General features: G+C 41.3%; 54 protein-coding genes, 1 pseudogene and 1 other annotated feature (2 of these 56 running past the window's edge). Of the genes and pseudogenes, 31 read left to right on the top strand and 24 right to left on the bottom strand.

Annotated elements, in window-relative coordinates; all coding sequences use genetic code 11:
• Nucleotides 1–279: the 5' end (the start) of an ATP-dependent nuclease gene (locus tag M5X66_RS05425; RefSeq protein WP_036951861.1), read on the bottom strand. It extends 1,386 nt beyond the left edge of the window; 279 of the gene's 1,665 nt are visible here — the first part of the coding sequence; it begins with the start codon at nucleotides 277–279; its stop codon lies off the left edge, out of view.
• Between the two features lie 412 nt (nucleotides 280–691).
• On the opposite strand from M5X66_RS05425, the gene M5X66_RS05420 reads away from it, so the two are divergent.
• From M5X66_RS05420 to M5X66_RS05390, 7 genes are all read left to right on the top strand, one after another.
• Nucleotides 692–1,591, top strand: coding sequence for a lysine exporter LysO family protein (locus tag M5X66_RS05420; protein WP_036951864.1), 900 nt, complete (start codon nucleotides 692–694; stop codon nucleotides 1,589–1,591).
• Between the two features lie 51 nt (nucleotides 1,592–1,642).
• A complete protein-coding gene (locus tag M5X66_RS05415) occupies nucleotides 1,643–3,124 on the top strand; it encodes a DUF2867 domain-containing protein (RefSeq protein WP_154609406.1) in 1,482 nt (493 codons plus the stop codon).
• Between the two features lie 99 nt (nucleotides 3,125–3,223).
• The gene (gene artP, locus M5X66_RS05410; protein WP_036951870.1) at nucleotides 3,224–3,952 is read left to right on the top strand and encodes an arginine ABC transporter ATP-binding protein ArtP; all 729 of its coding nucleotides are present in this window, start codon (nucleotides 3,224–3,226) and stop codon (nucleotides 3,950–3,952) included.
• 36 nt (nucleotides 3,953–3,988) lie between these two features.
• The gene (gene artJ / locus M5X66_RS05405; protein WP_036951873.1) at nucleotides 3,989–4,732 is read left to right on the top strand and encodes an arginine ABC transporter substrate-binding protein; all 744 of its coding nucleotides are present in this window, start codon (nucleotides 3,989–3,991) and stop codon (nucleotides 4,730–4,732) included.
• A 12-nt stretch (nucleotides 4,733–4,744) separates the two neighbouring features.
• Nucleotides 4,745–5,485 (top strand): arginine ABC transporter permease ArtQ, encoded by a 741-nt coding sequence (gene artQ / locus M5X66_RS05400; protein ID WP_036951876.1) that lies wholly within the window; start codon nucleotides 4,745–4,747, stop codon nucleotides 5,483–5,485.
• Complete coding sequence (gene artM, locus M5X66_RS05395) at nucleotides 5,482–6,150, top strand: arginine ABC transporter permease ArtM (protein WP_036951879.1); 669 nt, start codon at nucleotides 5,482–5,484, stop codon at nucleotides 6,148–6,150. The genes artQ and artM overlap by 4 nt, the downstream gene beginning before the upstream one ends.
• A 176-nt stretch (nucleotides 6,151–6,326) precedes the next feature.
• Nucleotides 6,327–7,727, top strand: a complete 1,401-nt coding sequence (locus M5X66_RS05390) for a hypothetical protein (protein ID WP_270103920.1) — start codon at nucleotides 6,327–6,329, stop codon at nucleotides 7,725–7,727.
• A 24-nt stretch (nucleotides 7,728–7,751) separates the two neighbouring features.
• Here the strand turns inward: M5X66_RS05390 and rlmC are convergent, their stop codons facing one another.
• The 3 genes from rlmC to M5X66_RS05375 all read right to left on the bottom strand — a co-directional run bounded on the left by rlmC (nucleotide 7,752) and on the right by M5X66_RS05375 (nucleotide 9,921).
• Nucleotides 7,752–8,879 (bottom strand): 23S rRNA (uracil(747)-C(5))-methyltransferase RlmC, encoded by a 1,128-nt coding sequence (gene rlmC / locus M5X66_RS05385; RefSeq protein ID WP_270103919.1) that lies wholly within the window; start codon nucleotides 8,877–8,879, stop codon nucleotides 7,752–7,754.
• 7 nt (nucleotides 8,880–8,886) lie between these two features.
• Complete coding sequence (locus M5X66_RS05380; protein WP_036951887.1) at nucleotides 8,887–9,405, bottom strand: YbjN domain-containing protein; 519 nt, start codon at nucleotides 9,403–9,405, stop codon at nucleotides 8,887–8,889.
• A gap of 159 nt (nucleotides 9,406–9,564) precedes the next feature.
• Nucleotides 9,565–9,921 (bottom strand): YbjC family protein, encoded by a 357-nt coding sequence (locus M5X66_RS05375; RefSeq protein ID WP_036951889.1) that lies wholly within the window; start codon nucleotides 9,919–9,921, stop codon nucleotides 9,565–9,567.
• A 192-nt stretch (nucleotides 9,922–10,113) separates the two neighbouring features.
• On the opposite strand from M5X66_RS05375, the gene M5X66_RS05370 reads away from it, so the two are divergent.
• The 4 genes from M5X66_RS05370 to M5X66_RS05355 all read left to right on the top strand — a co-directional run bounded on the left by M5X66_RS05370 (nucleotide 10,114) and on the right by M5X66_RS05355 (nucleotide 15,149).
• Nucleotides 10,114–10,377, top strand: a complete 264-nt coding sequence (locus tag M5X66_RS05370) for a GrxA family glutaredoxin (protein ID WP_006657693.1) — start codon at nucleotides 10,114–10,116, stop codon at nucleotides 10,375–10,377.
• A gap of 419 nt (nucleotides 10,378–10,796) precedes the next feature.
• Nucleotides 10,797–11,405 (top strand): undecaprenyl-diphosphate phosphatase, encoded by a 609-nt coding sequence (gene ybjG / locus M5X66_RS05365; protein WP_036951892.1) that lies wholly within the window; start codon nucleotides 10,797–10,799, stop codon nucleotides 11,403–11,405.
• 905 nt (nucleotides 11,406–12,310) lie between these two features.
• Nucleotides 12,311–13,627 (top strand): serine/threonine transporter, encoded by a 1,317-nt coding sequence (locus M5X66_RS05360; RefSeq protein WP_108478971.1) that lies wholly within the window; start codon nucleotides 12,311–12,313, stop codon nucleotides 13,625–13,627.
• Between the two features lie 154 nt (nucleotides 13,628–13,781).
• Entirely contained in the window at nucleotides 13,782–15,149 is a 1,368-nt protein-coding gene (locus tag M5X66_RS05355; protein WP_036951897.1) for an L-serine ammonia-lyase, read from the top strand.
• A gap of 64 nt (nucleotides 15,150–15,213) precedes the next feature.
• Here M5X66_RS05355 and M5X66_RS05350 read toward each other — a convergent pair whose 3' ends face one another.
• Both M5X66_RS05350 and M5X66_RS05345 read right to left on the bottom strand, forming a co-directional pair.
• Complete coding sequence (locus tag M5X66_RS05350) at nucleotides 15,214–16,776, bottom strand: hypothetical protein (protein WP_270103918.1); 1,563 nt, start codon at nucleotides 16,774–16,776, stop codon at nucleotides 15,214–15,216.
• 258 nt (nucleotides 16,777–17,034) lie between these two features.
• Nucleotides 17,035–18,240: a serine hydrolase gene (locus tag M5X66_RS05345; protein ID WP_154599918.1), complete on the bottom strand. Its 1,206-nt coding sequence runs from the start codon at nucleotides 18,238–18,240 to the stop codon at nucleotides 17,035–17,037.
• Nucleotides 18,241–18,523: 283 nt separating this feature from the next.
• Between M5X66_RS05345 and M5X66_RS05340 the strand changes: the two genes are divergently transcribed.
• Nucleotides 18,524–19,147, top strand: coding sequence for a glutathione S-transferase family protein (locus M5X66_RS05340; RefSeq protein ID WP_036951905.1), 624 nt, complete (start codon nucleotides 18,524–18,526; stop codon nucleotides 19,145–19,147).
• A gap of 41 nt (nucleotides 19,148–19,188) precedes the next feature.
• Here M5X66_RS05340 and M5X66_RS05335 read toward each other — a convergent pair whose 3' ends face one another.
• Nucleotides 19,189–20,013 carry an SDR family oxidoreductase gene (locus M5X66_RS05335; RefSeq protein WP_036951908.1) on the bottom strand — a complete coding sequence of 275 codons (825 nt, stop codon included), beginning with the start codon at nucleotides 20,011–20,013 and terminating at the stop codon, nucleotides 19,189–19,191.
• Nucleotides 20,014–20,265: 252 nt separating this feature from the next.
• Nucleotides 20,266–20,393: a sequence feature (His leader region), on the top strand.
• 40 nt (nucleotides 20,394–20,433) lie between these two features.
• On the opposite strand from M5X66_RS05335, the gene hisG reads away from it, so the two are divergent.
• The 9 genes from hisG (at nucleotide 20,434) to M5X66_RS05290 (ending at nucleotide 28,127) form a co-directional block, all read left to right on the top strand.
• Nucleotides 20,434–21,333: an ATP phosphoribosyltransferase gene (hisG, locus tag M5X66_RS05330; protein WP_036952018.1), complete on the top strand. Its 900-nt coding sequence runs from the start codon at nucleotides 20,434–20,436 to the stop codon at nucleotides 21,331–21,333.
• Between the two features lie 6 nt (nucleotides 21,334–21,339).
• Nucleotides 21,340–22,656, top strand: coding sequence for a histidinol dehydrogenase (gene hisD / locus M5X66_RS05325; protein WP_036951911.1), 1,317 nt, complete (start codon nucleotides 21,340–21,342; stop codon nucleotides 22,654–22,656).
• Between the two features lie 3 nt (nucleotides 22,657–22,659).
• The gene (gene hisC, locus M5X66_RS05320; protein WP_270103917.1) at nucleotides 22,660–23,730 is read left to right on the top strand and encodes a histidinol-phosphate transaminase; all 1,071 of its coding nucleotides are present in this window, start codon (nucleotides 22,660–22,662) and stop codon (nucleotides 23,728–23,730) included.
• Between the two features lie 13 nt (nucleotides 23,731–23,743).
• Nucleotides 23,744–24,811, top strand: coding sequence for a bifunctional histidinol-phosphatase/imidazoleglycerol-phosphate dehydratase HisB (gene hisB, locus M5X66_RS05315; RefSeq protein ID WP_036951917.1), 1,068 nt, complete (start codon nucleotides 23,744–23,746; stop codon nucleotides 24,809–24,811).
• Nucleotides 24,811–25,404, top strand: a complete 594-nt coding sequence (gene hisH / locus M5X66_RS05310; RefSeq protein WP_036951920.1) for an imidazole glycerol phosphate synthase subunit HisH — start codon at nucleotides 24,811–24,813, stop codon at nucleotides 25,402–25,404. Before hisB ends, hisH begins: the two co-directional genes overlap by 1 nt.
• Nucleotides 25,405–25,409: 5 nt before the next feature.
• Nucleotides 25,410–26,147: a 1-(5-phosphoribosyl)-5-[(5-phosphoribosylamino)methylideneamino]imidazole-4-carboxamide isomerase gene (gene hisA, locus M5X66_RS05305; protein ID WP_270103916.1), complete on the top strand. Its 738-nt coding sequence runs from the start codon at nucleotides 25,410–25,412 to the stop codon at nucleotides 26,145–26,147.
• Nucleotides 26,129–26,905 (top strand): imidazole glycerol phosphate synthase subunit HisF, encoded by a 777-nt coding sequence (gene hisF / locus M5X66_RS05300; RefSeq protein ID WP_036951926.1) that lies wholly within the window; start codon nucleotides 26,129–26,131, stop codon nucleotides 26,903–26,905. Before hisA ends, hisF begins: the two co-directional genes overlap by 19 nt.
• Nucleotides 26,899–27,510 carry a bifunctional phosphoribosyl-AMP cyclohydrolase/phosphoribosyl-ATP diphosphatase HisIE gene (hisIE, locus tag M5X66_RS05295; protein ID WP_036951929.1) on the top strand — a complete coding sequence of 204 codons (612 nt, stop codon included), beginning with the start codon at nucleotides 26,899–26,901 and terminating at the stop codon, nucleotides 27,508–27,510. The genes hisF and hisIE overlap by 7 nt, the downstream gene beginning before the upstream one ends.
• A gap of 188 nt (nucleotides 27,511–27,698) precedes the next feature.
• The gene (locus M5X66_RS05290; protein WP_230082515.1) at nucleotides 27,699–28,127 is read left to right on the top strand and encodes a YbaK/prolyl-tRNA synthetase associated domain-containing protein; all 429 of its coding nucleotides are present in this window, start codon (nucleotides 27,699–27,701) and stop codon (nucleotides 28,125–28,127) included.
• Between the two features lie 55 nt (nucleotides 28,128–28,182).
• Here M5X66_RS05290 and M5X66_RS05285 read toward each other — a convergent pair whose 3' ends face one another.
• The 5 genes from M5X66_RS05285 to gndA all read right to left on the bottom strand — a co-directional run bounded on the left by M5X66_RS05285 (nucleotide 28,183) and on the right by gndA (nucleotide 33,805).
• The gene (locus tag M5X66_RS05285) at nucleotides 28,183–28,605 is read right to left on the bottom strand and encodes an FxLYD domain-containing protein (RefSeq protein ID WP_196712265.1); all 423 of its coding nucleotides are present in this window, start codon (nucleotides 28,603–28,605) and stop codon (nucleotides 28,183–28,185) included.
• 199 nt (nucleotides 28,606–28,804) lie between these two features.
• Nucleotides 28,805–29,440, bottom strand: a complete 636-nt coding sequence (locus tag M5X66_RS05280; protein ID WP_270103915.1) for a CatB-related O-acetyltransferase — start codon at nucleotides 29,438–29,440, stop codon at nucleotides 28,805–28,807.
• A gap of 128 nt (nucleotides 29,441–29,568) precedes the next feature.
• On the bottom strand, nucleotides 29,569–30,762 hold the full coding sequence (locus tag M5X66_RS05275) for a multidrug effflux MFS transporter (protein WP_036951940.1): 1,194 nt from the start codon (nucleotides 30,760–30,762) through the stop codon (nucleotides 29,569–29,571).
• Between the two features lie 87 nt (nucleotides 30,763–30,849).
• Nucleotides 30,850–32,142 carry a DKNYY domain-containing protein gene (locus M5X66_RS05270; protein ID WP_230084995.1) on the bottom strand — a complete coding sequence of 431 codons (1,293 nt, stop codon included), beginning with the start codon at nucleotides 32,140–32,142 and terminating at the stop codon, nucleotides 30,850–30,852.
• Between the two features lie 256 nt (nucleotides 32,143–32,398).
• Entirely contained in the window at nucleotides 32,399–33,805 is a 1,407-nt protein-coding gene (gene gndA, locus M5X66_RS05265) for an NADP-dependent phosphogluconate dehydrogenase (protein ID WP_108478980.1), read from the bottom strand.
• A 242-nt stretch (nucleotides 33,806–34,047) separates the two neighbouring features.
• On the opposite strand from gndA, the gene M5X66_RS05260 reads away from it, so the two are divergent.
• Together M5X66_RS05260 and M5X66_RS05255 are read left to right on the top strand one after the other, a co-directional pair.
• The gene (locus M5X66_RS05260; RefSeq protein ID WP_036949673.1) at nucleotides 34,048–35,631 is read left to right on the top strand and encodes a TerC family protein; all 1,584 of its coding nucleotides are present in this window, start codon (nucleotides 34,048–34,050) and stop codon (nucleotides 35,629–35,631) included.
• Between the two features lie 214 nt (nucleotides 35,632–35,845).
• Nucleotides 35,846–36,523, top strand: coding sequence for a hypothetical protein (locus tag M5X66_RS05255; RefSeq protein ID WP_154609424.1), 678 nt, complete (start codon nucleotides 35,846–35,848; stop codon nucleotides 36,521–36,523).
• Nucleotides 36,524–36,590: 67 nt separating this feature from the next.
• Here M5X66_RS05255 and asmA read toward each other — a convergent pair whose 3' ends face one another.
• The 6 genes from asmA to apbC all read right to left on the bottom strand — a co-directional run bounded on the left by asmA (nucleotide 36,591) and on the right by apbC (nucleotide 42,905).
• Entirely contained in the window at nucleotides 36,591–38,453 is a 1,863-nt protein-coding gene (asmA, locus tag M5X66_RS05250; protein ID WP_154599913.1) for an outer membrane assembly protein AsmA, read from the bottom strand.
• A gap of 112 nt (nucleotides 38,454–38,565) precedes the next feature.
• Nucleotides 38,566–39,147 carry a dCTP deaminase gene (dcd, locus tag M5X66_RS05245; RefSeq protein WP_036949679.1) on the bottom strand — a complete coding sequence of 194 codons (582 nt, stop codon included), beginning with the start codon at nucleotides 39,145–39,147 and terminating at the stop codon, nucleotides 38,566–38,568.
• A gap of 65 nt (nucleotides 39,148–39,212) precedes the next feature.
• Complete coding sequence (udk, locus tag M5X66_RS05240) at nucleotides 39,213–39,857, bottom strand: uridine kinase (RefSeq protein WP_036949681.1); 645 nt, start codon at nucleotides 39,855–39,857, stop codon at nucleotides 39,213–39,215.
• A 170-nt stretch (nucleotides 39,858–40,027) separates the two neighbouring features.
• The gene (gene htpX, locus M5X66_RS05235; protein ID WP_270103914.1) at nucleotides 40,028–40,984 is read right to left on the bottom strand and encodes a zinc metalloprotease HtpX; all 957 of its coding nucleotides are present in this window, start codon (nucleotides 40,982–40,984) and stop codon (nucleotides 40,028–40,030) included.
• A gap of 29 nt (nucleotides 40,985–41,013) precedes the next feature.
• On the bottom strand, nucleotides 41,014–41,574 hold the full coding sequence (locus M5X66_RS05230; protein WP_006660137.1) for a LemA family protein: 561 nt from the start codon (nucleotides 41,572–41,574) through the stop codon (nucleotides 41,014–41,016).
• 218 nt (nucleotides 41,575–41,792) lie between these two features.
• Nucleotides 41,793–42,905 carry an iron-sulfur cluster carrier protein ApbC gene (gene apbC, locus M5X66_RS05225; protein WP_006662269.1) on the bottom strand — a complete coding sequence of 371 codons (1,113 nt, stop codon included), beginning with the start codon at nucleotides 42,903–42,905 and terminating at the stop codon, nucleotides 41,793–41,795.
• A gap of 238 nt (nucleotides 42,906–43,143) precedes the next feature.
• Here apbC and metG point away from each other — a divergent pair, with 238 nt between their 5' ends.
• The 4 genes from metG (at nucleotide 43,144) to cdd (ending at nucleotide 47,578) form a co-directional block, all read left to right on the top strand.
• Entirely contained in the window at nucleotides 43,144–45,171 is a 2,028-nt protein-coding gene (metG, locus tag M5X66_RS05220; protein ID WP_270103913.1) for a methionine--tRNA ligase, read from the top strand.
• Between the two features lie 168 nt (nucleotides 45,172–45,339).
• Entirely contained in the window at nucleotides 45,340–45,807 is a 468-nt protein-coding gene (locus tag M5X66_RS05215; RefSeq protein WP_270103912.1) for a CidA/LrgA family protein, read from the top strand.
• Entirely contained in the window at nucleotides 45,807–46,502 is a 696-nt protein-coding gene (locus M5X66_RS05210; protein WP_036949690.1) for a CidB/LrgB family autolysis modulator, read from the top strand. Before M5X66_RS05215 ends, M5X66_RS05210 begins: the two co-directional genes overlap by 1 nt.
• A gap of 179 nt (nucleotides 46,503–46,681) precedes the next feature.
• Nucleotides 46,682–47,578, top strand: a complete 897-nt coding sequence (gene cdd / locus M5X66_RS05205) for a cytidine deaminase (protein ID WP_270103911.1) — start codon at nucleotides 46,682–46,684, stop codon at nucleotides 47,576–47,578.
• 131 nt (nucleotides 47,579–47,709) lie between these two features.
• Here the strand turns inward: cdd and M5X66_RS05200 are convergent, their stop codons facing one another.
• From M5X66_RS05200 to M5X66_RS05185, 4 genes are all read right to left on the bottom strand, one after another.
• A complete protein-coding gene (locus M5X66_RS05200) occupies nucleotides 47,710–48,864 on the bottom strand; it encodes a serine protease (protein WP_270103910.1) in 1,155 nt (384 codons plus the stop codon).
• Between the two features lie 109 nt (nucleotides 48,865–48,973).
• Nucleotides 48,974–49,666, bottom strand: coding sequence for a hypothetical protein (locus M5X66_RS05195; RefSeq protein WP_154633934.1), 693 nt, complete (start codon nucleotides 49,664–49,666; stop codon nucleotides 48,974–48,976).
• 26 nt (nucleotides 49,667–49,692) lie between these two features.
• Entirely contained in the window at nucleotides 49,693–50,160 is a 468-nt protein-coding gene (locus M5X66_RS05190) for a hypothetical protein (RefSeq protein ID WP_230082505.1), read from the bottom strand.
• Between the two features lie 143 nt (nucleotides 50,161–50,303).
• Nucleotides 50,304–50,942, bottom strand: coding sequence for a hypothetical protein (locus tag M5X66_RS05185; RefSeq protein WP_036949697.1), 639 nt, complete (start codon nucleotides 50,940–50,942; stop codon nucleotides 50,304–50,306).
• Nucleotides 50,943–51,372: 430 nt separating this feature from the next.
• On the opposite strand from M5X66_RS05185, the gene M5X66_RS05180 reads away from it, so the two are divergent.
• The 4 genes and pseudogenes from M5X66_RS05180 to sanA all read left to right on the top strand — a co-directional run bounded on the left by M5X66_RS05180 (nucleotide 51,373) and on the right by sanA (nucleotide 56,124).
• Complete coding sequence (locus tag M5X66_RS05180) at nucleotides 51,373–53,070, top strand: NAD-dependent malic enzyme (RefSeq protein WP_036949699.1); 1,698 nt, start codon at nucleotides 51,373–51,375, stop codon at nucleotides 53,068–53,070.
• Nucleotides 53,071–53,238: 168 nt separating this feature from the next.
• Nucleotides 53,239–54,129 (top strand): annotated as a pseudogene (locus M5X66_RS05175) (rhomboid family intramembrane serine protease); the annotation flags it as partial.
• Nucleotides 54,130–54,153: 24 nt separating this feature from the next.
• Nucleotides 54,154–55,272 carry a hypothetical protein gene (locus tag M5X66_RS18850; RefSeq protein ID WP_336297819.1) on the top strand — a complete coding sequence of 373 codons (1,119 nt, stop codon included), beginning with the start codon at nucleotides 54,154–54,156 and terminating at the stop codon, nucleotides 55,270–55,272.
• 147 nt (nucleotides 55,273–55,419) lie between these two features.
• A complete protein-coding gene (gene sanA, locus M5X66_RS05170) occupies nucleotides 55,420–56,124 on the top strand; it encodes an outer membrane permeability protein SanA (protein ID WP_036949704.1) in 705 nt (234 codons plus the stop codon).
• Here sanA and yeiB read toward each other — a convergent pair.
• A complete protein-coding gene (yeiB, locus tag M5X66_RS05165; RefSeq protein ID WP_154610032.1) occupies nucleotides 56,121–57,302 on the bottom strand; it encodes a DUF418 domain-containing protein YeiB in 1,182 nt (393 codons plus the stop codon). The genes sanA and yeiB overlap by 4 nt on opposite strands.
• A 3-nt stretch (nucleotides 57,303–57,305) precedes the next feature.
• On the bottom strand, nucleotides 57,306–57,671 hold the 3' portion of the coding sequence (gene folE, locus M5X66_RS05160) for a GTP cyclohydrolase I FolE (protein ID WP_036949713.1). Its footprint extends 294 nt past the window's final position; 366 of the gene's 660 nt are visible here — the last part of the coding sequence; its start codon lies off the right edge, out of view — the gene reads right to left on this strand; the stop codon is at nucleotides 57,306–57,308.

The following is a 57,671-nucleotide window of genomic DNA, read 5'->3' as shown; positions in this document are numbered from 1 at the left end:
GAAACGATAAGAATGATGGCGACCAGGACGACTCTCACAGAACTTTAAGACAATCTGCAAAGTACGAAAACGTGTTTCATCATCCCCTGTAGGATGGTGAAAATCATTAGCTGTGAATTGGTATTCGCGATGTTCGGGAGAGAGCAAAATATCTAAGGCATCGAGTAAACTTGATTTCCCCCATGAGTTTTCCCCGATGAGAACGGTATTATTATTAAGTTCTAAAGAAAGTCGGTTGATCCCTCTAAATCCGTATATTTCCACACGTTCCAGATACATATCTCTCTCCTTGCTATCGAAAACTGAGTTTGATTGTAACATCTTGACCACTCAAGGATCCGTGAAACAACCTGAACTATCTCAAATAAAAGCTTACTCATTAAGCCAATTAATTACTATACGAGTCAACACAGTACAAAAAAAACACGTTGCGATACATGTCCCTGTATTGAGCTTATTTAGTTGGTGATATAGGATGTTTATGCTTTATTTTCCAGCATTTTTCTCCTATTTTTAGTTAATCAGCCATTGAAAAATATTTATCACTCACGTGATATTTAGCATCACAGGTTAAATTTATTCATGTTTCGATAGCTATGTTCATGAATTTTTAAATATAATCTGTTGTTTATATTGGCATAAATTAGTGTAGTTAATGCAGTAAAACGAAATGAAATAAAAGGGCACTAACATGTATTCAGGCTTGCTGATTATTCTTTTACCTCTGTTTCTTGGTTACTTGATACCTATAAAAAATAAAAATGTTCTTCATCGAGTTCATCAGTCTTTAAATTCGATGGTGTACGTTATTTTATTTTTAATGGGTATTACCCTTGCTTTGCTTGAAAACCTCAGCGCACATTTAGTGTCCATCTTAATTTATGCCCTGACCTTCTTCGCCTGCATTTTTGGCCTCAATGCGCTTTCTTTAATTCTCCTGGATAAACTTGATCCGTGGAAAGTACCGCAGCACAAGCAAGAAAAGCCCCCTTCACGTATCAAAATGGTATTTGAATCCTTGCAGCTGTGTGGTGTCTTGCTCATTGGCTTTTTAGTAGGATTAACGGGGTTTAAATTCTTACATTATGCGGATAAAGGCAGCCAAGTGGCTCTAATGTTGCTGCTGTTACTGGTTGGGGTACAACTGCGTAATAGTGGCATGCATATTCGACAGATTTTAATTAACCGCCGAGGTACGACTATTGCCTTAGTCATGGGGGTTAGCGCCCTTATCGGTGGGGCAGCTGCAGCCTTTTTCCTTGGGCTTCCTATCAAAATGGGGTTAGCTATCGCCTCTGGATTTGGTTGGTATTCACTCACTGGTATCTTAATTACCGATGCCTATGGTCCCGTGATGGGTAGCGCCGCATTTTTTAATGATCTATTGCGAGAATTGACTGCCATCATGTTGATTCCATTAATCATTAATCGCTATCGTTCTACTGCATTGGGAATTTGTGGCTCTACGTCTATGGACTTTACTTTACCGGTATTGCAGCGTAGTGGTGGCGTGTCGATTGTCCCCGCGGCTATCGTTCACGGCTTCGTTTTAAGTCTAATTACGCCAATCCTTATGGCCTTCTTTACATAAGTAGAATTTCAGTCACAATAGCCGTTAATTTAGGTATCACAGGAAATTAACATGACGGGTAAACAACGAGTTTTAGTACTAGGTGCAAGTGGCTATATTGGGCAAAATTTAATTCCTAAATTATTGGAAGAAGGTCATGAAGTCACTGCTGCCGCCCGACGTGTAGACTGGATGCTATCCCAAGGTTGGTCGGATACTCGCTGTATCTATGTGGATTTACACCAGCCTGAAACCCTGAAAAATATCATGGACGAGGTGGATATTGTTTACTTCCTCGTTCATAGCATGGCGGATCAAGCCAATCTTATTGAACGTGAACGTGAAGCGGCACGCAATGTACAAAATGCGCTGCAAGACTCTAACGTCAAGCAGGTGATTTATCTCAGCGCACTGCAACATGGGCATACTTATTCCCCGCATTTAATTGCCAGACGCTTAACAGGGGAGATTCTGCGCGAAAGTGGTATTCCTGTGACTGAAATTCGCGCATCCATAATTGTTGGTTCAGGTTCTGCGGCCTTCGAAATTATGCGAGATATGGTGTATAACCTTGCCATCTTGACGCCGCCTCGTTGGGTACGTTCAAAATCATCCCCAATTGCCCTTGAAAATATCCTGTATTACCTCACCCAGTTAGCCCAACTTCCCGTGACAGAAAGTCGAGTGTTAGATGCGGGTGGTCCTGAATATATAAGCTACCAAGAGCTCTTCAAGCGCTTTATCAAAGTCTCTGGAAAGCGTCGCTTGTTAATTCCAATTCCAATCCCTGTCAGCATGATCTCCGTGCACTTTATTAGCTTGATAACTTCAGTGCCGCCGACTATTGCCAAAGAGTTGATCCAAGGCTTACAACACGATCTGCCTGCAGACGATAAACTCATTCGCGAGCTTATCCCGCAAACGCTGATTTCATTTGATGATGCAGTCAGAACCACATTAGCGGAAGAAGCCAGTGCCATTGATAACTCTGATTGGGGTTATGATCCTGAGGTGAGAAAACGCTGGCGACCGGGTTACGGTTACTACCCTAAACAAGCGGGCTTTACCTTTAGCACCACCGCATCCACAGAATCGCTCTGGCATACCGTCCAGCAAATTGGAGGAAAAGAAGGCTATTTTTACGCCAATATCCTTTGGAAAACACGCGCCATTATGGACGATATGATGTTGAATAAAGTCAAATATGGCAGACCTGATCGTGACACCTTACAGGTTGGTGATGAAGTTGATGGTTGGCGAGTCATTAATATGGAACCAAATAAACAACTTAGCTTACTTTTTGGTATGAAAGCACCAGGTTTAGGTCGATTAACTTTCACTATTCATGATAGTGGAAACCTACGCTCCATTGATGTTCGTGCATGGTGGCATCCTGCGGGTTTCAGCGGATTACTCTATTGGTTTGCGATGATGCCAGCTCATCTGTTCATCTTTAAAGGCATGGCTAAGCGTATTAGTGAATTGGCTATTCAACGGGACAAAAAGCTTGTGACAGCACCGATAGCGGAAGATAGCTCCAATAAGCCAGAATAAATTTAGCGTAAAAAACCAAATTTTTATGCATAAAACATTGCATAAATATGCTTACAGGATTAATATCGCGGGTAGTTAATTTAGATATTATTGGTAAGCATGAGCATTCAATTAAAAAACATAAACTGTTTCTACGGTAACCATCAGGCACTCTTTGATATCAACTTAGAGTGCTCTGCTGGTGAAACCATGGTATTACTCGGGCCAAGTGGCGCAGGTAAAAGCTCCTTACTGCGCGTACTGAACCTGCTAGAAATGCCACGTTCAGGTCAACTCAATGTTGCCAACCATACTTTTGATTTTGCCAAAACACCAGATGCGAAAGCCATTCGCGATCTGCGCCAAAATGTAGGTATGGTTTTCCAACAATATAATCTCTGGCCTCATTTAAGTGTGATGGATAACCTGATTGAAGCGCCATGCCGCGTTTTGAAGCTATCCAAACAGCAAGCACAAGAAAAAGCCGCTAAGCTGTTAGAGCGCTTACGTTTATCGCAATTTGCTGACCGTTATCCCCTGCATTTATCCGGTGGACAGCAACAACGTGTCGCGATTGCTCGCGCCTTGATGATGGAACCTCAAGTTCTGTTATTTGATGAACCAACAGCCGCACTTGACCCTGAAATTACAGCGCAAGTGGTAGACATTATTCGTGAACTTTCAGCAACAGGGATCACCCAAGTTATCGTGACCCATGAAGTTGAAATTGCCCGTAAAACCGCAAGCCGTGTGGTCTATATGGAAAACGGTCATATTGTAGAGCAAGGAGATGCTAGCCACTTCGCTGCACCTCAAACCGAAGCATTTGCAAATTATCTATCCCATTAATAGATTCTGTCCCACTAATAGATATAGGATTAAGCAATGAAAAAATTATTATTAGCTACATTATTAGGCGCTGTAACCCTATCTGCGGCGGCGGCGGAAAAAGAGACCATCCGTTTTGCAACTGAAGCAACTTACGCCCCGTTTGAAATGTTTGATAAAAACAACCAAATCGTAGGTTTTGACGTAGATCTGGCAAATGCAATGTGTGAAAAAATGAATGCAACCTGCACATTCACACACCAATCTTTTGATAGCTTAATTCCAAGCCTGAAATTCCGTCGCTTTGAAGCGTTAATGGCGGGTATCGATATTACCCCTGAGCGTCAACAACAAGTGGATTTCACCGAAACTTACTATCCGAACTCCGCTGAGTTTATTGCAGTAAAAGATAAGATTACTGCCGTTGACCAGTTAAAAGGTAAAAAAATCGGGGTACAAAACGGTACCACACACCAGAAATACATTCTGGAACAACATAAAGATATGACGGTTGTCCCTTATGATAACTACCAATCTGCCATTTTAGATCTGCAAAACGGTCGTATTAATGCGGTATTCGGTGACACAGCCGTTGCTGATGAATGGTTAAAAGCGAAAGGTAATGAAAACTTAGCGGCTGTGGGCGACAAAGTGACCGATCCACAATACTTTGGCATTGGTTTAGGTATCGCGGTTCGTAAAGGCAACAAAGAGTTGCTGGATAAAATGAACAAAGCCTTATCTGAAGTTAAAGCCGATGGCACCTACGATGCTATCCATAAAAAATGGTTTCAACAGTAGTCGATATAATTAATGAATGATTTATTCTTTTTAGCAAGTGCCGCCGGTATTACCGTCGGCCTTGCCGTTTTAGCACTAGTCCTTGGATTGGTTCTCGCGATGCTATTTACCGCGTGGGAATCTGTTCGGTTCAAACCTCTCGCCTTTTTAGGAACCTGCTGGGTCACGCTGATCCGTGGTTTACCTGAACTACTGGTGGTGCTGTTTGTCTATTTTGGAACCCTCCAGCTTATTAACCTGTTAGGTGATGGTATCGCCATTAACTTAGGCTTCTGGCAAGGTACTTTCCAAATTGACCCGAGCATTTTCTTTGCTGATAGCGGCGAATTTGACTACACACCATTCTTCTGTGGTGTAGTTGCGCTCGCGCTGTTATATGCATCTTACGCCTCCCAGACCTTGCGTGGTGCCTTGAAAGCCGTACCTTATGGTCAATGGGAAGCGGGATTAGCACTTGGATTAAGCAAACGCACCATTTTCTTTCGCTATATCATGCCGCAAATGTGGCGCCATGCCCTGCCCGGCTTAGGTAACCAATGGTTAGTGTTACTCAAAGATACCGCGTTAGTCTCCTTAATTAGCGTCAATGACTTAATGCTACAAACTAAAACCATTGTGAATCGTACCCATGAACCATTTACTTGGTACGCTATTGTGGGACTGATTTACCTCGCTATCACCCTATTAAGCCAATTGGTGCTAAAACGTATTGAACTGCGCACCACGCGTTTTGAACGGAGTGATGCGAAATGATCGATTTAATTCTACAAATATTACCGGGATTACCAACCAGCTTGTCACTGACCTTCAGTGCATTATTGGTGGCTTTTATCTTAGCCATCTTCTTTACGCTGATCTTATCCCTCAAAACTCCCGTCATTTCACAAGCGGTTAAGGTGTATATCACCCTATTCACGGGTACGCCGTTATTAGTGCAATTCTTCTTGATTTATAATGGCCCGAGCCAATTTAAGTCACTGCAAGATTACCCTATGCTGTGGGAGTTTATTTCGACGCCTTGGGTTTGTGCGATGGTGGCATTAGCATTAAACAGTGCAGCCTATTCCACACTGTTATTCCATGGCGCGGTAAAAGCCATTCCGTCAGGTCAGTGGCAGTCTTGCCAAGCGCTGGGTATGAATAAGCTGCAAACTATGCGGATTATTCTTCCTTATGCGTTTAAACGTTCACTTTCATCCTATTCCAACGAAGTCGTACTGATTTTCAAAAGTACCTCTCTCGCCAGTACCATTACGATGCTGGATATTATGGGCTACAGTAGCCAAGTATTTGGGCAGACATGGGATGTCATGGCGTTTGTCGCGGCAGGGATTATCTATCTTGTGGTGAATGCGATTCTGACGTTAATTATGCGTCTGATTGAGCGTAAAGCACTGGCTTTTGAACATCGCAGCTAAAAGTTAACAGATTGTTTTTAAATGAAAAAGCTTGGTCTTATGCCAAGCTTTTTTGTATGAAAAACATATATGGCAAATCATTTCTATATATTATATTGCTTTTTGAAAGATAGACCTTTTTTGTATTGGTAGCATGAATCATTGCAAAATTATACCGATTAAATAAGGCTATCGAGATGATTACACAAATTAATTTTTCCGTTCCTTTTCAACAAGAACCTATTGTTAATTACATAGCAACGAATATCCCCGATCTATTTCAGAATAAGCTTGTCAAAGTATCAAATATTAGCCCTATTCAAGCAGGTATTTGCCGTGGTCTTTCCACTTGTTTTCTGCTGCATGAGAACAATAACCGTGGCACGCAATATATAGAGAAGATAAATGAGTCCTTTGACACTTTAGCCCATTATGAAGAGCCTCAAAATACACTCGATGAGTATCTTTTAAATTTCATTAAAAATGTCAAACTCTCAGAATTTAATGTTTTAATGCACCAAGCCGTCAATGAACAAATAGATTATTCAAATACTATTGCATTGGATAATCTATTATTCGATATAAAGAACCTCACACTTAGAGAGATAAGTGCTCAGGAAGAAAATATTGTGTATTTGGCTAACTTACTTCAACTACCTGAGATCACTAAAATATTGAGTGACCCCGATAAATTTATCATTGGCTATGATTCCCTTGCCAATTTAGTATTTTTTATAAAAAAAATACTGGATAGAAACGGCTCCAGTTGCTTGCATTTATCCCAGGAAGAAATAGCACCAATAAGAGAAAAATTATCCTATAGAATGCCGTTAACAACAGATGATGCCCATTTAATTTTGATTGCCTTTTTAAAATTTGAGTTAGACAGAATGGGGCTAATCTCCGTTGATAGACAAATTCGCGCAGGATTAATCGACGATAATACACAACCACTGGAAAATAGACAAAATATCAATCATTATGGCGAGTTAAAAACACTAGCTGATATAGAAATGGATATCGATGAATCAATAAAAAGCAAAGGTTATTATTATTCTCTTGTAGAAACAATCGGCCACTGTATGGCTATTTCTGCCAAAAGTAATAACAAGAAAGTAGTATATACATTTTTTGATCCAAACAATGGCATTTTATTTGATGAAGATAGCTACAGGTTTTTCAAACAATTATCTCAATTTTTCAATGAATTTAGTACCAATGATCAAACTGAGCATTCTTATGCTGGTCATACATTACTTAATGTCCGCATAATTGATAAAAGAGCCAACAGTCAAAACAAACTTAGCTTACCTGAATTTTCTGATGAAGATATTCAAACTAATATAAAAAATGCACTCATAAAAAATAAAGCAAATATAGTATTACCCAATAATTTCAAAATAAAACTGAAAAGCCATGACTTAATAAGTAATATAACCAAAATCACCATTTATAAGGGACTAAAAAAATGGAATCTCGATTCAAATGAAACTGACGTTAAAAAAATGATTTCAACTATTACTGAAAATCTCCCATTAATAAAGAACACAAAAGGTAATTTGTCTATTGATAAATATGGGGAAATTCATAATAGATAGGCGTAAACCTATCTATTTTAATCACTATTTTCGCTTCAATAAACTCAATACTTCATAGTGTGCAGTATGCGGAAACATATCAAACAGTTGAATTTTGCAAACTTCGTATCCTGATAATAATTCAAAGTCTTGCGCCATAGTTTGGGCATTACAGCTAGAATAGAGAATATACTCAGGATGCATATCAGATAAATAATTGCATAAATTCTTACCGATACCACGGCGAGGTGGATTCACCAGCACTAAATCGGGAATATCTTGGCGGCTGGTGGCAAAATTTGTTGAATCTAACGCTTGGAACTCAACGTGCTGCAAACCTAGCTCTTGGGCAGACTGACGAGCACACTCAATAGCTGGCGCACTAATCTCAATCCCCATTAGTTTGATCGTCTTATCCGCGCAATGCAAACCAAAGCCACCCACGCCACAAAATAGATCCCATAAGCTAGTGATATTCAATTCTTTTACCCACTCTCGTGCAGTTTGATATAACTGAGATGCCACGATAGGATTAGTTTGGAAAAAACTTTGCGGACGAATAAACAGAGGAACTTGGTTAAATTCATCCCGCAACACATGTTGCTCAGTGAACATAACTTCTTGTTCACCTTCTAAAATAGCCATATGTACGGGCTGAATATTGGCGGTGATCACGGCTAATTGCGGCAATTTTTCTTGTAACCAAGGTAATGCTTTCTGTAATTGCTCGATTTTTTTATCGGAACGCAAGACAAAGCGCAACATAAATTGTTTGGTATGCCAGCTTTGTGTCAGCAAAATATATTTTAGCTCTCCACGCTTACGCTCAATGTTATAGGGGGTTAACCCAGCTCTAGCGATAAAGGGAATAAGCTGCGCGAAGATTTGCGAAAATTCAGAGGGATATAACGGGCACTCCGTTAAACTGACGGCGTCACCTTCACGGTTAACAATACCCAAAATTGGCTTTTCAACGCTACCACTGACAACCATTTTGGCTTTATTTCGAAATCCTTCAAATGGTCCCATCACGGGTGCCAAAAATATAGATGATGCCAAAGAAGGCAATAACGATTGCAGATTATCTTGTTTACGGGCAATTTGCTGTTCTGGCGATAATTCTAGCCACTGACAGGAGCGACATTCTCCTGCCAAATATTTTTCACAATGCATAGGGTATTTAGTGAATAATTACAGAAGGTTTATCATCAAGGTCGGATTCAGTGTCGTCATCATTATCATCCGACTCTAACTCTTCATACTCATCTTGGTTTGCATACAGTAGATTATTACTGAAAATTTCAAACACAATACCGGAAATTTGCTCTTCGGCCTGCTGTAAGAAATGGCTAAATTGGCGATAAGTAATTCCGGCTTCTAACGAAAATGATTGGCTAACCACCAACTTAGGTAGATTTTCATTATTAATTTCGAGAAAAACTTTTGCCGTTAATGAACTGGCGTTAATTTGGCTAATATTTGCCACCAGCGTAATAATCGCGGTAGGTTTAAGTTCTGCCAATGCTGAGAGTACTAACACATTATTAATAATGTCTAATTTAGCATCAAAGATCCCATCAATATTTTGCATATGAGGGAGATGCAAAGCAGCACAAGAATCACACTCGAAATAAGACGTTTTGAGTTGGTCTAGCCACTCTCGCAGCTGTGAGATATCTGGGTAACAAATAGAATCCATGAGCAATAACCTTCTTCAACTCAAAATAGCGATATACCAAAAATAACCATATTCATGCCAACCAAGCACTCATACTAACAAATCATTCAGTCTAACAAATAGAAAGCGGACAATTTTCACACATAGCCAATCTAAACACCAGTAAAACCATGCCCTGCTCTACTTTTCGTCTGGTTTATCATCATCTCGCGTCGTCTCTTTTGGTTGATTACGACGGTCACGACTCGCGCCACCCGATTTATTATCAATTCCCAAAAAGGTAAGACCATGCACGGCTCGCCAAATAATATTAATCATCGCCGGAATTAAGCAGCCCATCCCGACCAGCACCATAGAAACAATCGCGCCAGAGCTGGCTAGCCATTCCGGCAGCGTAATATAGTCATTAGTAGCAAGTAATACGGTGATTAGTAATAATATTCCGATACCCTCAAGAAAAAGAACGGGTTTTGGCATATCCGCTAATGAGCGCATCGTCCCTTTAGTCTCTTTTGTGGGTTTTTGCTGTTGTTCCATGATGTTTTCCTTCGTTTTATTGCCTTATACTGACAGTATCGTCACCACCTCTAGCAAATTATATATACTGCCTATAGCTATGAAAGGAAAATTCAACTTTTATTTAGAAGCTGATGTTGGCATAGTATTGGGCATTATTATTTCGTATCTGAATAGTCATTAAAATCTGAGTTCTAAATTTAAGGAGATATTATGTACACTGTTATTTTTGGTCGCCCTGGTTGCCCATACTGTGTTCGTGCTAAAGAACTTGCAGAAAAACTGAAAAATGAACGTGACGACTTCGATTATCGCTATGTTGATATCCAAGCGGAAGGTATCTCTAAAGAAGACTTATCTAAAACCGTTGGTAAAACTGTAGAAACCGTTCCTCAAATCTTTATCGATGAGAAACACATCGGTGGTTGCACTGATTTTGAAGCATACGCTAAAGAAAATCTGAGCCTGTATAAGTAATCAATCTTACAAGACATTTTCTTTTATAAAGCCCCAGATGAGCCTATCATTTGGGGCTTTATTTTTTCTTTTTGTGCTATGCAAAAATATTTTCATCAAAAATTGCACTTTTTCTGATCACCGAGAGAACTTTCCTCCTTTGCCGTAGTCTTAATTAGTGCCACTGCTTTTCTTTGATGTCCCCATATTGAGGAGCCCGATAGCCATTTGATTCTTTCATGCTATCGGGTTTTTTGTGTCTAGAACTTTTGCATTGCCCTGATAAATCACTGTTATTGAGCAAATATTGATTGAGTTAATGTTTAACAAAAAGTAAATTTGTCAGCTTGAGTAGCAAGGTCTAGAGCGTGTCTTGATTCACCCCCTTCCCATTGCTATGTCCCGTCTTCTTGAGAACTAATGTCCGAGGTACTCCGATCGTGCTGGAACAACTAAATCTGGATCTTTTTAATCTGATCAACGCAACGCCTGAGTCCGCAAGTGGTACTATTGCGTTAGCCACGGTGATCGCCAAACGCTTGATCCTTATTTTTCCGCTATTTACTGTTGCATGCTGGTTTTGGGGTGCACAGCCAAATATGACTCGCCAACGTGCCTTTGCCTGTAAAACGGCTTACGCCATTGTTATTGGTTTAGTGATTTCTTGGTTGATTGGTTATTTTGCGCCACATGAACGCCCTTTTGTGATGGGAATTGGTTCTAATTTCTTAGATCACGACGCAACACCTTCTTTTCCGAGTAACCATGGAACTATCGTCTTTACCTTTGTTTTTGCTTTCTTATTCTGGCTAAGAACGTGGGTTGGCTTCGTGTTTATGGTTCCTGCCATCGTTATTGCATGGTCTCGTATTTATCTTGGCGTTCACTGGCCGTTAGACATGATTGGTGCATTTATCTTAGGTGCTATTTCTTGCGGTTTATCTCAGCTGATTTGGGCTGTGGGCGGCAGTGTTATTCAGCAGCCAATCACTCGTCTTTACCACCTCGTATTTGGTTCTCTCATTCGCAAAGGATGGATGCAACCTTAATTGGTGATTTAAAGTACTGACCTATTATTAGTGTCAGTACTTTCCCCTTCATTTTTCCCGTCATTAAATATTGAGCTAAATCAAAGTTTGTTTTCATTTATTTTTAGCATCAATAACTTTATTTGAATTTATCAAATAAATATTAAAACAATTAATTAACAAATATTTTGTAACGTTTTCTTATTATTTTTTGTGACGAAAAATAAGTATTCTATTTCTAATCTTAAATCCCCTAAAACAATTAACATATTCCTCAAGAACATTAATTAACCAAAAAAATTAATCACGTTATTAATCAATTAATGCAATCACAAAAATACAATAAATATCATTATGTTACGTTAATTATGAAGTTGAAACTCATCCAAGGAATAGCGTGGTTTTTCCATCTTTATTTTCAAGTCATTGATCATTTTATTGACGTTAAATTTTTTATTAACATGATAACGGTTTTAATGTTTTGTATTTTTATATAAATAAATTTGTCGAATAATCATTTTATGAATATGGTTGAAAACCAGTAATAGCTAGCACTAAGTTAAATTTCATTAACAATTTTACAAAATTCACTGTGAGCTGATAAACATGGGGGATATTTCTCTTTTGAGATAATGATCACGGCATTTTGTTCTGCTAAAATGTAGATTCTCACACTCAAAATCCACTTTTAAAAATTACTTATAAAATTGCAAAACTGATTGAAAATGAATTTCATATTCATCTTAGTTTTATTTCCAATCAGATTGTTACGTATAAAACCATTATTAATGGCTAGACAGTGTATTAACCGATTGTTTATTTACTAACCATTAATTAAACCGTCGATTAATCGTACAAAAAGATTAAGAGCCTAGTGAAATAGGCACCCAATTTTTATTTTTTGACTTTTATTTTTGGAGACTATTATGGATACAACAAAAGTTGGTTCCATCAACAAAACAGCCTCGCAAACAGGGAATGCTACCGCTTGGCGTAAAACAGACACCGTGTGGATGCTCGGTCTTTATGGTACCGCCATCGGCGCTGGTGTTTTATTCTTGCCTATCAATGCGGGTATGAGTGGATTACTGCCAGTATTACTGATGTTAGTACTTGCTTTCCCAATGACATTTTTTGCTCACCGTGGTTTAACACGCTTTGTCCTTTCCGGTTCAAAGAAAGACGGTGACATTACCGAAGTGGTAGAAGAGCACTTTGGTCGTACAGCAGGTAACTGGATCACCCTGCTCTATTTCTTTGCAATTTATCCTATTTTGTTAGTTTATGGCGTTTCCATCACTAACAACGTTAACAAATTCCTGACTGAACTATTAGGCGTTGGTGCACCACCACGTTGGTTGCTGGCACTGATTTTAGTCGGTGGCGTCATGGCAATCGTGGCATTCGGTGAAAAATACATTGTTAAAGTCATGAGTATGCTGGTGTTCCCATTCATCGCCGTACTGGTCGCTTTCTCTCTGTATATGGTTCCACATTGGAGCACCGATGCTCTGAGCACATTATCTTTAGATAACGTGACTGAAGCGGCTAAAGCATCAGGTGGACAAAGCATTTGGATCACTATCTGGTTAACAATCCCAGTTATGGTTTTCGCGTTTAACCATTCACCAATCATCTCTGCTTTCTCTGTTGCAAAACGTGAAGAGTATGATGAAGCGGCTGAGAAAAAATGCTCACGCATTCTAGCTTCTGCACACATCCTGATGGTTCTGACTGTAATGTTCTTCGTCATCAGCTGTGTATTCACACTGTCTTCAGCTGACCTTGCTGCAGCTAAAGCGCAAAATATCAGTATCCTTGACTACCTGTCTGGCTATTTTGATCAGCCGTTCATCAAGTATGCCGCAGCTATCATCGCCTTTATCGCTATCATCAAATCATTCTTAGGCCACTACTTAGGTGCTCGTGAAGGTTTCAATGGTTTAGTTGAGCGTGCATATCGCGCAAAAGGCAAAACAGTTGATGTTAAAAAATTAAATCGTGGTACTGCACTGTTCATGTTAGTAACAACTTGGATTGTTGCAACATTGAACCCTGGTGTACTGGATATCATTGAAAGTCTGGGTGGCCCAGTTATCGCAATCCTGCTGTTCTTAATGCCAATGTATGCAATCAGCAAAGTTCCTGCGATGCGTAAATACTCCGGTAAACTCAGCAATATCTTCGTTGTCATCATGGGTCTGGTCGCTATCTCCGCTGCAACTTACAAGTTATTCTTCTAATTAAAAAAATTAGCAAATAATTAAGTAAATCTAAGCCCTCAATTAACCTATATCAATCTGGTTAATTGAGGGATCTTCTATAATCATCTTACTGACAACAAATACCCTGTAATTGCCAGTTTGATGGGGATCCTTCAATATAGGAAGACAGAATATGATTAGCGTATTCGACATTTTTAAAATCGGTATCGGACCATCCAGCTCACACACTGTCGGCCCTATGAAAGCCGGTAAGCAGTTTGTCGATGACCTCATCCAGCAAAATCTTCTCACTAAAACCACACGTATTTCCGTCGATGTTTATGGTTCTTTATCCCTAACAGGTAAAGGGCACGCCACCGATATGGCGATTATTATGGGTTTGGCGGGTAATCTGCCTGATACGATTGATATTGATGCTATCCCAGCATTTATGCGCAATGTTGAGCAAACTGGCAAACTGTTGCTGGCAAATGGTCAACATGAAGTCGATTTCCCAACGGAAGGTGGGATGAATTTCCATTCAACCAACCTACCATTACACGAAAACGGAATGACAATTACCGCATTTGATGACGATAACGTTCTGTATACCAAGAATTATTATTCTATTGGCGGTGGTTTTATCGTCGATGAAGAACATTTCGGTCAAGAAACTAAAAATGCGGTTCAAGTCCCTTACCCATACAAGTATGCAGCTGATTTACAAAAACACTGTAAAGAAACGGGATTATCTTTATCTGCATTAGTAATGCAAAACGAATTAGCCCTGCACAGCAAAGAAGAGATTTCTGACTATCTGGCTGCGGTGTGGGATGTCATGAAAGCCGGTATTGAACGTGGGGTGAGCACCGAAGGTTTATTACCAGGTCCACTGCGCGTTCCTCGCCGTGCAGCGGCATTACGCCGTCAATTAGTGACCTCTGACAATAACAATATTGACCCAATGGCAGTAATTGACTGGATCAATATGTACGCCCTTGCCGTCAATGAAGAGAACGCTGCGGGTGGCCGTGTTGTAACAGCCCCAACGAATGGTGCGTGTGGAATTATTCCTGCGGTATTGGCTTACTACGATAAGTTTATTCGCCCAGTCAACGAAAACTCTTATACCCGCTATTTCTTAGTTTCAGGCGTGATTGGTACGCTGTACAAAATGAATGCGTCCATCTCTGGTGCAGAAGTCGGTTGCCAAGGTGAAGTCGGCGTAGCCTGTTCCATGGCAGCTGCTGGTTTGGCAGAATTAATGGGAGGCAGCCCAGAGCAAGTGTGCGTCGCGGCGGAAATCGCCATGGAGCATAACTTAGGCTTAACCTGTGACCCTGTTGGCGGGCAAGTCCAAGTACCTTGTATCGAACGTAATGCAATTGCATCTGTTAAGGCTGTGAATGCTGCTCGTATGGCATTACGCCGTGTGAGTGCGCCAAGCGTGTGTCTCGATAAAGTCATCGAAACCATGTATGAAACAGGTAAAGATATCAACGCAAAATACCGTGAAACTTCCCAAGGCGGTTTGGCGATTAAGTTAGGGCACTGTGAATAGCTAATTGCTTTTTGACGATAAAAGGCCTGCAAATGCAGGCCTTTTGATTGCTGGCTAAGTACTATTACCAAACTTGATATGGTGTTTTCGTTGAGACTAATGCACTAACAGTATCGGCAGCGCCTTTAACCGAATTTCCTACATCTAAAGCAGTAGCCTCAACAGGCTTAGTTAAAGCACTCACCCCTTCCGCTATTTTATTGACGGTTTGGTCAGCATCAATCTTAAACATCATTTCATTCTTAAGATTTATCTCATTATTAATATTTGTCTCATTATTAATATTTGTCTCATACGAATTACTAATGCTATCACCACCACGCATAGAACCTGAATTATCCCCTAAGTTTTGTGCAAATCCAGCAGATACATGACCACTTGGTGTTTTTGTCTCATGAGAGTACAAGGAGGTTGTATGCGTCGTTGTCGTAGTCGTAGTGTTAGACGACCCCGCTAAAATACCTTTACCTTGACTTGTCAACTTACCAATGCCATCGAATACCTGGGCCATCTCGTCAAGTTTTTTATTGTCTTGCTCAACAGTCTGCTCATAGTGAGCAAATTTTTCAGCCATTTCCTGTTGCTTCAGACTTATCTCCCTTAATTCCAATTCTGCCGTTTTTTCATTCACTTCTAAAACTTTAATTCTCGCCTCCAGGCTATCCATTCTAGCTTGACTCTTAGACTGATTATCAGATTTACTATCTAGATCGACCCGTAACTTGCGAGCATCCCTTTCTAAACGCAGTATTTTAGGATTCGTATCTGCTTTAGCTTTTCCTTCACTTTCAAACTTGAGCTTCAAAGCGTCAACTTCTTTTTGCTTGCCGTCAATCTTGATATTAATATTAGCAATATCTGTTGCTTGTTTTTTATTACGAGCTTCTTGGGTTGCAAATCGCACTTTCAATTCTTCTTTCTCAGCATTCATTTTTTCTCCCAGCTGTTTGACCTGTTCTTGGTTTTTATCAAACTGAGTTTTGAGTTCTGCTATCTCAACACGTTGAGCATCCATACTTACATTAAGTTTCTTTGCCTCCGCTTGCGTCTGTTTCACCTCATCTTTTAGTGACTTCATATCTCCTTCAATTTGCATAAAACGCTGTTTTGTCTCATCCGATTGATCAGCTTGATCTCCTAACGCTTTCTGCTGCTTTTGTAATTCTGATAATTGATTATTTTTTTTAGTAACCTCTTCATCGATCATCGCCAATTGCTTTTGCATTCCTTTATATTCATCAAGACCACGTTGCAATTCACGAATAGCATTACCGCCCTTAATAAAAGAATTTTCATGGTTAACAGAACCAAATTCATTCGTTGCGGTACCACCATTAAGTTCATTGTTATTTAAACCATGGTTGGTACTATTCCCTCCCACAACTTCCCCATTATTTAAGCCATCATTACGTGCAATTCCTCCTTGCATTTTGTGTTTATTGATATTCATGTTCAGTGTATTACCACCATTCACTGAACCGCCCCCGTTACCGGAATCAACCGCATCACCGGATTTCATAACACCACTATTTTCACCGCGATTATCCGCACGACCACCATTAACACTGTTTTCCCCAATCCCTTTGGTATTTTTTTGCAAGGACAGCTGATGCATTCTTTCTTCCATGGAAATGCCCATTGATAATTCTCCATTTCAATTAATTAAATTAATAAATATATTATGAAATTGCATGAGATAATTTCAGCCATTGATATTTAAATAACAGTAAAATAGTTAGCTCTCAAACAATTAAAATGATTATTAAATTGAATCGAAAATATTTCAATTGAAGTTTATCTGTAAATTTATTTAATGTTATTCATTACAAAAAAAAGAGACCTCATAAAGAGGTCTCCATATATTAATTTGATAATTAGGTTTTAATCATCCAAAAATAGCATTCCACCAGCCAGTAATGGTTTTCATGATGTAATCCCAAATACGACCGACAAACCCCGCTTCCTCTACGGCTTGTTTTGCAACCAGTGGGTGCTGCTCAATCACTTCACCATTAAGAATAAAGTTAATCGTGCCCACTTTTTGGTTTAATGCTAAAGGCGCTTCAAGGGAGTCATTATCCAGTTTGATATCCACTTTTAGGTTTTGTAACTGACCTTTTGGAATAGTCACTGCCACATCTTTTTCGACCCCTAAAGGCACTTCTGAAATGTCACCAAACCAAACACGTTGTTTCTGTAAAACAGCATCCCCTTTAATCGGCGTCACTGTTTCGAAGAAACGGAAGCCCCAAGTGAGTAACTTTTCACTTTCAGAAAAACGAACGCGGTCACTTGGCGCACCTAAAACAACTGAAATCAAACGCATAGGACCATCGGTTGCTGATGCGACTAGGTTATGACCCGCCCCGCTGGTATGTCCTGTTTTCACGCCATCAACATGGAGATTTTGGCTCCACAATAAACGGTTACGGTTAGGTTGACGGATATTATTGAACGTAAACTCTTTCTCTTTATGCAATACATATTCATCAGGTACATCGCGGATCAGCGCTTGCGCTAACACAGCCATATCCCGAGCGGTACTGTATTGCCCTTCAGAATCTAAACCATGTACGGTTTTAAAATGGGTATTGGTTAAGCCAATTTTTTGGACGTAGCCATTCATAAGGTCAACAAAAGATTCTTGGCTCCCCGCAACGTGCTCAGCCAAGGCAATACTGGCATCATTCCCAGATTGAATTACCACGCCTTTATTTAAATCCAATACCGAAACACGGTCTTTCGGTTTCAAAAACATCAAGGAAGAACCTTTTAAAATAGGGTTTCCTGTCGCCCATGCGGCTTCACTCACTGTCACCATATCTTGCGGTGTAATTTTCCCTGCTTTGACCGCTTGCCCGACCACATAGCTAGTCATGATCTTGGTTAGACTTGCAGGATCCAAACGCTCATCAGGGTTACCCGATGCCAAAATTTTACCGCTGTTATAATCCATTAATACAAACGCTTTTGCGTCAACCTGTGGAGCAACTGGTGTCTGAGCTGCATAACTACTTGTGCTCATCACAACGAATAGACTGAACCCGATACCTGTTCCTCTAATTGCTGAGGACAATGTTGTTTTATTCATTGGTTACTCCTTTACTATTAGTGTTGCTATTACCATTCAAAGCGTTCATCACAATCAAACCATGTTTAATAAAATATTCACTAGAAACCAAAAATGCAGTCAAATTCATCGAGATACTGCAAAATATTACGCTAATTAAAGTCCCCCTATACCCTAAACAAAATAAGTGATGATGACCACCGCAATTAATAAATAATAAAGTTTCTCAATTCATTAATTTCATCTATCTTGTTTAGGTCAAAAATACCGTCTTTAAGTTAAAACATAGTCATGGGAGATTCCAATGTTAACTGTCTGGGGACGTACTAACTCTTCAAACGTGAAAAAAGTACTGTGGTGCTTGAAAGAGCTGAATATTCCTTATAATCAAAAAGATGTTGGTGGCCCATTCGGTGGTGTTGATACACCTGAATATAAGAAAATGAATCCAAACAGCACAATTCCAACTTTACAGGATGAAGGCTTTACCCTGTGGGAATCCAATGCAATTTTACGTTACCTTACGGAAAAGTATGATCACTCTCACCTATTGTTAGCCCGTGATCTGCAAGAAAAAGCGGCTGCTGATAAATGGATGGATTGGAGCAGCGCTAATTTGTTTGACCATATCAAGCAGATGATGAACAAAATCGTTCGCGTTCCTGAAGCCGATAGAGACCCGGCTCAAGCCAAAGTCATTTATCAAAATATCGAAAAACTGCTGAAAATTGCGGATGATGCTCTGGCGACTCAAGCCTATTTTAGCGGAGATAAATTTGGTATTGCAGATATTGCCATAGCGCCACTGTTCTACCCATGGCATGAAATTGTGACAGAACGCCCTGAATTTCCTCATTTAGAGCGCTGGTATCAAACACTGACCAAGCGTCCTGCGTTCCAAGAAATTGTGATGTTACCTATCAAATAAGCATTTAGCGTGGCGTTCGTATTGAGCGCCACGGATTTTATTTAACTCATCGGCATATAAAGTGGGTGAGTAAACTCATACTCAAACCCCATTTCTTGGCAAATTCGATTTCCATCGATTGTTTTCCCTGTCGCTTCATGCTCTTCAAGCGCAAATTCTGGCGGTGTTAAGCCTAATGACTTTGCTGCTTCAGTGTAAAACTCCCGACGCGTCGGGTGCTCAGGCGCACATAAATTATAGGTATGTCCACCATTGGATTGCTGGATCAACAACAAAATTGCGGCGATCACATCATCTTGATGCACCATATTTACAGGCTGATTAGCCCCTTTGACTTGTTGTTTCCCTGCTAAGAAGCGACCTGCATGGCGCTTTTCACCCACAAGACCAGCTAATCGTAGTACGTCCACCTGAATATTGGGTAAATCATGCAGCCATTGCTCAACCGCAATTAACGCTTGTGCTGAGGCGGTTTCACCAAGTAACGGCGCATCTTCATTAATGACTCCATCCACATCACCATAGACAGAAGTCGATGATGTAAAGATAACCCGAGGAATTTGATAGCTAATCGCGCTATCAACTAATTGCTCAATCGCCACAATATACTCAGAAAGGCTGACTTTTGATGGCGGTAATAAAATTACCATCACCTCCGCCTCCTCCATTAATTCACATAAATCTTCGGTATCGCATTGTAATTCTGGCGTCAATTGCAGTTGATAACAGTCAATACCAACCCTTTTGGCAGCTTCAACACCATCCAAACTCGTTTTCGTTCCTGCGACCGTCATTCCCTGCGCCATCAAGCGACTCGCTAAAGGAACCCCTAACCAACCTAAACCAATAATGGTGATTTTTTTCATAAGACTGTCCCGCATCCTGAGAAAGTGATTGCATCAATGCCTCATAGATTAGCTGAAAATCATTCAACTTCCGAAGCTATTTTCCAAGGGATTAATCACTATAAAAAACCGGGAACTAATTATTATGAGTTATTTTGAAAAAAAGGGTTGCATTCATAGTGTAAAATCGGATAGCTTGATTAGTATTGAATGTTTAAGCAATTATCCAAATAACTAAACGGAAGCTATTATGACTCGTATTTCACGCAACCATCATCATCACCATCATCCTGATTAGTCTTTCGGGCGATGTGTGCTGGAAGACGATCAACGACTCTTCCGGTGGCTGAAATGCGAATTGAGAAAACCCTCGGAAGATTATCTTCCGAGGGTTTTTTTATTATTAATCAAAAAGATATTTTTGGGATGTGGAGCAAAATTATGTTGGACAAATCACGTTTACGTATCGCAATACAGAAATCAGGACGTCTAAGCGAAGAGTCAAGGGAGCTACTGGCTCGCTGCGGCATTAAAATCAATTTACAACAGCAGCGACTGATTGCTTATGCAGAAAATATGCCTATTGATTTACTTCGTGTACGTGATGACGATATCCCGGGACTGGTAATGGACGGTGTGGTTGACCTCGGTATCATTGGCGAAAACGTACTGGAAGAAGAAGTATTAAGCCGCCAAGCTCGCGGTGAAAATCCGCAATTTACCACTCTACGTCGCCTTGATTTTGGTGGCTGCCGCCTCTCTTTAGCCGCGCCATTAGACTTCAATTATACCGGGGCAGAATGCTTGAATGGATCTCGTGTTGCGACATCTTACCCGTACCTACTGAAACGCTATTTTGATGAAAAAGGCGTGACATTCAAATCTTGCTTACTGAACGGTTCAGTCGAAGTCGCACCACGCGCTGGTTTAGCCGATGCCATTTGTGACCTCGTTTCTACAGGCGCAACCCTTGAAGCAAACGGCTTAAAAGAAGTGGAAGTCATCTACCGCTCAAAAGCGTGCTTAATCCAGCGTGACGGTGAAATGTCTGCCGATAAGCAACAGTTAATTGACCGCATGATGACGCGTATTCAAGGTGTTATCCAAGCACGCGAATCAAAATACATTATGTTGCATGCTCCGGGTGAAAAACTCGAAGAGATCATCGCACTGTTACCGGGTGCTGAGCGACCAACTATTTTGCCATTAGCAGGGGACCAAAGCCGTGTTGCAATGCACATGGTCAGCTCAGAAACCCTATTCTGGGAAACCATGGAAAAACTGAAATCCTTGGGCGCAAGTTCAATTCTTGTTTTACCAATTGAAAAAATGATGGAGTAATTCGCCATGGAACTGGGATTCAATCAACCAATTCGCTGGTCAGACTGCCTTGAAGAGCAGCAAGAAGCTTTACTGATGCGCCCTGCTATTGCCGCCTCTGGCAACATTAGCGCCGCGGTCAGTCAAATTATTGACCAAGTGCGTACAGAGGGAGATGCAGCCCTCATCGCCCTGAGCCAACGTTTTGATAAAACAGACATTACCTCTGTTCGTGTTTCACAAGAAGCCGTTGATGAAGCCCAAGCTCGCCTTGGCGATGACATTAAAGCGGCAATGAACACGGCGATTGGCAATATTCGCCGCTTCCATGAAGCCCAAAAACCTGCGCCGATCACTGTTGAAACTCAAGCAGGTGTGATTTGCCAACAAGTGACCCGCCCGATTGATTCTGTTGGGCTGTATATTCCAGGCGGCTCCGCACCGTTGCTCTCCACTGTCATGATGCTGGGAACGCCTGCAAATATCGCCGGATGCCGCAACATTATTCTCTGCTCACCTCCACCGATTGCAGACGAAATTTTATATGCAGCCAAACTATGTGGCATTACTGATATTTTCCAAGTTGGTGGCGCCCAAGCTATTGCTGCAATGGCATTTGGTACCCAAAGTATTCCGAGCGTTGATAAAATTTTTGGACCGGGTAATGCCTATGTAACGGAAGCCAAACGACAAGTTAGCCAAAGCTACCAAGGTGCGGCTATTGATATGCCAGCGGGGCCATCCGAAGTACTAGTGATTGCCGATAGCCAAGCTAACCCTGCATTTACGGCATCGGATTTACTCTCCCAAGCAGAACACGGGCCAGATTCTCAAGTCATTTTGCTCACCGACGACGCGGATTTTGCACAGCGCGTTATTGAAGAGACTGAAAAACAACTGACGGCGTTATCTCGTGCATCTATTGCGCGTGAAGCGCTCAGCGCAAGCCGAGTGATCATCGCGGACTCTATCAACCAATGTGTTGAAATCAGTAACCGCTACGGACCTGAACACTTGATTTTGCAAACTCGCAATGCCGATGATTTGGTTGAGTCTATCACCAGTGCAGGATCGGTATTTGTGGGAGATTGGTCCCCTGAATCCGCTGGGGATTACGCTTCCGGCACCAACCACGTATTACCAACTTATGGTTACACATCAACCTATTCAAGCCTTGGTTTAGCCGATTTTATGAAGCGAATGACAGTCCAAAAACTGTCGGCTCAAGGGTTACTAGGATTAGCCAACACCATAGAAACTTTGGCACAAGCGGAACAGCTGACTGCCCACAAAAACGCCGTTACCTTACGAGTCACCGAACTAAAAAAACAAAATCAGGAGTGAACTATGAGCCAGACGTTTAACGCAGCCAGCCTTGCACGCGAAAATGTAAAAGTAATGACCCCGTATATGTCCGCCCGTCGTCTTGGGGGAAATGGAGATGTATGGCTCAACGCCAACGAATACCCAACGGCGCCAGATTATCAGTTTATTGAACGCAATCTTAACCGTTACCCAGAGGCACAACCTGCTGGTGTGATTAACAATTATGCCGCCTATGCAGGGTTATCTCCTGAGCAAGTATTAGTGTGCCGTGGCGCGGATGAATCTATCGAACTATTGATCCGTGCATTTTGCGAACCCGGTAAAGATGCGGTGATGTTCTGCCCACCAACATACGGTATGTACAGCATCAGCGCGGAAACCTTTGGTGTAGAACAGAAAAAAATTCTGGCGTTGCCAGATTGGTCACTGAATGTCGCCGCTATCCGCGAAAACTTATCGAATACCAAGCTGATTTACATCTGTAGCCCAAATAACCCGACGGGCAATATCATCGATAATAAAGCGCTGCTGGAAGTATTAGAAATGGCGGCTGACCGTGCGCTGGTGGTCGTCGATGAAGCTTATATTGAGTTTTGCCCTGAGTTCAGCGTCGCTAGCTGGCTTGCCAAATACCCAAATTTAGTAATTTTAAGAACCTTATCAAAGGCTTTTGCACTGGCGGGCTTACGCTGTGGATTTACCTTAGCATCCCCTGAAGTAATTGAAGTTTTACTGAAAGTCATCGCCCCCTATCCGCTCTCTACCCCTGTGGCGCTGATAGCAGAAAAAGCCCTGAATGCTGATGGCATCGCCACCATGAAAAAGCGCGTGTTAGAAATTCGCGAGAATCGCATTGCGCTTTCAGAGGCATTGCGTGAATTGTCTGTCGTTGAAACCGTCTACCCAAGTGAAACCAACTATATTCTGGTGCGTTTTACCGATGGCGCTAAAGTGTTTAAAGCCCTGTGGGATCAAGGCATTATTTTACGCGACCAAAGCAAGCAACCGGGGTTGGTCAACTGCCTGCGTATCACCATTGGTACCGAAATTGAAAACGTCCGCGTTATTGAAGCAATTAAAGCACTTTGCTAATTAGGAAATAGTCATGAGCCAGAAAATTCTTTTTATCGACCGTGATGGAACATTAATTACCGAACCACCGACAGATTATCAAGTGGATAGCCTCAGTAAGCTCGCCTTTGAAAATGATGTCATTCCAAGCCTATTAGCACTGCAAAAAGCCAATTATCGCTTAGTAATGATCACCAACCAAGACGGTTTAGGCACCAAGAGCTTCCCCACGGAAGATTTCAATCCACCACACAATTTAATGATGCAGGTGTTTGAATCTCAAGGTATCCGTTTTGATGATGTGCTGATTTGCCCACACATGCCTGCAGACAATTGCAGCTGTCGTAAACCAAAAACTAAGCTGGTAGAAAGCTACCTCAATGACGGTGTTCTCGATATCGAAAACAGCTATGTCATTGGCGACCGCGAGACAGATATTCAGCTTGCCCAAAATATGGGGATTAAAGGGCTACGTTACAGTGCCAAAGAGCTGAATTGGAATACCATCACCAACCAACTCACTAAGCGTAACCGCTACGCCTTAGTCGAGCGCGTAACCAAAGAGACCAACATCCAAGTGGAAGTGTGGCTTGACCAAGAAGGCGGTAGCAAAATCAACACTGGCGTTGGCTTCTTTGACCACATGTTGGACCAAATCGCCACCCACGGCGGCTTCCGCTTGCGCATTGAAGTTAATGGGGATCTCTTTATTGACGACCACCACACCGTCGAAGATACCGGCTTGGCGTTAGGCGAAGCACTACGCGTCGCACTCGGAGACAAACGTGGCATTGCCCGTTTTGGTTTCGTATTACCGATGGACGAATGCCAAGCACGCTGTGCACTGGATATTTCTGGGCGTCCGCACCTTGAATACAAAGCAGAATTTAAATATCAGCGAGTTGGCGACCTGAGTACCGAGATGATTGAGCACTTCTTCAGTTCGTTATCCTATGCGATGGGCTGCACGCTACACCTGAAAACGAAAGGGAAAAACGATCACCACAAAGCGGAAAGCCTGTTTAAAGTTTTTGGTCGTACCTTACGCCAAGCGATTCGCGTTGAAGGGGATTCCTTGCCAAGTTCGAAAGGAGTTCTGTAATGAAGGTTGTGATCCTCGATACCGGCTGTGCAAACTTAGCGTCCGTCGCCTATGCCGTTAAGCGCCTAGGTTATGACCCAATTGTGAGCCGCGACACAAACACTATTTTACAAGCAGACAGAGTCTTTCTACCGGGTGTTGGCACCGCCAGCGCAGCCATGGAAAAACTGGCTGAGCGTGAACTCATTCCGTTAATTAAAGCACTAACCCAACCCGTTTTGGGTATCTGCCTTGGAATGCAATTACTCGGCAGTATCAGTGAAGAAGGTCAAACAGAAATTCCACTGTTAGGATTGATCGACAGCCCCGTTCGCAAAATGGATGCAAACGGCTTACCTGTCCCTCACAGTGGCTGGAATCAAGTGAAAGCACTCGCGGGCAATCCCCTGTTTAAGGGGATAAGCGACGATGCCTATTTTTATTTCGTACACAGCTATTCAATGCCTATTTCCGCCAACACCATCGCGCAAACACAATATGGCAACCTGTTTAGTAGTGCCGTGAATAAAGATAATTTCTATGGCGTGCAGTTCCACCCAGAACGTTCGGGTGCTGCGGGTGCTCGCTTGATCCAAAACTTCTTGGAGATGTAAAAACCATGATTATTCCAGCATTAGACTTAATTGATGGCACCGTAGTGCGTTTACATCAAGGGGATTACGCCAAACAAACGGACTATGGCACAGATCCACTCCCTCGCTTACAAGATTATGAAAAGCAAGGGGCAAAACTGCTGCACTTAGTGGATTTAACGGGCGCTAAAGATCCACAGAAACGCCAAATTTCTCTGCTGAAAAAACTATTGGCAGGCGTGACCGTTCCGGTGCAAGTTGGGGGCGGAATTCGTACTGAAGAAGATGTCAAAGCGCTGTTAGATGCTGGTGCGACTCGCGTGGTGATTGGCTCGACGGCAGTGACCCAACCAGAGTTAGTCAAAACGTGGTTCCAACGTTATGGTGGCGACGCTATCGTACTGGCGCTGGATGTTCGTATTAATGCCCAAGGCATCAAAGAGATTGCCATTAGTGGTTGGCAAGAAAACTCAAACTTATCCCTTGAACAAGCTATTGAAATGTATCGCCCTTATGGCTTAAAACATGTGCTATGCACCGATATTTCAAAAGATGGCACGCTGGCGGGTTCCAATGTGGATTTATACCGCGAAATCAGCCAAAAATTCCCTGATATCGAGGTGCAAGCCTCTGGCGGAATTGGTAATTTAAACGATATCGCCGCACTACCAGCTTCTGGCGCAGCAGGCGTGATTGTGGGTCGCGCATTATTAGAAGGTAAATTTACCGTAACGGAGGCAATCCAATGCTGGCAAAACGCATAATTCCTTGTTTGGATGTCCGTGACGGACAAGTGGTTAAAGGGGTGCAATTTCGCAACCATGAAATCATCGGTGATATCGTTCCACTGGCTCAACGCTATGCCCAAGAAGGTGCTGACGAGTTAGTTTTCTATGATATCACAGCCTCATCTGACGGGCGTGTTGTCGATAAAAGCTGGGTCGCCAAAGTGGCCGAAGTGATTGATATTCCATTCTGCGTTGCGGGTGGGATCAAAAGTGTCGAAGACGCCGCGCAAATCCTCTCTTTTGGTGCGGATAAAATTTCTATCAACTCCCCTGCGCTGTCCGACCCTACACTGATTAGCCGCCTGGCTGAGCGCTTTGGCGTTCAGTGTATTGTGGTCGGTATCGACACCTGGTTTGATGCGCAGACCAATGAATACTTAGTTTATCAATTCACTGGCGATGAAAAACGCACAACCCAAACCCGCTGGAAAACCCTTGATTGGGTGAAAGAAGTTCAGGAGCGTGGCGCTGGAGAAATTGTTCTCAATATGATGAACCAAGACGGTGTACGTCAAGGTTACGATCTGGTACAACTGAAAAAAGTTCGTGAAGTGTGCCAAGTTCCACTGATCGCCTCCGGCGGCGCAGGGGAAAAAATCCACTTCCTAGATGCCTTTACTGACGCAGGTGTCGATGGCGCTTTAGCCGCTTCGGTGTTCCACAAGCAGATTATTAACATCGGTGACTTAAAGCAGTACTTAGCAGAAAATGGAGTTCAAATTAGAGTATGTTAACCACAGAACAATGTAATCAGCTTGCATGGCAAAAAGTCGATAACCTGATGCCCGTCATCGTTCAGCACGCTATTTCTGGCGATGTTCTGATGTTAGGTTATATGAACCAAGAAGCGCTACAAGTCACCTTAGAATGTCGTAAAGTCACCTTTTTCTCTCGCACCAAACAACGTTTGTGGACCAAAGGGGAAACCTCCAACAACTTCCTGAATTTGGTAGATATTGTTGCTGACTGCGATAACGATACGCTACTTGCCATGGCTCTGCCTGATGGTCCCACCTGCCATAACGGCACCACCAGCTGCTTTGCACCGGCTCAAAGCGAATGGGGCTTTTTATATGAATTAGAAACCTTACTGAAAGAGCGCAAAAATGCCTCCCCAGAAAGTTCATATACTGCCCGCCTGTATGCTAGCGGCACCAAGCGTATTGCACAAAAAGTGGGTGAAGAAGGCGTTGAAACTGCACTCGCTGCCACGGTTAATGACCGCGAAGAGCTAACCAACGAAGCCGCCGATTTGATGTATCACTTAATGGTTTTACTGCAAGATCAAGACCTTGATTTAACTGCCATTATCAAACGTTTGAAAGAGCGCCATCAGTAACTTGCTTAAGGGTAACTATTTTATGATAGCTGCCCTTACTTTCTTCTCACGTCATTGTTTCTCTCTCTGAACTTGTTATCATTCCCCTCATTTAATGTGGATTTTAGAAGGAGCTCGTTGTGTCTGACAATGGCGTTTTTACACAATTAACCCAATTACTGAATAGCAAAAATGCTAAGTATCGCGTGATGGAACACCCAACGGCGGGAAAATCTGAAGAAGTGGCAAAAATCCGCGGAACACAGCTAGGTCAAGGCGCTAAAGGGTTAGTCTGTCATGTGAAAGGAAATGGTATTCGCCAGCATGTTTTAGCCATCTTACCTGCTGATCAACAAGCAGATTTAGGTAAAATTGCCAAAGCCATTGGCGGTACTCGTGCCTCATTAGCTAGCCCAAAAGAGGTCGATGAACTCACTCACTGTGTCTTCGGCGCTATCCCGCCATTTAGCTTTCATCCATCACTGAAGCTTATCGCTGACCCCTACCTGTTTACCCGCTTTGATGAACTCGCGTTTAATGCGGGAAGCCTAGAGCGCTCAATTATTCTTAATACCCAAGATTACCAGCGTATCGCTTCACCCACTTTAATCGAGTTTATTCGCACAAATGATGAATAACCCATCACTCTGATTGATAAGGAGCCACCATCATCAGCTGGCTCCTAAATGACACTCAACGCGGTTTATCCAAATAATAGGCAGCGATAGTTTCAACAATAATCTGCTCATTGGGTACAACATCATAATCTGGAATGGTAGCAATGAAATTTACCGTTTGTTTTGGTTTAATTGAGCTAGTCACTCTATAGTTTGTTTCCCCAATAAACACGCCATCTTTCAGTAGTTCAAATCGAATATAGGTCTGATATAAAACAACATTTGAAACATTCGTAATGTTGCCAATTATCTCAGGATAATCCAGTTGATCATTATATTTAATTTCAATCTGACTGATATTAATCGGTGCGGGATATGCGACCGCTTTTTCCGAGGATGCATAAAGAAAAGAAGAAAAATAGCTACTAATAATGGAAACCAACAAAATACAACGATAAGAAGCCAGTAAATGAAAAATACGATAAGTTAATTTTTTCATAGGCGTTGACTCAAATTAAAACTGCATGAGTTTGATACTGCATGAGCAAACCTAACACCTAACTGCTTAATTAACGTACTCGTATTATGATAATAAAAAAACCGAAATAGTCACAAAATGATGGGTAATTAATCCTAAAAAGGGCTATCTCGCGATAACCCTTCAAGTTGAAAAAAGAGATTTTAAGTACTATGTCCGATTAATGAGTTTGGTCATACTGCTCACTAGCCTCTTTTAATGCCAGAAAATCTGAGCTGCAAATAAACGCTTTCAATGCTTCGAATTTATCTTCATGCCACTCATAAATCTTCAGCACTAATAATTGCTCGATTACATCAGGGGAAAAGCGTGTATTAATGGGCTTTGCAGGGTTACCGCCTACAATAGTGTAAGGCGCTACATCTTTAACCACAACGCTGTTCGCCGCAATCACCGCACCTTCGCCTATATGAACGCCCGGCATGACAAATGCCCGCATCCCAATCCAAACGCCATCGCTAATAATGGTATCGCCTTTACCAATATAGGCTTCTTCAATATGCTCAAGAAAAGGATACAAACAGAACCAATCTAATCGATGGGTATGATTTCCCCCCATCAAAATAACGGCTTCAGCCCCAATACACACATAATCACCAATATAGAGTTGGTCTACATCCCAAGCTAATTGCCAATCTCGGCTCTGTTCATCGCCTTGTAAATAACGCACGACAGACTGTTCAAAACCATCATCCCAGCAATCACTATAATAACTGTGACGTCCTTTAATATGGATATTGGGGTTTTGAACAACTTCATGTAATAACTGCGTTTTCGACCAATGTTTATTTTTCATGGTAAATAACCTTCAAATCAGTATTTAATTACCATAGAACGCATTCTATGGTGATGTAATTGCGTTCACACTACATCACCACTAACCGATCCTCGGCTGCTTTAACAGTGGATTATTCATCATATCGGTTACTCTATTTTTTCTATTACAGCAGCGCGTTTTATACTGGTTTTTCTTGCAACTAATCCGAAAACACATCCCGCTAGCATTACCAACGCAAGGGACAATTTTGGCGCAATTGGTAACGCAATTGCACATAACCCTAATACAGCGCCACCCGCCATTTGCACAAACCCGACTAATGCAGAAGCCGCTCCCGCTTCGTTACCAAAAGGTTCCAATGCATAGCTGGTCGCGGTACCCATCATAAAGGCAAGCCCAGTACAGGCGCAGGCTACTGGCAGCATATACACTGACCAATGGGTTTGTGTTTCAGGTGAAAGCACCATCAAACCGAATAATAAACCGATGCAGCCGAGTGCCATCATGACACTACCAATAGATAAACACGCTGGACGCCCCATTTTTCGAATGCAGTAATTCGCGATATAACTCGCCAGCATGATCCAGAAGCCATTGACACCAAAGACAATGGAAAATTCGAGAGGCGATAGCTTAGCATCCCCCATTAATACGCTAGGAGCTAAAGAGACATACGTCAGTGCCATGCCCATTGCGCCAGCATTGACTAACGCGAAAATCAAAAAATGCTCGCTGGTTAAAATTCGAAAATAGCTCTTAAATTGAAGCTTTTTAACCTGTTGTAAACTGGATGGGCGTGTTTCTGGTAGGAAAAATAGAATCAGCAAGAAAATTGCCACAGCGTAAATCGCTAAGAACCAAAATGGCGCTCGCCAGCCCCACGCCTCCGCCAGTAATCCCCCTAATAAAGGTGCCAAGGCTGGCACAATATTAAGTGTTCCGTTTAAAAAACCAAATGCTCGTGCGGCTTCAGTCCCATTCATACGGTCGCGGACACAGCTAAATGCCACCACGGAGGTGCAGCACACAGCCACCCCTTGCAACAATCGGGAAGCAATAAATAGCCCTGCCGTCGTTGAGAATGCCGCAACAATGGATCCAGCCAAATAAATCGCTAAGCCAATGATAGCGATAGGCTTTCGACCAAATCTATCGACTAGAGGTCCTGAAATTAGCTGCCCTATCCCTAAGACTAAAATAAATAACCCAATTGTGGATTGGATTATGGACTCGCTACTCCCTAAATCTTTAGCGATAGCCGGAATAGTCGGTAAATACAGGTCTATCCCAAGAGGCCCTAATAGGACTAAAAGTAATAATAAAGCGAGAAATTTATGCATATGACCGATTCTGAACAGGTGAGTTATCGATAGCGATTTTGAAAATGGCTATCGATAATATCAGAATTTCTGCATAGATATCGAATCTTATCGATACTTGGTAATTGCATGAACCACTTCAGTGCCTCTTATCGGTTGCAAATCATCATTATCAATCAAAATGCGAATATCTTTTGGTAATAACGATTCATTCAACAAACGATTCACAGTACGCTGGTTGTCAATCCGATAAATGGTATATCGAATTAGTTGAGTGGAGCCTAAATTATCAAAATAATAATATTCATTCCCTTTTTTCCATACCTGACCAAATCTGTGATGATCTAAATCCCCCACCTTTTCCCAAGGTGCGCTATTCGTCTCATTGAAACGATAAATTTTTGTACTCCGTGAAATTAACCCCGGATTTTTATTCGTTCCCCAAATCTCAGAATCCTGTAGATAATAAGTTTGGTTATTATGAGTGAATACTAAGGGAGCTATTTCCTTTAATTCGCCATCAATAAATGGATTCGCCCCTGCTCGAACAATAATTTCTTTTTCTCTATGGTAGAAAAATACGCCATCTTTAGAGAGAAATAACGCTTGATTCACATGCTGGCTATTACGACTTATTAGTAGGTAAGGCGCATGTTCCTCAGGGAATAAAATGTCATTCATTGCCACATTGCCAGATTGTGGATCAATCAAATAACCCTCTTGAAATAACCCATCCAGTATCAAACTGTATAAACCTGAATGACTCTTTATTGGCAATCTATATTGGTCATAATAGACGTTCAGATTATCACGATAAAAATGAAGGCTATCTCTCACGGAACCATCATCCTGAAGGGAGCCAATATCTTGTAGGGTCGCAGGGTCAGCATCTGGCATATATTCCCCTTGATAAAAAACGCGCTGTCCATCTGTTGCCAAATAACGTAACAATAATGATTGATATGGTGTCGATGATGCAGGAAGTGGTTTCATCGGGTAAATATAGGTTTGTGGTTTATCCCCTAAATCCCAACCATATAACCAAGACTGAAATAATTCATCCATTGTTGAAAGCTCATAATTCCTTACTGAGCCCATTGAACAATATACGGTCTGATTTCCATCGGTAAAATAGTTATTTCCCAGCGATTTTGCACTGTTCGGATTAAATGCAGGGATTAGCAAATTTCCACAATAAGCATGGTTTTTATCGATCGCAAACTGACGCTCATAATAAGTACCTTCCGGTAATAATTTAAAACTTGCAGGATCGGCATCCTTCATCAGATAAAAGCCATTGCTCGGCACACTCGCATAAACTTTATCATTATAAATAACGTAAATACTGTAACCGACTTTTTCGCCCTTACTGTCAACTTCATGATATGGCTCGTCATTCATTGATAATATCATTCCTGATATAAGCGCTATCGAGACGAGAAGAGTGACACCAACTACCATTAAACTTATCGTTTTGGATTTCATGCTGTGAAATACCTATTTTGTTTTTTTAATCTATTTTTGTCTGGATATTCAACGGGAAAAGCGTGAGGAAAGAAATACTCGAAGTCTGAAAGTGTATAAAAAGTTAAAAATAAAAAAGGCGCTCGATTGAGCACCTTTTTTCACTTACGGAAGATAACCTTGCGGTTTATTCTTATTCCATCCACTCAGTGTGGAAAACGCCTTCTTTATCAGTACGTTTATAAGTATGAGCACCAAAGTAGTCACGCTGCGCTTGAATTAAGTTCGCAGGCAGCACCGCTGATCGGTAGCTATCGTAGTAAGAGATAGCCGCTGAGAATGTTGGTGTTGGGATACCGTTTTGAACACCGTAGCAGACAACATCACGCAGAGCTTGTTGGTACTCATCTGCGATTTGCTTGAAGTAAGGTGCTAACAGTAGGTTTGCGATCTGTGCATTGTCATTGTATGCATCAGTGATTTTTTGCAGGAACTGCGCACGGATGATACAGCCAGCACGGAAGATTTTCGCGATTTCGCCGTAGTTCAGATCCCAGTTGTACTCATCTGACGCTGCTTTCAATTGCTGGAAGCCTTGAGCGTAAGAAACGATTTTACCTAAGTAAAGTGCACGGCGTACTTTCTCGATAAAGACTTTTTTATCGCCTTCAACCGTTTTCAGTACTGGGCCAGTTAAAACTTTAGATGCGGCAACACGTTGGTCTTTCAGGAAAGAGATATAACGCGCAAAGACAGATTCAGTGATCAACGTCAGTGGGATGCCAAGATCTAAAGCGCTTTGGCTAGTCCATTTACCTGTACCTTTGTTAGCCGCTTCATCTAAAATTACATCAACCAGATATTTACCTTCTTCATCTTTTTTCTTGAAGATATCCGCTGTAATTTCAATTAAGTAGCTGCTCAGTTCGCCTTGGTTCCACTCGGAGAACGTTTCCGCCAGCTCTTCATTGCTCAGGTTCAGAGAACCTTTTAATAAAGAGTAAGCTTCAGCGATTAATTGCATATCACCGTATTCAATACCGTTGTGAACCATTTTCACATAATGACCAGCTCCGTCTGGGCCAATGTAAGTCACACACGGTTCGCCTTCCGCTTTCGCTGCAATCTCTTTTAAGATTGGGGCAACTAATTCGTAAGCTTCTTTTTGTCCACCAGGCATGATTGAAGGGCCTTTCAGTGCGCCTTCTTCACCACCGGAAACACCTGTACCGATGAAGTTGAATCCTTGTTCTGACAATTCGCGATTACGACGGATAGTGTCTTTGTACAGCGTGTTACCACCATCGATTAAAATGTCGCCTTTGTCTAAATGTGGCGTTAATGCAGCAATAGTTTTGTCTGTTGCTTCACCCGCTTTAACCATCAACAGGATGCGGCGTGGTTTTTCCAGAGAGTCGACAAACTCTTCAATCGTGTAGTTGGGAACTAATTTTTTCCCTGGATTTTCGGCAATGACTTCATCAGTTTTATCTTTTGAACGGTTAAAAATAGAGACTGAATAACCGCGACTTTCGATGTTCAGGGCTAAGTTGCGACCCATGACCGCCATTCCGACAACACCAATCTGCTGCTTTGACATGAAAAACTCCTGTCTGATTAGGACCAAGTCAGCCTCGATTGTGCTGACATTCTGTTAACGGGATCACATGTTAACTCAGGATGCCGCTCCATGGTAGTTATTGATGCAATCGATAAACTAATCGAATCATTTTTTGCCAAATATCACGCTACTTGAATGAATTTTTATTGATATTTAAGTCAACAAACCTCATTATTCACCAGTCGGTATAAGCCGTCATATCAGAAGGTAAAACAAACTGTATGGAATGGATCGCAGATCCTTCGATTTGGGCGGGTTTAGCTACCCTAATCGTTCTTGAAATCGTTCTTGGTATTGATAACCTCGTTTTTATCGCCATTCTGGCCGATAAACTCCCAGCTAAACTGCGTGATAGAGCTCGTATCACAGGGTTAACGTGTGCCCTGGTAATGCGTATCATTCTGTTATTCAGCCTTTCATGGTTGATCACGCTGACCCAACCTATTCTAACTCTATTTGAGCATCCATTTAGTGCCAGAGACCTGATAATGCTTATCGGGGGGATATTCCTCTTGTTTAAAGCCACCATGGAGCTAAACGAGCGGTTAGAAGGAAAGGACGAACATACCAATAACCAACGTAAAACCTCCAATTTCTGGGCGGTTGTCGCGCAAATTATCGTATTGGATGCGGTGTTCTCATTGGACTCCGTGATCACTGCGGTCGGTATGGTTGACCATATCGGCGTTATGGTTGCAGCGGTGACTATCGCCATGATGTTAATGATCTGGGCAAGTAAACCACTGACCAGCTTCGTTAATGCGCACCCAACCATCGTCATTTTGTGCTTAAGCTTCTTACTGATGATTGGTTTCAGCCTTGTGGCTGAAGGTTTTGGTTACGCCATTCCAAAAGGTTATCTGTATGCAGCGATTGGTTTCTCTATCATGATAGAGATGCTCAACCAGTTTGCGCAGTTTAACCGCCGTAAATTCTTAAAAGGTAGCCGTCCTCTGCGTGAACGTACCGCAGAAGCTGTCTTACGTATTTTAAGTGGTAAAACTGAACGTGGTGAATTAGACGCAAGAACCTCTGATTTAATCTCCGATAATCAATCTGTGTTTGACCCACAAGAGCGCTTAATGATTGCTCGTGTATTGGGTATGGCGCAACGTAACGTCGAAAGTATTATGACGTCCCGCCACGACGTCGATTATTTGGATATTAACAAATCGTCTGCAGAACTGATTGAACTGATGGAAAAAAATCCACACTCACGTTTTGTTGTTGTCGATGAAAGTATCGGCGATGACCCGATTGGCGTGGTTTATGTGCTGGATTTAGTCAAACAGCAACTTAGTGGTGAACAACTGAATTTACGTGCGCTGGTTACTCAGCCACTTATTTTCCCTGAAGGTTTATCACTGTTAAAAGCGTTAGAACAGTTCCGTAAAGCACATACCCACTTTGCATTTGTAGTCGATGAATTCGGCTCAGTCGAAGGTATCGTGACATTAACCGACGTGATGGAAACTATCGCAGGTAATTTACCCGTTGGCGATGAAGAAAATGACTCCCGCCATGACATTCAAAAATTGGACGATGGTACATGGATTGCCAATGGCTTTATGCCACTGGAAGATTTAATTATGTATATCCCAATGGAGCTGGATGATAAGCGCGAGTATGAAACCATCGCGGGTCTTTTAATGGAGCATTTACAACGCGTTCCAGAAGTGGGCGAGCAAGTCGAAATCAATGGCTGTATTTTCCAGCCCCTTGAGGTGAATAGCCATCGCGTGAATAAAGTTTTGATTACACCACCAGCACCAGTAGGTGATGGCTACGATTATGTGGATGACTAATCTTAGTTAATGCAATGTGTGATTAAGACAAGTCACGATTAATACAATCTAAATACCGGCTTTTATCTTAATATTGAGCCGGTATTTTTTTGTCGAGGAAATGACTGCCGTATAACCATTACTAAAAAGTAGTAGCGTTTTTTTAAAGAATTAATTATTTGCGTATTGAATAATTCAAATCGTTTAATAATCAATCTTTAATGAGACTCTACCTATGACTACAATTAATAATACCCAACCAGTCCAACTTCGCCGTATGAGTGTGACTGATCAGCAAGGCAAGACAACTGAATTTTCACGCTCAGCTAAAAGTGTAAATAATGATTCTACTTCTATGCCTAAACCTATTTTGAAAACGGCGAACTCTATCAGTGATGCATCTTCCCCTAAAAAAGCTAAACATGTGAGAATAATCACCACGGATCAAAAAACCGTTCATCTGAAAGATATAAAACAGCTTCATAATGAAGTGAACTCTCTCATTTCATCAATAAGAGCGATTTTCATTGTTGGAGAAACTATTTCTACACAACATGTAATTACAAGTGACTCTACTATTTTCAGTGATGTGAATAGTCAAATAAATAAGTTAGGTGAAAAAATAACAGAACTTAAGAATAAGCTGGATAGTTCAAGTTATAAACACCATAAATCTAAAAAAATAGATCTGGAATCATTAGATAAAGCATTTAAATCAAAAAATGGTTCAATTAATTACCTAAAAAATGAAATGGCGAAACTCCAAGATTCTAAACCTAGTTCTAAAGAGCTGTTAGTGGAAGAACAACAGGATAAAAAAACAGAGCAGCAAAGAGGTTATTATGATCTCTCTGAAAAAAATGCTGCAAAGGAGAGAAGAAAACAGGACTACGCAGAAAACGGTTATGGATAACTAAGACTGTATAATAACTAAATAAAAACCGTCTTCGTTTTATAACAAAAGACGGTCTTATAATATGTTAAAGCGCGTTTAATAAATCATTTAGCCCTTTATTTTCTTCTTTTTTCAAGAAGCTACCAATAGCTTCTTTCGCTTGAGTTCGTAGCTCATTACGCAGTAATTTTTCCACATCTAATTGGTACTGTAAGTTATTCCAACCGCCGTAAATACGTAGTGGAATATTCATACTACGCAACTGCTGAACCAAACGAGAGTCCCCTGCCCATCCGCCAAGAATATTTACGCCTAAATTAACATCGATGGTTTCTTTTGGAATATTCACGCGCCCTTGCCCTGTAATATTCAGCAGTGAAGACGTTGCTTTAAGGGAGGAAATATTCATATTGCCTTTATTGAGATATCCCGACACAGTGAATAAATCCACTTCTGTGAAGCTGTTGGTATCTGTTGGCATATTGATTTTATTAGTGAAACGGGACACCGATTGTTGGATCAATTGCGGAATGTTTAAATCCGCCAATTTAGCACTGCGCAGTTCAAAATTAACCGGTCCTTGCCACTGATTTTTAACCGCATAATCATCGTAGCCAGTACCTGATAACGAAGCATTTAATGAAATAATTCCGCTCAGTTTTTCAGGCATACTAAATGCCTTTAATACCGGAGTAAGATTAATATTATTAAATACAGGTTTTGCTGAAACCTGAGCAGGGATAGCGTTGTAGTTAATGGTCACAGGTAGTGAAAATTGTCCACCAAACGCATTACCCTCTAACTGAGAAATCGTTAAACGTGGTGTTTGGTTATCGCCCTTAATTTTTACCCCGGTCATCGACATGCCGCGATAAATCAATGTGTCCATCGAGACATCAAATTGAGCAGTAAATCCTTTCAATCCCGTTAAATCATACTTCTGCATGTTGGAACCCGAAATAACGGGCTTCACGCCAACACGCTCATTATTACTGACGGTATTTTCAGAAGCTGCATTGGCTGTATTCGATTTACCCGCAGCTGGTGCCTGCCCAATTAACGTATCGAGATTCAAAGTAGGCGAGGATAGATTCACCGTTACATCAGGAATATCGGTTAAATTGACATTGATTGTCCCTACTAATTGGCTGTCATTTGCCTGAATGGCAAGATTCTCAAGACTAATCGCCCCTGAATTGGCTTTTGTATACAGAAAATCTGAGGTGAATTTTCCGCTAATACCATTTTCTGGTAAATCAACACCACTAAGTTGATAATCAAACTGCGTGATTTTTCCACTTACCTGCTGAGATAATTTAGATAAATCGATATCTGATTTAATATCAAAATTAAATTCTTGTTGGTTCTTATTTAAATTACCGCTGAATTTCATCGCAACTTGTTTATCATCACTTTTTTTCAGTGACAGATTAATATTGCGTAGGTTGTATTCATCTTTTGATGTTTGCCAGATAACTAAGCTGTTGGTGATATCAATTTTACTGATATCGAGTAACCATTTGCTTTTATCTGTTGTATCGGAAGGTGCTTGGCTACCGCCAGGGGCAACAGGAGTGTTAACCGTCGTAATCGGTTCACTCTCAGGTGTTTTGCGAATTACCGCCCCATCAATGACAATTTGCTCAACAGACAGTCGATGGGAAATTAGTGGCCATAAATCCACATCTAAGCGCATATTTTCAGCACTTAAAATAGGCTGGCTGGCGTTAGGTGCTGTGACTGAGACTGGACCAGTAATGATGCTCAGTGTTGGCCATACATGCCAACGCATATCACCTTTGAAATCAAGTTGGTAACCACTTTTTTTCTCAACTTGTTGAACGAGGTAGCCTCTAAAATCATTCGGGTTCACTAACATCACTAAAGCTGTTAGCCCCGCCACTACCACTACAAGTAAAATAATCAGCGTCGTTAAAAACCGTTTCATGCATCCCTCTCTTTTACTTTATTTGTCACACCTTTCGCCAGTCACTCCTTGACGCTAGCGATTGCTGACCTCTTCAAACTCCATAGAAGAGGTCGCTCGCTATCTTGCTGTATTAGTCTTGGCTAATACGGCTACCAACGGCACCTTGTTGGTTTTTATATTTTGCATCTTGTCGGCTGTTATAAGGTCTGTCTGCACTGCCTGATAGCGGTTCAAAGCTTAGTGCACCAATTACCATGCCTGGACGTAATGCTAAAGGTAATTTACCTGAGTTATAAAACTCTAACACAATTTGGCCGCGCCAGCCTGGATCAATCCGGTGGGCTGTGACGTGAACCATTAGTCCAAGTCTTGCTAGTGAAGAACGTCCATCTAACCAACCGACTAAATTATCGGGTAGCGTGACGGATTCTAGCGTAACTGCCAGTGCCAATTCACCAGGGTGAAGGAAGAAAGGTTCGTCATCTTTAAGAACAATTTCATCGCTCATCACACGGTCTAGCGCCGCATTGACTTCATCTTTTGGTCCACTGAGATCAATAAATGCCGCAGTATGTCCACGAAAAACACGAAATTGGTTTCCAAGACGAACATCCGCGGTCGCTCCGTTGATCCGTTCAATCGGTGGACGCGGGCTAATAACAAGTCGACCTTCATCCATCCACTGAATTATATCGCGGTCACAAAGACGCATGATCACTTTCCCCCTTCATTATTTATATATTTATGGCAGCTCATCGCTGGTGATATTTGACGCTATCAGTCCTGACAGAATTCACCAATTTTCGCTTTCAAAATATCAATCGCCACACGGTTTTTACCGCCACGAGGTACGATAATATCGGCATATTGTTTCGATGGTTCAATAAATTGTAAGAACATTGGGCGAACCGTTTTATTATACTGTTCAATCACGGAGTCTAATGTTCTTCCTCTTTCATTAACATCACGTTTAATACGGCGCATTAAGCAGATATCCAGCGGCGTATCCACAAAAATAGAGAAATCCATCTCTTCACGTAAACGCTTGTCTGTTAATAATAGGATACCTTCAATAATAATGACCTTTTTTGGTTTAAAACTGACGGTTTGCTGTTTGCGAGTATGAGCGACATAGTCATACTGAGGAATTTCGACGGCTTGACCACTTTTCAGTGCTTTGAGGTGTTCATAAAGCAAACTGTGATCCATTGAATTTGGATGGTCATAATTCACTTTTAGTCGTTCTTCCATAGGAATATCTGTCTGATCTTTATAGTAACAGTCTTCTGGAATAACACCGATATTATGATCACCAACCTTTTCTCTTAATTCCCGATATAAGGTGCTTGCAATTAGGCTTTTGCCAGATGCAGAAGCGCCCGATATACCTACAATGGTACAGTGATGCGATATGTCAGTCATAAAATGGTAACCTGGTTAAAAATTTTAGAAATGAAGTGCATAACATCATAGTGTTATGGTTGGCGGGAATTATAGGGTGTAATGGTGCGCTGTACCAGTCTATCTCGTCAAAGACTGATAAAAAAACGCACCCAATTTTTATTCTTCAAAGCGTAAGCTTCGCGCTAAGCTTAAAACTGTTTACGCCCTTCTAAGGCCGCGATTCTGTTTTCTATAGAAGGATGGGTTGAAAACACAGAATCCCCCTTATTAAAGATATATGCCGCCTGTCTGTATGCCTGTCCTGTGCTTTCATCATCATAATCATGCTTTTGATGATCCCCTGAAATTTTCTTCAAAGCACTTATCATCGCTTGATTATCAGAGGTTAGATCCACCGCTGCCGCATCCGCCATATACTCACGGGTACGCGATAAATAAAAATAAAGTACTTTGGTAATAATTGGCAACACGATATTCATCAATAATAAAATAGTTTGTGCTTTATTCGCTGAACTATTACGGCTACGTCCTGCTGAGCGAATAAATACTTGAGCAAAAACGTTCGTTACCGTCAAAATAACATTCGCTAAAATACCCACATACAGTGTTAATTTAGAATCACCATGGATAATATGCCCTACTTCATGGGCCATTACCGCTTGAACTTCTTGGCGATTTAGCGTTTGTAATAAACCACGCGTGACGCCAACTAAAGCATTACGAGAATTCCAGCCAGCCGCAAATGCATTTGGTTCGTCAGTATCCAAAATATACAGACGCGGTACATAACGTAATGTCGCACTTAAGCTCAATTCTTCTAAAATATTAAATAGCTGTCTTTCTTCAGGAGTTGAAGCGCCTTCTTGGGTGATTTCCTTCGCATTCATTCCGGCAAGCATCAATTTATGCCCGAAGAAATGAATATAAAGTAGACCTAAAAATGTCAGCCCAAGAATAATAAAAGTTGCCACAGGCAGTTGTTGTAATGTCGCAAATGCTATCAGGTTCGAGGTAAAATCCATTCTCTCATCTGGATGGGTTGCAGTATCCGCCAGCAAACCAATCACTAACATCAGCACAATATAACTCAGTACAACTAACCGAGTACGGATATTGTTTTTACGTATAACGTTTCTAAAATCCATAATAAAACCCTGCCAATGGCAACATCCATTTAATCAAAGTTAATGCGACGAGACTCTTCCGTTTTGATGTCAGCTTCGTCTAAACGCCAATATTCTTTATTGATTTTCAAGCTAGGAATAATGCCAACAATTAATGCGGCAGGCATAGAAGCGATGTACGCATTATACGTTTCTAATGAACGGTTATAACCACGTTTAGCAAAAGAGAGCTTGTTTTCAGAAGAAACAATCTCTTCTTGTAAATTTGCCATGATTGCATCAGATTTTAGCTCTGGATAAGCTTCAACCGCTACATTGATAGCACCACTACTGACCATTTTAGAAAGTGCATCTTCCGCTTCTCGGGCTTTATCCCCCGTCGCATTTTGTGCTTGGCTTCTCAGCTCGGTAATTTTAGTGAAGACTTCTGTTTCATGGCTTAAATATTTTTTGACTGTCGCCAGTAAACTATCAAATACTTTACCGCGGCGATCTAATTGAACAGAGATCTCCGTTTCGCTAGAAACAACAGCTTCACGTAGTGCAACGATGCGGTTATAAAAATAAATAACAATCAGCACTAATACGACAATAAAAATTAAAAATTTCATAATCACCTTTTAGGCATTCGCCAGCGGAATAAAGACTGAATTTTCTATATCGTTAATTTTCAGGCCAGGGAATTCATTTATGTGACATTCTACGCAGCCTACAACAATAAAGGAACAGTCTGAGAAGAAATCAGAACAATCAAAGAATCGGATTTTATGGCAATAAAAAAGGCTACTTAGTCATTACTGACCAAATAGCCTTTATCGATACCATTTAATTACACGGCGCGGAAAGAGATTTCCGTCGGGATCTTATCCCCTTCCCAATACATCAATGCAGAGATGTTAGACGCAATTTCGCGATAGATATCGGCGAACTCGCCTTCAGGGTCGCGCATTACGGTCGGCTGACCACGGTCTAAATCTTCACGTAATGAAATATGCAGCGGAACCTGACCTAGCAGTTTGGTATTATATTTTTCGGCCAGTTTTTCTGCACCACCGGTACCGAAAATAGGCTCCACATGACCACAGTTACTGCAAATATGTGCGCTCATATTTTCAACAACACCCAGCACAGGCACGTTCACTTTTTTGAACATGACAATGCCTTTCATTGCATCCACTAAAGCAATATCTTGTGGCGTGGTCACAACCACTGCGCCTGTCACTGGAATATTTTGTGATAGCGTCAGTTGGATATCACCCGTTCCTGGTGGCATATCGATAACAAGATAATCCAGATCTGGCCATAGCGTATCTTGCAGCATCTGCATCAAAGCTTTACTCGCCATAGGACCACGCCATACCATCGCGTTGTCGTCAGTGACTAAGTAACCAATGGAGTTAGTGGCTAAGCCATACGCCATAATTGGTGCCATGTGCTGACCATCTGGAGACGTTGGTCGCTCCAATGTAGTACCCAGCATATTCGGAATTGAAGGACCATAGATATCCGCGTCGAGGATACCGACTTTTGCGCCTTCTTGTGCCAATGCTAACGCTAAGTTCACGGAAGTACTGGATTTACCCACACCACCTTTACCTGAACTCACCGCTAGAATATTACGCACTCCGTTGATGCCCGGTAAATCGTTGGCACGTTTCAAAGTAGTAATATCATGGCGTAATTTCCATTCTACGGCGTGAGCACCAGTCAATTGCTTTAATTCAGCCGTTTTTTCGCTGATCAGCGTTTGGAATGGGCCTTTCCAGACAAATGGCATAACTAATTCGACATGCAACACATTGTCCAACAGTGCACAACGATGCAATGCTTTGATTGAAATCAGATTGCGCTTGAGAGTTGGGTGTGTAAATGAAGCCAAAACAGTGGAGACTTGTTCAGTCAGCAGTTCTGGTTTGTTCTGCTCGGGGGATTTATCGTTCATCCCGGCTCCTTTATTTTCTTTTTTGTAACTACACATTTTTGACTACGTTGCATGATAGCAGAGAACGAAAAAAATAGTGACCGCCAAGCGAATGAAAAACCACAAACAGTAAAAATTTGTTTCCACCTAGCGTTTTTTCCTAATAATTGCCGATTAATATTTTATTGCCCTAGCGACATTTTTATTGATCGGTTAACATCAAAGACCCTTTATTAATAATGGAAGTAAGAAAGTTACTATGTCTCAAGTCGCGAATAAATTACTGGTAACCTGTGCGTTACCATATGCTAACGGTTCAATCCATCTCGGTCATATTCTGGAGCACATTCAGGCTGATATTTGGGTCCGTTATCAGCGAATGCGCGGCAAAGAGGTTCATTTCATCTGTGCTGACGACGCGCACGGAACACCGATCATGTTAAAAGCTCAGCAATTATGCATTACGCCTGAAGAAATGATCGCTGCAATGAACCAAGAGCATCAGGACGATTTTGCAGGCTTCCAGATTAGCTACGATAACTACCACTCAACCCATAGCGGAGAGAACAAACAGTTATCCGAACTGATTTACGGCAAATTAAAAAGTAATGGTTTTATTAAAAACAAAACCATTTCACAGCTTTACGATCCAGAAAAAGGCATGTTCCTGCCAGACCGTTTCGTCAAAGGTACTTGCCCGAAATGTAAAGCGGAAGACCAATACGGCGATAACTGTGAAGTCTGTAGCGCAACCTATAGCCCAACTGACCTGATTAACCCACGTTCAGTGGTTTCAGGTGCAACGCCAGTTATCCGTGAAACTGAACACTTTTTCTTTGATTTACCTGCATTTAGCGACATGCTGCAAGCATGGACTCGCTCTGGCGCACTGCAAGAGCAAGTGGCTAACAAAATGCAAGAATGGTTTGAATCTGGCTTACAACAGTGGGATATCACCCGTGATTCCCCGTATTTCGGCTTTGAAATTCCAGATGCTCCGGGTAAATATTTCTACGTTTGGCTGGATGCGCCAATCGGCTATATGGGCTCGTTTAAAAACCTGTGCGACAAACGCAGCGATTTAAACTTTGATGAATTTTGGAACAAAGATTCCAAAGCGGATCTTTACCACTTTATTGGCAAAGATATCGTCTATTTCCACAGCCTATTCTGGCCAGCCATGTTAGAAGGCAGCAACTACCGTAAACCAACTAACCTGTTTGTTCACGGTTATGTCACCGTTAATGGTGCAAAAATGTCTAAATCTCGCGGCACATTTATTACCGCTCGCGCATATTTAGATCATTTCGATGCTGACTGCCTACGTTATTACTATGCAGCGAAACTCTCTTCACGCATCGACGATATCGACTTGAATTTAGAAGATTTTGTACAGCGTGTGAACAGCGATATCGTTAACAAAGTGGTGAATTTAGCTTCACGTAACGCAGGTTTTATTGCTAAACGTTTTGCTGGAAAATTATCCGCAAACTTAGCGGAACCAGCGCTATACCAACAATTTGTTGATGCGGCAAAAGTGATCGGTGACGATTTCACTAATCGTGAATACGGTAAAGCCGTGCGTGAAATTATGGCATTAGCGGATATTGCAAACCGCTATGTGGATGAGAAAGCACCTTGGGTCATTGCGAAACAAGAAGGTAAAGACCAAGAGCTGCAAGATATCTGCTCGATGGGTATCAACTTATTCCGAGTATTAATGACTTACTTGAAACCAATTCTGCCAAGCTTAACCAAGCGCGTGGAAGAGTTCCTGAAAGTTGAATTAACGTGGGATTCCATCAACACGCCATTACTGAACCACGACGTAGCGCCATTTAAAGCGTTATTTAACCGTATTGAATTAGCAAAAGCAGAAGCGATGGTAGAAGCCTCCAAACAAAGTGCTCAATCAGTTAAGCAGTTGACCGGCCCTCTGGCGGATGATCCTATTCAAGAGACCATCACATTCGATGATTTCGCTAAAATTGACTTACGCATTGCGCTAATCAAACAAGCAGACTTCGTTGAAGGCTCAGATAAGCTACTGAAGTTACAGTTAGATATCGGCGGTGAAACTCGCCAAGTATTCTCTGGTATCCGTAGCGCTTATCCAGATCCAAAAGTCTTGGAAGGTCGTTTAACCGTGATGGTGGCAAACCTTGCTCCACGTAAAATGCGCTTTGGTATCTCCGAAGGTATGGTGATGGCAGCAGGTCCTGGTGGTAAAGACATTTACCTACTGAGCCCAGATAATGGCGCACAACCAGGTATGCAGGTTAAATAAGCCATTGATTGTCGCTCTGAAAATTGAGCAACAAACTTAGCCAATATCAGTACAAAACGGAGCCACTTTAGTGAGCTCCGTTTTTTTATGGGTTTTTATTTGTGATCTCTGGCACAATTTTCAAGTTAATTGTATGATGAATGCCTGTCGAGTAATAGGACAAGTCCCATGTCATTAAAACAAGTATTGAACACCGGATGGCAATATTTGCGAGCCTTCGCAATACTTTACCTCTGCCTGATCATCGGAAATGTGATTTCCAAACTGCTTCCTTTTTCCATTCCCGGCAGTATTGTCGGAATGTTGCTGCTGTTTGTTTTGCTAGCATTACAGATAATCCCTGCTCACTGGGCAAAACCTGGATGTAGCATCCTTCTGAAAAACATGACGATTTTATTCGTTCCCATCGGTGTGGGGATTATGAATTATTATGATTTACTCAGCCAACAGATGATCCCAATTATCGTCTCTTGTATTGCCAGCACGCTCATTGTCATGATTGTTGTCGCGGTCAGCTCAAACTATATCCATAAAGAACGCCCAATCGTGGGTGTGAAGCCTGATGAAGTTCCTCTTCCTCCTGAAGAACCCATTTCTTCAACCATCGATAATGATAAAACCAAGGGGAAAGAGTGATGTTAGAACATATTTGGTGGTCACTACCATTAACTATCGTTGTTTTCTACTTGGCAAGAGCACTGTCGATCAAGTGCAAATTGCCCATTCTGAATCCATTATTGTTAACTATCGCGATCATTATTCCGCTGCTGATCCTGACGAATACCTCTTATGAGCACTATTTTGCGGGCAGTAAAATACTCAATGATTTATTGCAGCCGGCCGTCGTCGCCCTCGCCTTTCCGCTCTACGAGCAAATGCACCAGATTAGAGCACAGTGGAAATCCCTATTTAGTATCTGTTTTGCTGGCAGTATTGTGGCGATGTTTACGGGGGCAACTATTGCACTGTGGCTAGGGGCTACACCGGATATTGCAGGTTCAATATTACCTAAGTCGGTCACAACACCAATAGCCATGGCAGTTGCCGATTCAGTCGGAGGCATCCCAGCAATTAGTGCCGCTTGCGTACTTTTTGTCGGGATTTTAGGGGCGATGTTCGGTCATAGCCTATTTGATGTTTTGCGTATTCGCACCCATGCATCACGAGGCTTGGCGATGGGTACCGCTTCTCACGCTTTGGGAACTGCGCGTTGTGCGGAAGTTAACTATATTGAAGGGGCTTACAGTTCATTAGCGTTAATGACCTGCGGGGTGATCACCTCGTTAATTGCGCCTTTTATCTTCCCTGTTATTCTTCACTTATTTAGCTAAACTAAATCAATAAGAGAGGTTATTTACCTCTCTTATGCAAATTTCAGTGTAAAAACTTGAGATACATCTCTCATTTAATGAATTTGTTTCATTGATTGCATTCATGAAGTGATCGCGATCACATCCAATCACCCTATTAATTGAATAGAATGAAAACAATTAAATAGGGAGGGTTACTCATGCATTCAAGATTCAAGGCCGCTTGGGCCGAACTTCCAGAAAAGTTACAGTCTGTCCTAAAGCCTATTATGGACAAACCCGATTTCTCAGCTATGTTGACCGCTGAGCAAGTTAAGCATATTAAAGCTGAGAGTGGATGCACGGACAGCGAACTCGCTTTTTCATTATTACCTTTCGCAGCGGCTTACGCTGTCACACCAATTTCTCGCTTTAATGTAGGCGCAATCGCTTGCGGGATCAGCGGTAATCTCTATTTCGGCGCAAATATGGAATTTAACCATGTTTCTATTGGTCAAACTATCCATGCTGAACAATGTGCCATTACCCATGCGTGGCTAAAAGGCGAAAAGCAATTAACCTCTATTACCGTCAACTACACGCCTTGCGGTCACTGCCGACAGTTTATGAATGAGCTGCGTGAAGGCGGTAAGATCATGGTGCATTTACCAAAACGCCAAGCAGCTACACTTCATGATTATTTACCTGATTCATTCGGTCCATCGGATCTGAATATCACCACATTGCTGCTCGACAATGTTAACCATGGTTATCAAAACCAAAGTCGCGATAGATTGTTATCTGCTGCGATTGAAGCTGCGAACCAATCTCACGCACCATACAGCGAATCTCACTCCGGTATTGCTGTGCAGTTAAAAGATGGCTCTCTGTTTACAGGTCGTTACGCTGAAAATGCTGCGTTCAACCCAAGCTTACCACCATTACAAGCTGCGCTAATTATGGTGAATTTAGCGGGTAAAGATATTCATGCCATCGAACAAGCTGTGTTAGTGGAAAAACAAGATGCAACGGTACAGCAGTGGTGTACAACAGAAAATACCTTGCACGCGTTAGGTTGCCAAAAAGCGGAACGCATTTATTTGGATGAGTCCATTTAAACGTTATTTCATTTAAACCATATTTAATTGAAAACAAATTAAATATTCAAAATTAAGACGGTGGTTATTACGAGTTTATCAACTACAATAACCGCCGTTTTTTATTAAAACGTTATTGAGTGTTAATAAAATTAAAATGAGAATCTGGATGATGAGCTGCTATAGCCACCACTGTAGTTAAATTCATGCATACTCGGGGCCTGAGGCACCCTAAAATCTCTATCAAACGAGCTTGATGAGTGGTCCATGGAAGACATATGGTCTCTTAAGCTATCAACGGTTCGATCCGTTTGACACTCACCTATTTGAAAATCATTTGGTCTATATACACTCACTGGGTACCCTCGGTGTTCTGAAGCCGTTATTTCAATTGGTGCATGATTATTGGAATAGCCAGCAAAAGGAATGTTGCCAATAACATCATCTATCATGGCACTATGTTTATTAACATTGGGGCTGTAATTGGCAGATGGGGAATTAAATAATCCGGTTTCTGGCAATATATAGGCGGGGCGTTCAAGGTAATATTCAGAAAGGCGATCAAAGTGTTCAAACTCTGTCTGACCAACCCAATCAGGTTGTAAATAATATTCATAACGACTCTGAGGTGGTAGATCCCAAAATGATAATCGATTTGTTCCTCTATCAATTAATGGATTTCCCGTTTCATACACAAGTGCTTGAGCATCATCCAGATCGACTTCTAATGTAGGTGATACAAAGAATCCATACGTATTTTTCAAACTTATCACGACACCATCAATGGCATTGTCTATATCTATTACTCTTCTAATCCAACTATGAATTTCGGATTTTTCACTTTCAGTCGCATCATACAAACCTTCATACATAATATTCATAGTGCTTAAGCTTAACTCTATTTCCCTATCTGGCTCACCTACAGCATTCAATACCTTTTGCCAGTATCTCTCTTTATTTTCATAGCCTGGCATGACATTAAAAACAGGCTGCAAGGTCCACGCTTCCGCAGGTAACTTATGCATATCAAAAACGAACTCATGGAACCACATCACTTCTTCATGATTTATATCTCCATATATCTCGGTAACGCCATCCGTAAATCTATTTTGAAGTGTATATGAATAAAAAAAAGCCATATCAAAACGTATTTCTTCGAACTTCTCTCGACTAACTACAATGCCTTTTTCAATCATGATCTCTTCTAAGTAGTTTAATGCAAATTTACCTGAAAAAGAGTCACCTTTAACAACACTATTTGCTAGAACTGCATACCGATCCCCCTTACTCGCTAAATATTCATACATTAGTTCTGGCTTTCAGCTTAGAGTTAAAATTTTATGTGCCTTTACTGCTTCTCTTTTTGTTAATCTAAGATACCCTTGTCTATAATGTTTATTTTTCATATCTAACACCTTATAATTTTATATATTTATAAATAAATTTATTTACATCACCCATTATTTCATTCCACACATTTAAATCTTTATAATTTATTAATAATTTAATTTTAACACCAATTTCAGGAATCAAATAAACCGCATCGCATCGACTATAAACACCATCACCAGGTATCCATGCACAGTCAAATAAAATATTAATCGACTCTTTACCCCTCCCCCAATAATAACCTCTTTTATATTCCTTAAAGTGATTATGCTTATTATTGAATCTAAATATGACCTCATTAAAATAAAGCTTTAATTCTTCACTGTATGAGACATCCCCCTTATATTTTCCTTCACCACTATCAATATATAGATACCTTTTATATTCAAGATAACTTTTAGGATCACCATCGAGTGGTTCTATAGAAAATCTAAGTTTTTTATTTTTTTCATTTCCATTTTTATTAAAAGGCTTCATTTCAGGCCAGCTCATTATTAATGGCAAAACTCGAAAATTTGCATCGCAACCTTTTTTATTTTCTAAGAATCTTGGATCGAAATAACTATAACCTTCATATTCCGCGAAGGAGTAGACATAGTTGCTAGGCACTTCAATGACTGTATCGTTAAACCGCCCACAAACAAAACCGGGACGATTATCTGCCATCGATGAAGTTGAAATTAACAAGATAAATATAGAAAAAATAAATTTTATTGGCATATTACGCCTCCAAATTTTTCAAAAACTTATTTTTTATAACGAAAACTATCTTCAACCATCGTCATGGTTTTCTCAATTTCAATAACTAGGGGAATTTTCCTCATTCTCTTTAACCATCGCTGGCTTTTTTTACGTTTTTCAATTGAAGTGCTTTCTGCCTCAGCCTTCATTTTAAACCACAAATCAACAAATATTTTCTCCTCGGATTCCCTTTCGGAATTAGCGTTCATTTCCCTCCAAAATTTGTTTCGTTCATTTTCATCAAAAACATCATAAATATCAGCAAAAAACCATGCATCGCAGGGTAAATTCGCTGCTTTAAATCCATTTTCATTGATAATTTTAGCCTCGTTAAAATTAATTCTTTCCGTTCTAACCTCTACACCTTTATTTAATTCAAACCAAGACTTTAAGTAATTCGCATATGCCAATGCAGATTCATAATGGACTTTATCCATTTTTTCTTTTGACAATGGTTGTTTATATTCATCCATAGTCACTCTTATATATTCAAGTATAATTATGTTAAAAATAGATACACTATCTTTCTTAGGCTCCGAACCTATAGATTGAAAGGAGAAAAATAACAAAATAAAACATAACAATAATTTTTTATTTTGATGCCATATTACCCCCACTAGTCTCCCTCCATAATGTTAGCAAGAACAGCGTTAGTCCATATCTCACTAATTGTGTTTTCGATACTATTCATCACTGGCATTTTTCTCACTATAGATAACCAAGCTATACTTTCCTTTTGTTTCTCTGATGATGAATTTGTCGCTTCTCTAATCATTGAATACCATATTTTCATTAATACTGCTGTTTCTTCATTTCTCCCGCCTTTATTTATTGCATATAAATATCCTTTCCATATTACCTCACTATCTTTCTCATCTAACGCATTAAAAATATGACTAAAAAACCATGCATCATGAGATATGTTAGACCTATCCAGTGAATCATAGTAAAGTTTACTTGCTTCTTTATAATCAATTCCTTCATCAAAACATTTCTTATTTAAAATAATAAAACTATGAACAATCTTTCTATAATCCTGTTTTTTGTAATCATAATTTTTCATTAAACTTGAACTTTTCTTAAATTCAGCAAGATACATAAATTGTAATGCAATAAGAAACCTTGAAGGCTCTTTATTTTGATATTCGCCATAGGAATTACTATTTTCAATAATATTGTTTTTATTTACATCATTTGAACCATGACAAGCACATAGAAAGAGCATAAAAATAATTAACGTGAAATTCCTTATCATAAAAGCCACCAATCTTATAGTTTTATAAAAAGAAAATTAAAACTAAATGAATTAAAAACATGCGGCAATATATGATATATAAAAATATATTTAGCAGGATCAGCATCTACCGACTTACTGCACCATAATTACTGATTTTCCACTGAACAGTTAAATTAATTTAACCTATAACAAAACCACATACTGCGTTGAAAAGATTGATATCGTGATAAAAGCATCGGCGAACTTAAATAAGCGTGATCCATTCGTTGTAATAGTAAAACAAACCTCGTCTAAAATTCCCTTCTGTAGATAATTTCCTTATCATATAACGCATAATATTCAGTAAAAAATTTAACTGTTTTGTAGCATTATTTACTGTACATATTTTTTGTTTAGCTTAGGATCTAACCTGACAGTTGCTTACTAATCGTCCGAAGAGTGATATTTCATGGAACATGAACACGAAACAAAACGTCCCCTATACATTCCTTATGCTGGTCCAATCTTACTCGAATTTCCTTTACTGAATAAAGGAAGCGCCTTTACAGAAGAAGAACGCGCTAATTTCAACCTGTATGGCCTACTGCCTGAACAAGTTGAAACTATTGAAGAACAAGTTGAACGTGCTTATCGCCAATTAATTGATTTTAAAACAGATATTGATAAGCATATTTACCTGCGTAATATTCAAGACACCAACGAAACCCTATTTTATCGCCTGATTGATGCACACTTAACCGAAGTGATGCCACTCATTTACACCCCAACAGTGGGTGAAGCTTGCGAACATTTCTCTGATATCTATCGCCGTGCGCGTGGTTTGTTTATCTCTTATCCAAACCGTGAATACATCGATGACATGCTGCAAAACGCCACTAAACAAAACGTAAAAGTTATCGTTGTGACAGATGGTGAGCGTATTCTTGGTTTAGGTGACCAAGGTATTGGCGGCATGGGTATTCCAATTGGTAAATTATCCCTGTATACCGCCTGTGGTGGTATTAGCCCTGCGTATACCTTGCCAGTTGTTATTGATGTTGGTACTAATAACCCACAACGCCTGAATGACCCACTGTACATGGGCTGGCGTCATCCGCGTATTACTGGCGAAGAGTATGATGAATTTCTTGAAGAATTTATCCAAGCTGTAAAACGCCGCTGGCCAAATGTTCTGCTGCAATTTGAAGACTTTGCACAGAAAAATGCGATGCCATTACTAAACCGTTATCGCGATGAACTATGCTGCTTTAACGATGATATCCAAGGCACCGCTTCCGTTACTCTTGGTAGCTTAATTGCCGCCAGCCATGCGGCGGGTAGCAAATTGAGCGACCAACGCGTCACATTCTTGGGCGCAGGCTCTGCGGGATGTGGTATTGCAGAGCAAATTATTGCCCAAATGAAATCTGAAGGTTTGAGCGATGAAGAAGCGCGTGCACGCATCTACATGGTTGACCGCTTCGGATTACTGACAGACAAACTGCCAAACTTGCTGGATTTCCAAAGCAAATTGACGCAAAACAGCGCTAACTTGCAAGATTGGGATGTCAACAGTGACTCTATTTCACTGTTAGATGTTGTGCGTAATGCGAAGCCAACAGTACTGATTGGTGTTTCTGGTCAAGCGGGTTTATTCACCGAAGAAATCATCAAAGAGATGCACAAGCACTGCCCTCGCCCAATCGTGATGCCATTATCTAACCCGACATCCCGTGTTGAAGCGCGTCCAGAAGATATTATCAACTGGACTGAAGGTCAGGCATTAGTGGCAACAGGTAGTCCATTCCCACCGGTGGCTTATAAAGACAAAATCTTTGCTATCGCGCAATGCAACAACTCCTATATCTTCCCTGGTATTGGTTTAGGCGTGATTGCATCCGGTGCAAAACGTGTGACTGATGGCATGTTGATGGCAGCAAGCCGTGCGTTAGCAAGCTGCTCACCACTGGCACAAAAGGGTGAAGGTCCACTGTTACCACTGTTATCCGAGATCCAAGATGTTTCCCGCGTGATAGCAAAACAAGTGGCTAAAGAAGCGCAAGTTCAAGGCGTGGCGACCATGACATCAGATAGCGCATTAGATGAAGCTATTGAGCACAATTTCTGGAAACCAGAATATCGTGTCTATAAACGAACTTCATTCTAACTAATTGTAATTACTAAATTAAAGAGCACTTCGGTGCTCTTTTTTTATTTTCTCTGTTTTCTATATTTCAACATTGTCTGAAAGTATCCCGTTTCTATAACTTGCGATTGAGATAGCCGCCAGAGTTATTTAAGATGCAAACATAACCGGTTTACATAGGACTCGCTCATGTCAGAGCCAACCATACCTGAATCAACGCCGCCTGAATCTGCGCCCCAAAAAAATATTCGCAAGTTTTCCCTATGGGCGATAGCACTCACACTGCTTATTGCGATTCTTAATATTGGTGTCTATTTTTATCAGCTTAACTTTGCTGCACCACTTGAATCTCAGGAATACAATTTGTTGCTCTTCGGAGCAAGCGTCTATCAGCTTTCTCTCACCGGTGATTGGTGGCGTTATCCTATTAGCATAGTGCTACATTCCGGATGGTTACATTTAGGGCTAAATACCCTTGCCTTACTGGTAATTGGTATTGAATGTGAACGCGCTTTTGGCAAATTTCGTTATCTTGCAATCTATCTATTTGCAGGGATTGTAGGGTCGTTTGTCAGTGCAGCTTGGCAATACCAAGAAGCCTTAAACAGCGCAATGCGTCGCTTTGACATAATGTCATGGAGCAGCCTGCTACAGAATGATAATACCGTCTATATTACTGTCAGCTTGGGCGCGTCTGGGGCGATTATGGGTCTCGCCGCTGCATCAGTGATTGAACTCTTAAAACAGCTCAATAACCCAGACCTCACTAAAGACGCTCGCGATACCCTTAAGCGCCCTCTCTACAATATTATTGCCATGATTGCATTAACCTTAATTAACGGGATGCAATCGGGGGTGGATAATGCTGCTCATATTGGTGGCGCGCTTGCAGGTGCCGTAATTGGCTTTGCTTTCGTTCTCATTCCTGCCAAAAAGTACGTGTTAGATTTACTCGTTGTGTTAATCATGGGGGGAATTTTAGCATTCGTTATCCACCAGCAATCATTTTCGACTGATGAAGATCTTGTTGCTGAGCGTGAGTTCATCTTTCAAGAGCTAGATAAAGAGCTTAATTCAGCCAAAGCAGAGCAAGCTAAGCGAGTAATGGAAAAGGCTGCTGAAGAGGAGCTTGCATCACTCCCCGCCACACAATCTGAAGAGCAAGTTGCTGGTATTCAAATTCAAGCCCCTGAATTAATTGAACCGAGCTTTATTCTCAGTGATGATGCCCACCAGAGGATCTTTATCACAGACGAAGAAGCCAACCTAGTTAGCGCTTACTCTTCAGCCAAAGATGATTGGAAATTGCTGTTTACTATTCAGCTTCCATTACCCAAAAATGAAACAGGCTGTAGCTCTAATCGCTGCCGTGGAATGGGTGCCTATGGCGCAGCACTTAGTAACGATGGAAAGAAACTGTATGTTGCTTCGCTTCAACCAAACAGCGTGAGTGTGATTGATATCGACGCGCAAAAAGTAGAGGCCAATATTGAAACTAGCTTTTTCCCTCGCCAAATTTATGTGATGAAAAATAGCCCACGTGCATTTGTCACAAGCGGCGTAGAAAACAGTATCGCGGTGATTAACCTTTCAAATAATACCGTCGAGAAAAAGCTTACCTTCCCTGATAGCCAAGAGTATCAAGGTGCTTTCGGCGTTCAGATGCCAGCAGCACTGTCCCCCGATGAAAAACATCTAGCGCTGTATGATAATGTCACCCAAGCTGCCTATCTGTTAGATACTCAAACACTTACATTTAGTGCAAAACCTTGGTTTACGGTAGAGAATTATTATGATTCTGTTAGAGAATTTTATTTCACACCAGATAGCCAATCCATCTGGATGGTGACAGATACCCGCTTTATTCTCGCTCATGTCACAGCACCAGCCTCGCCTATCACAGAATATCATTGGTGTGGAAATAATAGCGATATACAGTATGGTCGATATGGCATCAATACGGCGTTAACCCAAGCTTACTATTTGCCACAATACCCTAGTGAAGCCCAGGTTCCACTGGTCTCCACCAGCCTCAAGACATTGAATATCCAAAATGTTCTGCCGGTCCCAACAAATGGTGAATATATTCAAGGGATTGCTGAAACTGATAACGTTTGGGTGATCACTTACCCAAAATCATTTTATGTGGTTGATAAACAAAAATCCGTCGATAGAAACACCATCAGTCCATTACTCTGTTTTGGTGGACTACCGAACGAATAAACCAACATACGGCATCTTATTGTTTTTCAATTCGATGCCATATTGACACGATTTTACGTTACGCGACTTGCGTCACGAAATTAAGTCAAGTAGCCTATTAATTGTTAGCACTAATTATTATAGGCATTAATTATTCAAGGCGAGGACATGAGGAAACGTCTGCTTTATGGTCTATTAATACTGGCAGGGATAGCTTTCGCCACTGTTATTTTACTCGACCGCTGGATCAGTTGGGAAACTGCACCCTATATCTATGAAGATGTAGAGCAACTGCCTGCCCGCGATGTTGGGATGGTTCTCGGCACATCTAAATATTATGCCTCCGGAGCCACTAACCTCTATTACACATATCGAATTAAAGGCGCTGCGGATGCCTATCATAGCGGTAAAGTAAAATATTTACTCCTGAGCGGTGACAACGGCGCACATAATTACAATGAGCCTATCGCCATGCGTAAAGACCTCATCAAAGCGGGCGTTCCCGCCTCAAAAATCGTGCTCGACTTTGCAGGTTTTAGAACCTTAGACTCCGTAGTTCGTACGAAAAAAGTGTTCGATACCGATAACTTCACCATTATCACCCAGCGTTTTCATTGCGAAAGAGCGCTATTCATTGCTAAGCACAAAGGGATTGATGCCCAATGTTTAGCGGTACCTACGCCGGAAGGCATGTTTAAAGTGCGGATACGTGAAGTGTTTGCCCGCTTAGGTGCGCTTGCTGATCTCTATATTCTCCAGCGTGAACCTAAATTTTTAGGGGAACAAGAATCCATTCCTGCTCCAATAAAAATGCCTGATGGCACAAAGGGCTATCCAGCAGTTACCCCTGATGAACTGAATAAACTCAATTAATGTTCAGATGGTGAATGTCGATTTAAAAGATAAAAAAGTTTATCTGTCAGTTGTCGCCAACACCATTCCACTGGCCCTTGCTCAAAGAAGCGCAACCAGCAATAAGAAAACAGCAAGTTAGCACACCAAATGGGTGGAATGAACGCTAACAACTCCACTCGGGTAAACTGATAAAAGTAACCCAAATGATAAAAAATAGTGGTACAAATCAGTGTTTGAAGTAAGTAATTACTCAACGCCATCCGCCCCACATTTTGCAAGGCTTTCGCGAGCACACTTCGGCTAAATATCCCCCAAAAACCATAAACTAGCGCAATATAGCCCAAAGACTGAAACGGCACCGATAGCTCATTAATGATATAGCCAACAATCGAGGTATCAAAATAACGCCAACCAAAAAGGCTTTGAACATACAGAGCCACTGACTGGATAGCTACGGTGGGGAGGATTAATACAATGGCCATTCGACGATAATGCTGCTCAGTAAACTGCCCTTTTAGCCAACCATTTTTCAGTAGCAACGCCCCTAGGATCATCATCGCAACCAGTTGCCAGCCATACTGAATAACCAATAACTCAACCATCATCGCCACTTCACCTGTGCGATATGCGATCCCCGTCATTCCACCAATGCGATGTTGCCAAGCATCAAGAAACGCTTGGTCTGCAGTGATCTGCCAAAAACTGGTATCCACCACATTACTGCCGATGGCAAATAAAATAACCAAACCAATCAAATAGATAGAAATGGCAATTTTGAACAATGTGGAAGCCGCATTGTGTGGCAACACCATTATCACAACCAGCCCCGTCAAGGAATAGGCGAGAAGAATATCCCCATCCCAAAAACCAATTCCATGAATCAAGCCAATAATCGCTAAAACAATCAGTCGGCTACGTTGCCATAATATTGAGCGATAACTTAGCAAGCCTAATGTGGCACCAAAAAGTAAGGAAAAAATTCCCAGAAACTTCCCTTGAAAGAAAAGATTAAAAAACACCCAAACCGCCGCATCAGAGGATGATACTTCGGGGGTGTAATAGGGATTAAGATAGGCCGCTTGTGGTAAAGCAAATCCAAAGATATTCAGTAATAAAATACCGAGGATAGCAATGCCACGTACTGTATCAAGTTGCCCGATACGGCTTTTAGGGGCAACTGAAACGGTTGAGGTCATAAATTAGAGATGGCGAACCGCACGTAAGAATTCTTGACGTGTATTTTGGCTAGACTTGAACAGCCCACCCAATGATGTGGTGGTTGTTGCACTGGTTGCATCACGTATACCACGAGCTTTCACACAGTAATGAACTGCATCAATAGAAACCGCGACATTCATGGTGCCTAATAACGTTTGCAGAGCTACTAAAATTTGCTGAGTTAAACGTTCTTGAACTTGTGGGCGCTGTGAGAAAAACTGCACAATACGGTTGATTTTCGATAAACCAATCACTTTATCTTTAGGGATGTATGCCACAATCGCTTTACCATCGATCGTCACAAAGTGGTGTTCACAAGTACTGGTCAGAGTAATATCACGCACAGT

This window comes from Providencia sp. PROV188, assembly GCF_027595165.1.
GTDB classification, from domain to species: domain Bacteria; phylum Pseudomonadota; class Gammaproteobacteria; order Enterobacterales; family Enterobacteriaceae; genus Providencia; species Providencia lanzhouensis.
Note: the sequence above shows the minus strand (reverse complement) of the source record. Positions and strands in the feature narration are given on the sequence as shown.

Excerpts from the sequence above, each read along its gene's own strand:
- M5X66_RS05420 (WP_036951864.1), top strand. The coding sequence starts at position 692 with ATGTATTCAGGCTTGCTGATTATTCTTTTACCTCTGTTTCTTGGTTAC.
- M5X66_RS05415 (WP_154609406.1), top strand. The coding sequence starts at position 1,643 with ATGACGGGTAAACAACGAGTTTTAGTACTAGGTGCAAGTGGCTATATT.
- artP (WP_036951870.1), top strand. The coding sequence starts at position 3,224 with ATGAGCATTCAATTAAAAAACATAAACTGTTTCTACGGTAACCATCAG.
- artJ (WP_036951873.1), top strand. The coding sequence starts at position 3,989 with ATGAAAAAATTATTATTAGCTACATTATTAGGCGCTGTAACCCTATCT.
- artQ (WP_036951876.1), top strand. The coding sequence starts at position 4,745 with ATGAATGATTTATTCTTTTTAGCAAGTGCCGCCGGTATTACCGTCGGC.
- artM (WP_036951879.1), top strand. The coding sequence starts at position 5,482 with ATGATCGATTTAATTCTACAAATATTACCGGGATTACCAACCAGCTTG.
- M5X66_RS05390 (WP_270103920.1), top strand. The coding sequence starts at position 6,327 with ATGATTACACAAATTAATTTTTCCGTTCCTTTTCAACAAGAACCTATT.
- rlmC (WP_270103919.1), bottom strand. The coding sequence starts at position 8,879 with ATGCATTGTGAAAAATATTTGGCAGGAGAATGTCGCTCCTGTCAGTGG.
- M5X66_RS05380 (WP_036951887.1), bottom strand. The coding sequence starts at position 9,405 with ATGGATTCTATTTGTTACCCAGATATCTCACAGCTGCGAGAGTGGCTA.
- M5X66_RS05375 (WP_036951889.1), bottom strand. The coding sequence starts at position 9,921 with ATGGAACAACAGCAAAAACCCACAAAAGAGACTAAAGGGACGATGCGC.
- M5X66_RS05370 (WP_006657693.1), top strand. The coding sequence starts at position 10,114 with ATGTACACTGTTATTTTTGGTCGCCCTGGTTGCCCATACTGTGTTCGT.
- M5X66_RS05360 (WP_108478971.1), top strand. The coding sequence starts at position 12,311 with ATGGATACAACAAAAGTTGGTTCCATCAACAAAACAGCCTCGCAAACA.
- M5X66_RS05355 (WP_036951897.1), top strand. The coding sequence starts at position 13,782 with ATGATTAGCGTATTCGACATTTTTAAAATCGGTATCGGACCATCCAGC.
- M5X66_RS05350 (WP_270103918.1), bottom strand. The coding sequence starts at position 16,776 with ATGGAAGAAAGAATGCATCAGCTGTCCTTGCAAAAAAATACCAAAGGG.
- M5X66_RS05345 (WP_154599918.1), bottom strand. The coding sequence starts at position 18,240 with ATGAATAAAACAACATTGTCCTCAGCAATTAGAGGAACAGGTATCGGG.
- M5X66_RS05340 (WP_036951905.1), top strand. The coding sequence starts at position 18,524 with ATGTTAACTGTCTGGGGACGTACTAACTCTTCAAACGTGAAAAAAGTA.
- M5X66_RS05335 (WP_036951908.1), bottom strand. The coding sequence starts at position 20,013 with ATGAAAAAAATCACCATTATTGGTTTAGGTTGGTTAGGGGTTCCTTTA.
- hisG (WP_036952018.1), top strand. The coding sequence starts at position 20,434 with ATGTTGGACAAATCACGTTTACGTATCGCAATACAGAAATCAGGACGT.
- hisD (WP_036951911.1), top strand. The coding sequence starts at position 21,340 with ATGGAACTGGGATTCAATCAACCAATTCGCTGGTCAGACTGCCTTGAA.
- hisC (WP_270103917.1), top strand. The coding sequence starts at position 22,660 with ATGAGCCAGACGTTTAACGCAGCCAGCCTTGCACGCGAAAATGTAAAA.
- hisB (WP_036951917.1), top strand. The coding sequence starts at position 23,744 with ATGAGCCAGAAAATTCTTTTTATCGACCGTGATGGAACATTAATTACC.
- hisH (WP_036951920.1), top strand. The coding sequence starts at position 24,811 with ATGAAGGTTGTGATCCTCGATACCGGCTGTGCAAACTTAGCGTCCGTC.
- hisA (WP_270103916.1), top strand. The coding sequence starts at position 25,410 with ATGATTATTCCAGCATTAGACTTAATTGATGGCACCGTAGTGCGTTTA.
- hisF (WP_036951926.1), top strand. The coding sequence starts at position 26,129 with ATGCTGGCAAAACGCATAATTCCTTGTTTGGATGTCCGTGACGGACAA.
- hisIE (WP_036951929.1), top strand. The coding sequence starts at position 26,899 with ATGTTAACCACAGAACAATGTAATCAGCTTGCATGGCAAAAAGTCGAT.
- M5X66_RS05290 (WP_230082515.1), top strand. The coding sequence starts at position 27,699 with ATGGAACACCCAACGGCGGGAAAATCTGAAGAAGTGGCAAAAATCCGC.
- M5X66_RS05285 (WP_196712265.1), bottom strand. The coding sequence starts at position 28,605 with ATGAAAAAATTAACTTATCGTATTTTTCATTTACTGGCTTCTTATCGT.
- M5X66_RS05280 (WP_270103915.1), bottom strand. The coding sequence starts at position 29,440 with ATGAAAAATAAACATTGGTCGAAAACGCAGTTATTACATGAAGTTGTT.
- M5X66_RS05275 (WP_036951940.1), bottom strand. The coding sequence starts at position 30,762 with ATGCATAAATTTCTCGCTTTATTATTACTTTTAGTCCTATTAGGGCCT.
- M5X66_RS05270 (WP_230084995.1), bottom strand. The coding sequence starts at position 32,142 with ATGAATGACGAGCCATATCATGAAGTTGACAGTAAGGGCGAAAAAGTC.
- gndA (WP_108478980.1), bottom strand. The coding sequence starts at position 33,805 with ATGTCAAAGCAGCAGATTGGTGTTGTCGGAATGGCGGTCATGGGTCGC.
- M5X66_RS05260 (WP_036949673.1), top strand. The coding sequence starts at position 34,048 with ATGGAATGGATCGCAGATCCTTCGATTTGGGCGGGTTTAGCTACCCTA.
- M5X66_RS05255 (WP_154609424.1), top strand. The coding sequence starts at position 35,846 with ATGACTACAATTAATAATACCCAACCAGTCCAACTTCGCCGTATGAGT.
- asmA (WP_154599913.1), bottom strand. The coding sequence starts at position 38,453 with ATGAAACGGTTTTTAACGACGCTGATTATTTTACTTGTAGTGGTAGTG.
- dcd (WP_036949679.1), bottom strand. The coding sequence starts at position 39,147 with ATGCGTCTTTGTGACCGCGATATAATTCAGTGGATGGATGAAGGTCGA.
- udk (WP_036949681.1), bottom strand. The coding sequence starts at position 39,857 with ATGACTGACATATCGCATCACTGTACCATTGTAGGTATATCGGGCGCT.
- htpX (WP_270103914.1), bottom strand. The coding sequence starts at position 40,984 with ATGGATTTTAGAAACGTTATACGTAAAAACAATATCCGTACTCGGTTA.
- M5X66_RS05230 (WP_006660137.1), bottom strand. The coding sequence starts at position 41,574 with ATGAAATTTTTAATTTTTATTGTCGTATTAGTGCTGATTGTTATTTAT.
- apbC (WP_006662269.1), bottom strand. The coding sequence starts at position 42,905 with ATGAACGATAAATCCCCCGAGCAGAACAAACCAGAACTGCTGACTGAA.
- metG (WP_270103913.1), top strand. The coding sequence starts at position 43,144 with ATGTCTCAAGTCGCGAATAAATTACTGGTAACCTGTGCGTTACCATAT.
- M5X66_RS05215 (WP_270103912.1), top strand. The coding sequence starts at position 45,340 with ATGTCATTAAAACAAGTATTGAACACCGGATGGCAATATTTGCGAGCC.
- M5X66_RS05210 (WP_036949690.1), top strand. The coding sequence starts at position 45,807 with ATGTTAGAACATATTTGGTGGTCACTACCATTAACTATCGTTGTTTTC.
- cdd (WP_270103911.1), top strand. The coding sequence starts at position 46,682 with ATGCATTCAAGATTCAAGGCCGCTTGGGCCGAACTTCCAGAAAAGTTA.
- M5X66_RS05200 (WP_270103910.1), bottom strand. The coding sequence starts at position 48,864 with ATGTATGAATATTTAGCGAGTAAGGGGGATCGGTATGCAGTTCTAGCA.
- M5X66_RS05195 (WP_154633934.1), bottom strand. The coding sequence starts at position 49,666 with ATGCCAATAAAATTTATTTTTTCTATATTTATCTTGTTAATTTCAACT.
- M5X66_RS05190 (WP_230082505.1), bottom strand. The coding sequence starts at position 50,160 with ATGGATGAATATAAACAACCATTGTCAAAAGAAAAAATGGATAAAGTC.
- M5X66_RS05185 (WP_036949697.1), bottom strand. The coding sequence starts at position 50,942 with ATGATAAGGAATTTCACGTTAATTATTTTTATGCTCTTTCTATGTGCT.
- M5X66_RS05180 (WP_036949699.1), top strand. The coding sequence starts at position 51,373 with ATGGAACATGAACACGAAACAAAACGTCCCCTATACATTCCTTATGCT.
- M5X66_RS18850 (WP_336297819.1), top strand. The coding sequence starts at position 54,154 with ATGGAAAAGGCTGCTGAAGAGGAGCTTGCATCACTCCCCGCCACACAA.
- sanA (WP_036949704.1), top strand. The coding sequence starts at position 55,420 with ATGAGGAAACGTCTGCTTTATGGTCTATTAATACTGGCAGGGATAGCT.
- yeiB (WP_154610032.1), bottom strand. The coding sequence starts at position 57,302 with ATGACCTCAACCGTTTCAGTTGCCCCTAAAAGCCGTATCGGGCAACTT.